The 57671-nt window shown below is 67.8% G+C and carries 49 protein-coding genes and 8 pseudogenes (1 of these 57 running past the window's edge); 25 read left to right on the forward strand and 32 right to left on the reverse strand.

All coding sequences use genetic code 11. The features are described 5' to 3' along the window. The first annotated feature begins 231 nt into the window (after positions 1-231). The gene (locus ABZ939_RS32840) at positions 232-426 is read left to right on the forward strand and encodes a hypothetical protein (RefSeq protein ID WP_361863480.1); all 195 of its coding nucleotides are present in this window, start codon (positions 232-234) and stop codon (positions 424-426) included. A gap of 304 nt (positions 427-730) precedes the next feature. Here the strand turns inward: ABZ939_RS32840 and ABZ939_RS32845 are convergent, their stop codons facing one another. Next, the gene (locus ABZ939_RS32845) at positions 731-961 is read right to left on the reverse strand and encodes a DEAD/DEAH box helicase family protein (protein WP_361863626.1); all 231 of its coding nucleotides are present in this window, start codon (positions 959-961) and stop codon (positions 731-733) included. A gap of 136 nt (positions 962-1097) precedes the next feature. Next, positions 1098-1631 (reverse strand): hypothetical protein, encoded by a 534-nt coding sequence (locus ABZ939_RS32850; protein ID WP_361863483.1) that lies wholly within the window; start codon positions 1629-1631, stop codon positions 1098-1100. A gap of 399 nt (positions 1632-2030) precedes the next feature. Between ABZ939_RS32850 and ABZ939_RS32855 the strand changes: the two genes are divergently transcribed. Beyond that, entirely contained in the window at positions 2031-2276 is a 246-nt protein-coding gene (locus ABZ939_RS32855; RefSeq protein ID WP_361863485.1) for a hypothetical protein, read from the forward strand. Positions 2277-2418: 142 nt separating this feature from the next. Here ABZ939_RS32855 and ABZ939_RS32860 read toward each other — a convergent pair whose 3' ends face one another. Together ABZ939_RS32860 and ABZ939_RS32865 are read right to left on the reverse strand one after the other, a co-directional pair. Beyond that, positions 2419-3237 (reverse strand): DUF427 domain-containing protein, encoded by an 819-nt coding sequence (locus ABZ939_RS32860; RefSeq protein ID WP_361863487.1) that lies wholly within the window; start codon positions 3235-3237, stop codon positions 2419-2421. Positions 3238-4069: 832 nt separating this feature from the next. Next, positions 4070-5674 (reverse strand): hypothetical protein, encoded by a 1605-nt coding sequence (locus tag ABZ939_RS32865; protein ID WP_361863489.1) that lies wholly within the window; start codon positions 5672-5674, stop codon positions 4070-4072. A gap of 516 nt (positions 5675-6190) precedes the next feature. Here ABZ939_RS32865 and ABZ939_RS32870 point away from each other — a divergent pair. Further along, positions 6191-6313: pseudogene (locus tag ABZ939_RS32870) on the forward strand (transposase); the annotation flags it as partial. A 217-nt stretch (positions 6314-6530) separates the two neighbouring features. Beyond that, complete coding sequence (locus tag ABZ939_RS32875) at positions 6531-6875, forward strand: hypothetical protein (protein WP_361863492.1); 345 nt, start codon at positions 6531-6533, stop codon at positions 6873-6875. A gap of 1174 nt (positions 6876-8049) precedes the next feature. On the opposite strand, the gene ABZ939_RS32880 is transcribed toward ABZ939_RS32875, so the two are convergent. The 3 genes from ABZ939_RS32880 to ABZ939_RS32890 all read right to left on the reverse strand — a co-directional run bounded on the left by ABZ939_RS32880 (position 8050) and on the right by ABZ939_RS32890 (position 11514). Next, the gene (locus ABZ939_RS32880; protein WP_361863495.1) at positions 8050-8598 is read right to left on the reverse strand and encodes a hypothetical protein; all 549 of its coding nucleotides are present in this window, start codon (positions 8596-8598) and stop codon (positions 8050-8052) included. Positions 8599-8942: 344 nt separating this feature from the next. Further along, positions 8943-10304: a nucleobase:cation symporter-2 family protein gene (locus tag ABZ939_RS32885; protein WP_361863629.1), complete on the reverse strand. Its 1362-nt coding sequence runs from the start codon at positions 10302-10304 to the stop codon at positions 8943-8945. Between the two features lie 392 nt (positions 10305-10696). Continuing rightward, positions 10697-11514 (reverse strand): IS5 family transposase gene (locus ABZ939_RS32890; protein WP_361863498.1). Its coding sequence is split into 2 segments (ribosomal slippage): positions 10697-11172 and positions 11172-11514, totalling 819 coding nucleotides; the frame shifts between segments, so codons are not numbered across the junction. 118 nt (positions 11515-11632) lie between these two features. Here ABZ939_RS32890 and ABZ939_RS32895 point away from each other — a divergent pair. Both ABZ939_RS32895 and ABZ939_RS32900 read left to right on the forward strand, forming a co-directional pair. Then, positions 11633-12100, forward strand: a complete 468-nt coding sequence (locus ABZ939_RS32895; protein ID WP_361863501.1) for a hypothetical protein — start codon at positions 11633-11635, stop codon at positions 12098-12100. 12 nt (positions 12101-12112) lie between these two features. After that, positions 12113-12917, forward strand: a pseudogene (locus ABZ939_RS32900) (IS5 family transposase). Between the two features lie 857 nt (positions 12918-13774). Here the strand turns inward: ABZ939_RS32900 and ABZ939_RS32905 are convergent. Further along, positions 13775-14209 carry a hypothetical protein gene (locus ABZ939_RS32905; protein WP_361863504.1) on the reverse strand — a complete coding sequence of 145 codons (435 nt, stop codon included), beginning with the start codon at positions 14207-14209 and terminating at the stop codon, positions 13775-13777. Between the two features lie 210 nt (positions 14210-14419). Between ABZ939_RS32905 and ABZ939_RS32910 the strand changes: the two genes are divergently transcribed. The 4 genes and pseudogenes from ABZ939_RS32910 to ABZ939_RS32925 form a co-directional block, all read left to right on the forward strand. Then, positions 14420-14725: a transposase gene (locus ABZ939_RS32910; protein ID WP_361863506.1), complete on the forward strand. Its 306-nt coding sequence runs from the start codon at positions 14420-14422 to the stop codon at positions 14723-14725. Positions 14726-14980: 255 nt separating this feature from the next. Beyond that, entirely contained in the window at positions 14981-15316 is a 336-nt protein-coding gene (locus ABZ939_RS32915; protein WP_361863632.1) for a DNA/RNA non-specific endonuclease, read from the forward strand. After that, positions 15316-15993 (forward strand): histone-like nucleoid-structuring protein Lsr2, encoded by a 678-nt coding sequence (locus ABZ939_RS32920; protein WP_361863509.1) that lies wholly within the window; start codon positions 15316-15318, stop codon positions 15991-15993. Before ABZ939_RS32915 ends, ABZ939_RS32920 begins: the two co-directional genes overlap by 1 nt. Before the next feature lie 356 nt (positions 15994-16349). After that, positions 16350-16544, forward strand: a pseudogene (locus ABZ939_RS32925) (transposase); the annotation flags it as partial. 131 nt (positions 16545-16675) lie between these two features. On the opposite strand, the gene ABZ939_RS32930 reads toward ABZ939_RS32925, so the two are convergent. The 13 genes from ABZ939_RS32930 to ABZ939_RS32990 form a co-directional block, all read right to left on the reverse strand. Next, positions 16676-17146, reverse strand: a complete 471-nt coding sequence (locus tag ABZ939_RS32930; protein ID WP_361863511.1) for a hypothetical protein — start codon at positions 17144-17146, stop codon at positions 16676-16678. A 69-nt stretch (positions 17147-17215) separates the two neighbouring features. After that, complete coding sequence (locus ABZ939_RS32935) at positions 17216-17542, reverse strand: hypothetical protein (RefSeq protein WP_361863514.1); 327 nt, start codon at positions 17540-17542, stop codon at positions 17216-17218. A 46-nt stretch (positions 17543-17588) separates the two neighbouring features. Further along, positions 17589-18400, reverse strand: a protein-coding gene (locus ABZ939_RS32940) for an IS5 family transposase (protein ID WP_361863517.1) whose coding sequence is annotated in 2 segments (ribosomal slippage) — positions 17589-18074 and positions 18077-18400 — 810 coding nt in all. Because the reading frame shifts where the segments join, the coding sequence is not laid out codon by codon here. Between the two features lie 142 nt (positions 18401-18542). Next, positions 18543-18800: an alpha/beta fold hydrolase gene (locus ABZ939_RS32945; protein WP_361863635.1), complete on the reverse strand. Its 258-nt coding sequence runs from the start codon at positions 18798-18800 to the stop codon at positions 18543-18545. 46 nt (positions 18801-18846) lie between these two features. Next, positions 18847-19956 carry an o-succinylbenzoate synthase gene (gene menC / locus ABZ939_RS32950; protein WP_361863520.1) on the reverse strand — a complete coding sequence of 370 codons (1110 nt, stop codon included), beginning with the start codon at positions 19954-19956 and terminating at the stop codon, positions 18847-18849. Continuing rightward, positions 19953-20819: a GNAT family N-acetyltransferase gene (locus ABZ939_RS32955; RefSeq protein WP_361863522.1), complete on the reverse strand. Its 867-nt coding sequence runs from the start codon at positions 20817-20819 to the stop codon at positions 19953-19955. Before ABZ939_RS32955 ends, menC begins: the two co-directional genes overlap by 4 nt. Continuing rightward, the gene (locus tag ABZ939_RS32960; RefSeq protein WP_361863525.1) at positions 20816-22414 is read right to left on the reverse strand and encodes a helix-turn-helix domain-containing protein; all 1599 of its coding nucleotides are present in this window, start codon (positions 22412-22414) and stop codon (positions 20816-20818) included. The genes ABZ939_RS32955 and ABZ939_RS32960 overlap by 4 nt, the downstream gene beginning before the upstream one ends. After that, on the reverse strand, positions 22411-23961 hold the full coding sequence (locus tag ABZ939_RS32965; protein WP_361863528.1) for an amidohydrolase family protein: 1551 nt from the start codon (positions 23959-23961) through the stop codon (positions 22411-22413). Before ABZ939_RS32965 ends, ABZ939_RS32960 begins: the two co-directional genes overlap by 4 nt. Beyond that, a complete protein-coding gene (locus ABZ939_RS32970) occupies positions 23954-25717 on the reverse strand; it encodes an ABC transporter ATP-binding protein (RefSeq protein WP_361863530.1) in 1764 nt (587 codons plus the stop codon). The genes ABZ939_RS32965 and ABZ939_RS32970 overlap by 8 nt, the downstream gene beginning before the upstream one ends. Beyond that, complete coding sequence (locus ABZ939_RS32975) at positions 25714-26589, reverse strand: ABC transporter permease (protein ID WP_361863533.1); 876 nt, start codon at positions 26587-26589, stop codon at positions 25714-25716. Before ABZ939_RS32975 ends, ABZ939_RS32970 begins: the two co-directional genes overlap by 4 nt. Next, a complete protein-coding gene (locus ABZ939_RS32980; protein ID WP_361863536.1) occupies positions 26586-27524 on the reverse strand; it encodes an ABC transporter permease in 939 nt (312 codons plus the stop codon). The genes ABZ939_RS32975 and ABZ939_RS32980 overlap by 4 nt, the downstream gene beginning before the upstream one ends. Further along, the gene (locus ABZ939_RS32985) at positions 27525-29117 is read right to left on the reverse strand and encodes an ABC transporter substrate-binding protein (protein ID WP_361863538.1); all 1593 of its coding nucleotides are present in this window, start codon (positions 29115-29117) and stop codon (positions 27525-27527) included. A gap of 95 nt (positions 29118-29212) precedes the next feature. Continuing rightward, a complete protein-coding gene (locus tag ABZ939_RS32990; protein WP_361863541.1) occupies positions 29213-30793 on the reverse strand; it encodes a serine hydrolase domain-containing protein in 1581 nt (526 codons plus the stop codon). An 821-nt stretch (positions 30794-31614) separates the two neighbouring features. On the opposite strand from ABZ939_RS32990, the gene ABZ939_RS32995 reads away from it, so the two are divergent. Then, a complete protein-coding gene (locus ABZ939_RS32995) occupies positions 31615-32580 on the forward strand; it encodes a serine protease (protein WP_361863544.1) in 966 nt (321 codons plus the stop codon). Positions 32581-32776: 196 nt separating this feature from the next. Here ABZ939_RS32995 and ABZ939_RS33000 read toward each other — a convergent pair. Beyond that, positions 32777-33367, reverse strand: a pseudogene (locus ABZ939_RS33000) (transposase); the annotation flags it as partial. Between the two features lie 171 nt (positions 33368-33538). Between ABZ939_RS33000 and ABZ939_RS33005 the strand changes: the two are divergent. Then, positions 33539-33883, forward strand: a complete 345-nt coding sequence (locus tag ABZ939_RS33005) for a DUF2750 domain-containing protein (RefSeq protein WP_361863547.1) — start codon at positions 33539-33541, stop codon at positions 33881-33883. Here ABZ939_RS33005 and ABZ939_RS33010 read toward each other — a convergent pair. After that, a protein-coding gene (locus ABZ939_RS33010; RefSeq protein ID WP_361863550.1) for an IS5 family transposase occupies positions 33880-34706 on the reverse strand; the annotation gives its coding sequence in 2 pieces (ribosomal slippage) (positions 33880-34361 and positions 34361-34706; 828 coding nt in all). The two genes, ABZ939_RS33005 and ABZ939_RS33010, sit on opposite strands and share 4 nt — an antisense overlap. 667 nt (positions 34707-35373) lie before the next feature. On the opposite strand from ABZ939_RS33010, the gene ABZ939_RS33015 reads away from it, so the two are divergent. The 3 genes from ABZ939_RS33015 to ABZ939_RS33025 all read left to right on the forward strand — a co-directional run bounded on the left by ABZ939_RS33015 (position 35374) and on the right by ABZ939_RS33025 (position 38756). Further along, positions 35374-35808, forward strand: coding sequence for a hypothetical protein (locus ABZ939_RS33015; RefSeq protein WP_361863553.1), 435 nt, complete (start codon positions 35374-35376; stop codon positions 35806-35808). A 67-nt stretch (positions 35809-35875) separates the two neighbouring features. Beyond that, positions 35876-38203: a hypothetical protein gene (locus ABZ939_RS33020; RefSeq protein ID WP_361863555.1), complete on the forward strand. Its 2328-nt coding sequence runs from the start codon at positions 35876-35878 to the stop codon at positions 38201-38203. Positions 38204-38627: 424 nt separating this feature from the next. Then, positions 38628-38756 carry a hypothetical protein gene (locus tag ABZ939_RS33025; protein ID WP_361863557.1) on the forward strand — a complete coding sequence of 43 codons (129 nt, stop codon included), beginning with the start codon at positions 38628-38630 and terminating at the stop codon, positions 38754-38756. Positions 38757-39440: 684 nt separating this feature from the next. Here ABZ939_RS33025 and ABZ939_RS33030 read toward each other — a convergent pair. After that, positions 39441-40874 (reverse strand): hypothetical protein, encoded by a 1434-nt coding sequence (locus ABZ939_RS33030; protein WP_361863560.1) that lies wholly within the window; start codon positions 40872-40874, stop codon positions 39441-39443. A gap of 908 nt (positions 40875-41782) precedes the next feature. Between ABZ939_RS33030 and ABZ939_RS33035 the strand changes: the two genes are divergently transcribed. Beyond that, a complete protein-coding gene (locus ABZ939_RS33035) occupies positions 41783-42208 on the forward strand; it encodes an FxLYD domain-containing protein (RefSeq protein ID WP_361863563.1) in 426 nt (141 codons plus the stop codon). A gap of 398 nt (positions 42209-42606) precedes the next feature. Here ABZ939_RS33035 and ABZ939_RS33040 read toward each other — a convergent pair whose 3' ends face one another. The 5 genes from ABZ939_RS33040 to ABZ939_RS33060 all read right to left on the reverse strand — a co-directional run bounded on the left by ABZ939_RS33040 (position 42607) and on the right by ABZ939_RS33060 (position 49477). Next, on the reverse strand, positions 42607-42777 hold the full coding sequence (locus ABZ939_RS33040; RefSeq protein ID WP_361863566.1) for a hypothetical protein: 171 nt from the start codon (positions 42775-42777) through the stop codon (positions 42607-42609). A 245-nt stretch (positions 42778-43022) separates the two neighbouring features. Beyond that, complete coding sequence (locus tag ABZ939_RS33045) at positions 43023-43253, reverse strand: hypothetical protein (protein WP_361863569.1); 231 nt, start codon at positions 43251-43253, stop codon at positions 43023-43025. 867 nt (positions 43254-44120) lie between these two features. Further along, positions 44121-44573, reverse strand: coding sequence for a hypothetical protein (locus tag ABZ939_RS33050; RefSeq protein WP_361863572.1), 453 nt, complete (start codon positions 44571-44573; stop codon positions 44121-44123). A 324-nt stretch (positions 44574-44897) separates the two neighbouring features. Beyond that, positions 44898-45614 carry a sulfite exporter TauE/SafE family protein gene (locus ABZ939_RS33055; RefSeq protein WP_361863574.1) on the reverse strand — a complete coding sequence of 239 codons (717 nt, stop codon included), beginning with the start codon at positions 45612-45614 and terminating at the stop codon, positions 44898-44900. 44 nt (positions 45615-45658) lie between these two features. After that, positions 45659-49477, reverse strand: coding sequence for a glycosyl hydrolase (locus ABZ939_RS33060; RefSeq protein ID WP_361863577.1), 3819 nt, complete (start codon positions 49475-49477; stop codon positions 45659-45661). Between the two features lie 1530 nt (positions 49478-51007). Here ABZ939_RS33060 and ABZ939_RS33065 point away from each other — a divergent pair. The 4 genes and pseudogenes from ABZ939_RS33065 to ABZ939_RS33080 all read left to right on the forward strand — a co-directional run. Next, a pseudogene (locus tag ABZ939_RS33065) lies at positions 51008-51382 on the forward strand (transposase family protein); the annotation flags it as partial. A 128-nt stretch (positions 51383-51510) separates the two neighbouring features. Then, on the forward strand, positions 51511-51762 hold the full coding sequence (locus tag ABZ939_RS33070) for a transposase (RefSeq protein ID WP_361863579.1): 252 nt from the start codon (positions 51511-51513) through the stop codon (positions 51760-51762). A 60-nt stretch (positions 51763-51822) separates the two neighbouring features. Then, positions 51823-51999 (forward strand): annotated as a pseudogene (locus tag ABZ939_RS33075) (IS5/IS1182 family transposase); the annotation flags it as partial. 261 nt (positions 52000-52260) lie between these two features. Then, positions 52261-52451: pseudogene (locus tag ABZ939_RS33080) on the forward strand (transposase); the annotation flags it as partial. A gap of 86 nt (positions 52452-52537) precedes the next feature. Here the strand turns inward: ABZ939_RS33080 and ABZ939_RS33085 are convergent. Continuing rightward, positions 52538-52927: a hypothetical protein gene (locus tag ABZ939_RS33085; protein WP_361863582.1), complete on the reverse strand. Its 390-nt coding sequence runs from the start codon at positions 52925-52927 to the stop codon at positions 52538-52540. Positions 52928-53819: 892 nt separating this feature from the next. Between ABZ939_RS33085 and ABZ939_RS33090 the strand changes: the two genes are divergently transcribed. Both ABZ939_RS33090 and ABZ939_RS33095 read left to right on the forward strand, forming a co-directional pair. Beyond that, positions 53820-54530, forward strand: a complete 711-nt coding sequence (locus ABZ939_RS33090; protein WP_361863585.1) for a hypothetical protein — start codon at positions 53820-53822, stop codon at positions 54528-54530. Positions 54531-54743: 213 nt separating this feature from the next. Then, positions 54744-54890 carry a hypothetical protein gene (locus ABZ939_RS33095; RefSeq protein WP_361863588.1) on the forward strand — a complete coding sequence of 49 codons (147 nt, stop codon included), beginning with the start codon at positions 54744-54746 and terminating at the stop codon, positions 54888-54890. A 218-nt stretch (positions 54891-55108) separates the two neighbouring features. Here the strand turns inward: ABZ939_RS33095 and ABZ939_RS33100 are convergent, their stop codons facing one another. Then, positions 55109-55330 (reverse strand): hypothetical protein, encoded by a 222-nt coding sequence (locus ABZ939_RS33100; protein ID WP_361863591.1) that lies wholly within the window; start codon positions 55328-55330, stop codon positions 55109-55111. A 175-nt stretch (positions 55331-55505) separates the two neighbouring features. On the opposite strand from ABZ939_RS33100, the gene ABZ939_RS33105 reads away from it, so the two are divergent. Further along, complete coding sequence (locus ABZ939_RS33105) at positions 55506-55967, forward strand: pyridoxamine 5'-phosphate oxidase family protein (RefSeq protein WP_361863594.1); 462 nt, start codon at positions 55506-55508, stop codon at positions 55965-55967. Between the two features lie 28 nt (positions 55968-55995). Here the strand turns inward: ABZ939_RS33105 and ABZ939_RS33110 are convergent. Continuing rightward, positions 55996-56553: pseudogene (locus ABZ939_RS33110) on the reverse strand (IS5 family transposase); the annotation flags it as partial. 37 nt (positions 56554-56590) lie between these two features. On the opposite strand from ABZ939_RS33110, the gene ABZ939_RS33115 reads away from it, so the two are divergent. Together ABZ939_RS33115 and ABZ939_RS33120 are read left to right on the forward strand one after the other, a co-directional pair. Next, on the forward strand, positions 56591-57451 hold the full coding sequence (locus ABZ939_RS33115) for a serine/threonine-protein kinase (protein ID WP_361863596.1): 861 nt from the start codon (positions 56591-56593) through the stop codon (positions 57449-57451). A gap of 76 nt (positions 57452-57527) precedes the next feature. After that, on the forward strand, positions 57528-57671 hold the beginning of the coding sequence (locus tag ABZ939_RS33120; RefSeq protein WP_361863598.1) for a pentapeptide repeat-containing protein. Its footprint extends 1158 nt past the window's final position; the window shows 144 of its 1302 coding nt (coding positions 1-144); it begins with the start codon at positions 57528-57530; the stop codon falls past the right edge of the window.

Genomic DNA, 57671 nt, shown 5'->3' on the forward strand with positions numbered 1-57671 from the left:
TACATCGGGGCGTACTACGCGGTACTCGGGAGGGTGGACGCGGTGGCGTTCACGGCGGGTGTCGGCGAGAACGCGGCTCCGGTGCGGGAAGCTGCTCCATCGTGGCCGAGGCGGGATTCGAACCCGCGACCTCTGGGTTATGAGCCTAGCGATAGTGATCCGTAAGAAGCCGCCTAGGCCGGTTCGTTTGGATCACTTCCGCTGGCCGAGGTCGTCGTTGATGATGTCCGTGTGACTCACCGCATCAGCGCTCTGATCTCGGCCTTCGGCGTCCTTGCCAGCGCGATGCTGCTCGCTTTTGCTGTTCGTGAGTACCGCTCTGGGGCGTCGGTCCTCTGGCTCGTGGCTGGCGCCGGGATCTTCCTCAGCGCTTCATACACGCTCGTGCGGGACGTGCGGCAGCTCCGCACTGGGCCGACCGCCTGACAGCCGCACCGTTCCAACCAGCCCCACCGCTCGTTGTCCGTCCGTGCCGTTGACTGACGCGCAGGGCGCGAATCGAGCCTGGGGGAACGGTGTAGCGGGTGTGCTGCGTCGCTTCGATCTTGTCGAGTGAGCGTAGGTGGAGATCACCGTCAGCGCGGGAAGCTGGTTCTCCCCCTCCCCCACCGCCGACATCAACGCCGCCAGTGATTCGGGACTGCTCGTGGAACCGACCCTGCGGGCAGCCAGAGCGTCATGTCCCGAAGCGTCCATCGACGACACGATCACCTTGTGCTCCTGGTGGCCGTCACGGCGGCACGCGAGCGCGGTCTGCACGGCGGCACGCGAGCGCGGTCTGCGCGGCCAGATCCAGCGTGGGCACAACGACCAGAACCAGGCGGGCACCGAGCTCGTCCGCGGCCCGGATCGACACCAGCGTCTTCCCCGTCCCCGTTGCCGCCACATGCAGGGCCCGCGAACCGGGGCGGCGTAGATGCCGCATCACCGCTCCCAGCCCCCGTGCCTGATCCGGACGCAGTTCAGGGCAGCCAGGACGGCGGGTGCTCGACCGAGGTGACCATGACCGACATCATCCCGCACAGGTCCCGGTCAGCAGGGGCGCGCACTCCTGCCTGGTAAGCGGTGTGTTCGGCGGGGCAGTGGGGCGGTGGCGGTCATGAGGCGCTGGTGACGAGCTCGGCCAGCGCGTCGGCGGACTCGGTGGTCAGGCGGTAGAAGCCCTGGAGGCTGACCGAGCGTTCCAGGCGGCCGTCCACCACGTACTTCAGGCTGCGGGTCTTGCCCCGGCCGTTGCGCCAGGTGAGCGTCGGCAGCAGGTCACCGGGTATCTGCGTGTCGAAGCGTACGGGTGTCGCGTCCACGTGCACCGCAGTGGCACCGCACCCTCCGGCGCCGAGCATTGACCAGTCATCGTGCCCGGGAAACGACGGATCCTGCCACGTCGCCGGGGCGGTGCCGCAGCAGCCGTGCCGCTCCATGTCGATCACCCGCATCCGGGACACCACGAACACCTCGCACCGGTTGACATGCAGCGCGTACACCTCGTCGCCGGCACGGGCACCCGACCAGGTGGGCAGGGACTGGTGAACGCCGGAGTAGGCGACCGGCGGCCGCTCCCCCACGCGGCCGGCCTGGCGCAGGGCGCGGCACGTGTCGTGGGTCCACAGGACGGTGAAGGCATCAGACATGCGGTGATCATAGGAACGCGGACTGACAGCCCCGCGTGGCGCCGGTGACCGCGACGGCAGGTCGGACAGCAGTGCCCGCCTGAATCTCGCCGCAATGGCCAATAACAGGTCCTACAGATGGCTTTGGGCGAACATTGCCGTAGCGGCTGGCTGAACATCCTTTGTCACTGACGTGGTGGGCGATGGTAGGAACGTCGAGGGGTTGGGGTTCCGTTTGATGTACGGCCGGGGATCAATGAGCACGTCGGAGCGGTCTGCCGTGTTCCCCACAGGGAGTGGGCCACAGGGGTGTGGCAGGCGATGAGTGCATGGCCAGCCCCACCTGCTGCCGCCTCGCACGGCACAAAGGGACGCCTGGCTGGAAAGCCGGTCGTAGCTCGACAGGTCAAGGCCACCGGCATGCGCACGAACATCGTCCACGAGCTCAAGGGCGACGAAGCCGACGCCGTGATGCTGATGCTGCCAGACGACGGAAACGTGCAGCGTTGGGCCGAAGGCGATCCCGCAGCCGACGAGCTGCTTCGCGTCTGGTACGTCGCCATCACCAGGGCACGCCGCTTTGTTGCTCTCGCTGTGCCTGAGGAGGAAGCCGAGGAGATGGCCCTGCTGCTGACCCAGTACGAGGTGCCCGTCAGGATCGTGTAGGAAGGTTCCGCAGTCTCGGCGTAGGTGGCCGGGCCAGATGGCGAGGTCCAAGGCCGTCACGTGCACCACACCGGCGCGGTCTGTGCCGCCGGATCCGCGCCGCCGGAATTCACCGTCCGGTGGGGCGAGGCCCTGTGCGGAACTACCGCGTCGGCCGGCTGAAGAACGTGACCGGCCGCTCCCGCCGCACTCCGTCTACGACGACGTCGACGGACTCGTCGTAGAAGGCCACCCGGTCCTTGATGATCCCTACGGAGGGCAGGGGATCGGGGTAGCTCCAGGCGATGTCGGGCCGCACGTCGGCGTCGCCGGCCCAGGACCAGTACTCGCTCGCCACACCCTTGTACGGACAGCGGGTACGCCCGTCGGTACGGGTGAAGAGGTCGAGGCGGACGTCCTCTCGCGGGAGATAGAAGCGCACCGGCAGACCCGTCTCGAACAGCAGAACCGGCGTGTGCGTGTCCGCGACGACCGTACCTTCGATCTCGACCTGGACATGTCGACTGCTGGGCAGGGCGTCCACCCGCTTGTGCGGGTCGCGGGGGTGCACGAAGATCTCTTCGTCTTCCTCGTACCAGTGGTCGAGAACCTCGCGCCCGAACCATTCGAAGCTGATGTGGCCGGCCAGATCCTCTCCGGGGTAGGTCCAGGCCGCCGCCCCAACGGTCCGATCGGGGAGCACGAGGTCGTAGAAGACCGTCGCTCCCGCGTGACGCCGCCGGCTGGCGGGCCGCTGCGTTCGCCGCAGCAGGTCCGTCCGGACGTCCCCGGTCGGGAAGGCGTAGAGGGGGACGGGGCGACCGGGCTCCCACACGAGAACCGGCCTACGACTGTCCACGACCGTGACTTCCCCCGCCGTCGCACGCACCCAGCGCTCACTCGGCTCCCAGAACACACTGTCGGACTCGCCCTGTCGGCGTACGACGGGCACGGCTTCCGGGCCGGACTTCGGTGCGGTCATCGGTCTCTCCTCCTCGCTCCGCCTCAGGCTGCCCGGACCAGGAGTCGCGCTACCGGCGGCAGCCGGTGTCCACGCTGCTCCGGATCCCGGCCGGTGGCAAACGACCCGGCCGTCACTCCTCAGGGTGGCCGCGGCGCCGTCGTAGTCGCCGGGGCGGGCCGTGGCGAGCTGCTGGACGCAGCCGCCGGTGAAGAGCGCGGCAGCGGCCAGGCGGGGATGCGCGGTCGCAGTGGAAAGCTTCCCGGGCTGTCTGCTGCGTGAGTAGGGGCGGCGGGCGGTGCCGGAAGGTGAACGACAGCGGCGCGCACGGAGCGGGGCTGTCATAGGAGACGAGGCGGTCCAGTGCGGGCAGGGTGAGCCACCGGTTGGCCGACCGGGCGGGCTCGTCCCGCAGACGGGGGCCCGGCGGCGGGCGTGCCGTAGTGGTGGCGGGCGGCTGGGAAGTCGGCGGTGACGGCATAGTCGGCCGTCTGCAGGGGCTGGTGCAGGGCGGCTGGCAGTTGGGGGCGGTGGCAGACCAGGGCAGGTGGATACCGGTGAGGGCACACCGTTGCAGAAGGCGCATCGTGCGGCGGGTGGCAGCGGAGCCTGGACGTGGTGGAGTGGTCAGAACACCACGTCCACGACCGGGGCGGGCCGCTGCAGCCCGCCCATCGAACGCCTACAGACTCAGCGCCACCCACACGCCCAAATCGGCGCCGCTCTTCAGCACCAAAACGACGTCACGCCTTCAGTAACACCACAACATCACGGCAAAAACGCCAGGTCACAGGACACAGCACCCACTGAAAACGAAACACCGAACCACAGAAGAACCGCCGCCGGGCATCACTCAGCAGAGCCGGATCGGGTAAAGGTCCGGCCCGACGATGTGCGGTCGCGGCGTGGGGTCGTGTTCGTCGTGGCGGAAGTGGCCGCCGTACCAGAGGACCACGTCGTGGCCGTCGATCGGCTCACCGGTGACGAAGCCGTCGATGCGGGCGCGAGAGAGGGCCGGGTCGGTCGTGAAGCCCTGGCCGTCGTCGAGTTCGGTGCCGCGGTAGCGCACGGCCCACAGGTCGCCCGCCCCGTACGCGTCGGCGGTGCCGTCGTGGGGTCCCGGGACCAGGTGGTAGCCCTGCCCCGTGGAGCGGTTCAGGACCCGCCACTGGCGGCGTCGCAGCGGGTTGCGGGTGCGGCGCGTCTCGACCTGGAGGGTCCGCCAGGCCGGGCCGCCGAAGACCGGCGGGTCACTGTACTCGTCGACCCGGTCGTCGGCTGAGCCCGCGATGTCGAAGTCCAGCCGCCAGTACGCGTGGTGAGAGTGCAGGCGGCAGGTGCAGGGATTGGTCACCCCGGCGAAGCCGAACCGCGGCCGGATCACCCCGTCGTCCGCGAGCCGCCAGTCGCTGATGTACCGGTACCAGCCCGCAGCGAGCTCGCTGACGATGCGTAGCTCGGAGCCGTCGTGGTGGAAGGCGACCCCGCGGAAGTTCCCGGTGTCGCTGCCGCTGTCGAGGATGGTGGCCGGCGCGGAGGCGCACAGCCGGTAGCCGGGCCCGGCCGGGTCGCTGCCCTCGGCCGTGAAGCACGCCTCCTGGTTCTGCCAGTCGCGGTAGGTGGGGCCGCATCCGATGCCCGCCCCCTCCGATCCGTACTCCACGTTCAGGATGGGCAGGTGCGCCCGGTGCAGCACCCGGGTGCCGCGATAGTCCACGAACCGCAGCTCCGCACCGGAGCCGTTGGTGCCGGAGGAGCTCCGCGGGCGGACGACGACCAGGTCCCAAAGGGCCGTGCCGCCGGCCAGCACCCGCACCCGCACCGCGCGGTGCCCGGGAGTATCGGAACAGTCGTCCACGCCGGGGGTGGTCTCGCAGTCGTGGCGGGCGGGCCCGGTGACCCCGGGGGGCGCGTGGACGACGGTGAGGTCGCGCATGCGGACGCCGACAATCCGGTGCTTGATCTCCGCGCCGGGGTCGCGCAGCCCCACAGTGACGACCCGCTCGGCGGTCCCTTCCGGGTTCTGGATGTCGGCGAGAGGCGGCATCGGCCGGTAGACGTGGGCGCCATCGTGCCGCAGCACCATGCCCAGTTCGGGGTCGGCGCGTACGGCGGCCACCGCCCGCTCGAACTCCCCGGCGTCGGGCAGCGGCCGGTACAGTACGGCGCTCACCTCCGCCCGCCCCAGGTCCCCGAGCCGCCCCAGGACCTGCACGGACTGGTAGGAGTCCGCGTCGTGGACGACAGCCCGGAAGCGCGCGTCCTCGCCGCCGTCCCGGTCCAGCAGCCGGAACTCTTCCAGCCGCAGCCCGCCCCCGGGCAGTCGGTCCCGCACCCCGGGCAGCCCTGTCAGCTCGCCGGCCAGGGACTCGGCGGCGTCCTCCTCGGTCTGGAACGGCTCGATCTCGACCCGAACCTCCCGGCCGCGGGCACTGCTGTCGTGGGAGGGTTCGCTCATCTCGGAAGCTCCTTGATCGTCGGGCCGGGCACGAATGCCCGCAACTGTGCGTAGCTGTTGGCTACGCACAGTAGTCGACCTGGCGGGCAGATGGGCCCCCCCACGCGCCACGCCCCATCCCGCTCCCTACCGTGTGACCCATGGTGCGCGTGAGGGTGATGGAACGGGCAAACCGACCCGGCGGCGGCCGAGGTACGGGGGCGGGGGCCGGCAGGCGGCGTACGCGAGGAGCGTGCCGGGCCCGTAGCTCACCGCGATGAACGCCCCGGAGAGCGCCGAGCACAGCCGGCTGCGGCTCGCCGACCTGCGGCCGCACCGGGACCGATCTCGTCGCGGTGACGGACTCCGGCGAGGTCCTCGGCTGGGCCGCGTACAGGCCCGGCCCTGAGGGCGACGGGCGCGTCCTGCAGGCCCTGTACATACTCCCGACCGCCTCGGCACGGGCCCTGACCCCAAATTATGGACACCGGAGAGACTTGGATCTTGAGGGCCCAGGAGAACGCAGTCCCCGTGGGGATGAAGCACCATCCCGCCGAGTTCAAGGGGAAGGCGGTCGCGCTGTACCGGTCGAGACCGGGAGCGACGATCAAGACCGACGCCACTGACCTCGGAGTGAACACCGCCGAGACGCTGCGGAACTGTTCCGGGCCGCAGCAGATGCGGCAAGTGCCGGGAAGCAGGGGATGCCGCGGGGCGGTATGGAGCCTCGGGCCGCCAGGAGTTGATACGGCATCGGCCCACTTGGATGCAGCGCAGGGTCGTGCTGGCCGATCGCGCCAAGCGGCTGCGCAAGGGGTAAGAGGTGATCGGGCAGTTCATTGAAGCCGCGCGGAGCGGGCAGGCCGACGATGCGGCCGTGGTCGGGAAGTTGGAGCGGGTCACGACGGCTCCGGGTGCGGGCGGGATGCTGCCGGCCCCGCACCGCGAGCCGAATATGGACGAGAGCTCGTTGCCCGCCGACCACCAGGCAATCATGAGGATCCTGGCCGCGGCCTCGGGGCCGATACCGGCCAACGACGTGAGCGCCGAACTCGGCAGAGGCACCCAGCCCGGGCAGGTCGAACCGGTCCGCGACAAGCACAGGCGCCAGCGGACAGGAGCCCCCGAGATGGCCCGTACTTTCCACGACCGCCCCGCACGCCCCCAGTACCAGGAGCGGCCCTGGCTGACCCCCTTCCTGAAGGACAGCCGCCGGACGTAGCTGCAACGGGCGGCGCACAAGCGAGACCACACCACGCTCAAGCTGCCGCTGCGCGCCAGCAGCGAGCCGCCACTCCCCCAGCGCCGCCGCACCGACCGCGACGCGCACCGACTCAGCCCGACGAACGGCCCCGCCACCGGCGGGGCCGTTTCGCCTCCTGCGGACGACTCAGCTCGTGGGCAGGCAGCAGACAAGCGAGAGCCTCACCGACGGGGGGCGGAAAGGCTGCAGCCAGTGCGGCAGGAGCGCTCCGCCGATGTGCCCATGTGCCGCGCCGCGCGACAGCATCGAGGCGCGCGTCGACGGCCAGACGCACCAGGCCGCGCCGCGCACGCGATCGCTGGAGGCGAGGCCGGCCGACTGCGAGGCCGGCGGAGGCAGCGGATGCCGGAGGCCAAGGAGAAGAGGGCGAAGCGAGGGAGGAACGACAGAGCGAGCAGGCAGCGCCGGGCCGTCACGACAACAAGCCTCTTCCTCCGACTATCACGGAGAAAGAGGTGTCGGCGTACGAAAGGGGCTTGCCCAGGGGGTCTGACCAGGAGCAATGCTCAAGATCCCGAAAGGGGGGTTCACACCTCCGGTAGTACCTCCGGTGCAACGTTCGGTGTAACTGTGCAGACAACTGTGGGTGCAACCCCCCTCTGGGGCGTTCCACCGGGAGGCTTGCCCAGACGGCCGTGCCGTCGAACTGGCGCCGATGTCGGCGAGCCGTCGGCATTGGCGTTCTTCCTCGAGCCGCTGGGCGAGCTGCGCGTGGCCGGCGCAGCGCTCCGCGGCTCGAGAACCAGGCGCTGGAGCGCGGCCGGTTCGAGGGCTTCGACTTCCCACTGGGCCGGCCGGTCTGCGTCGCAGCCGTACCGGCGGGCGAAGGCCGGGCCACCGTGGATCGCCGCTTGACGCCGATGTACTCGAGGTCGAGCCGAGCAGTCAGGCGTGGGCAACCATCGAGGACCGGGTTCCCGCTCTTGCCTCTCACGTACGAGGACGACGAGGTGTAGAGCCGATCAGTCTGTTGCCGCAGGCGCTCAAGAACCAGACGCACTTGGCGCCAAGGGCTGTTCCCCAGTCCGAGCCCCATCGGCGTTTCTGCCAGTCAGCAGTCTGGGCAAGCCTGCGTGAGAGGCGGGCAAGCCTGTCCGCGGAACTCGACTCCCACGCTCCTCGTGGGGGCGTGTCAGCTGGTCGGACTGTAGGTGGGGGCTGCGCCGGCGATGCCGGGTCCGTAGCGGGCGCGGTCGAGGGCGGCTTCGAGGTCGCGGGCCTTGGCGTCGCGTGTGTTGAACGTGAGCTGGTGCACTGCGTGCTCGGCGGGCTGGAGGCGTTCCGCGCGTAGGGAAATGGTGCGGACGCGGGCACGTTGGAGGCCGAGGACGGCGAGGAGCTCGCGTCCGCTGACGGCAAGAACGGGGGTATGGGCGGTCGGTTCGGTGAGCTTTCGCGTCTTCGTGGTGCTGGTGCGGTCGGCGTAGGTAACGGTCAGGGTGAGTGCCTGGGCGATCTCGTCCGGTTCGCGGAGCTGGGCGCCGAGTTGTTCGACAAGGACAAGGACGGCGCGGTGGCGCTGGTCGGTGTCGAGCTCGTCGCGGCTGAAACGATGGGAGACGCTGAGCCCCTTCGGAGCGCCAGCAGCGACGACGGGCCGGTCGTCGACTCCGCAGGCACGGTCGCGTCCCTGGCGGCCGACGGCGCCAAGGATCCGCTGGAGGGTGGCGAGCGGCCACAATGCTGCCGCCGATATCCGGCGTATGGCGGCCGTTACCTCGGCCCGTCGTAGGCAATCGCCACAGGCAGTGCCGGGCAGGCGGGGGAACCCGAGTCGCCGGGGGCGCGTGATCTCAAGCGATCCCGAGCGCTGTGCCCCGGACGAAGGGTTCGTCCCACGCGCCACGGGAGGGGGGCGCGGCAGCTTTCGTCTGGTCTTCTCCCGTCAGCGGTCGGTGGTTGCCTCCACTCCCACTTTGGGGGAGTCGCCACTGAGTTTGCGACGTTGCCCGTCCTGGCCGCACCCCGGATGCGCGAGTGGGGTGCGCGCCCTCAGGGGGCGCGCACCCCACTCGCTGCCGGCGGTCAGTGCACGTGTGCGGCCGACGCGTGCGCCGTTTCGGGGGTGGTGTCGTGCTGAGTGGTGGCGGTGTCCGCGGTGTCACCCTGACTGCTGCGGCCGATGTGGTTGAAAGCGAGGTTGAGCAGTACCGCGACGACGCAGCCGGTGCTGATGCCGGAGTCGAGGATGATGCGCATGCTCTCGGGGAAGGCGTGGTAGAAGTTCGGGCTGGCCATGGGGATCAGGCCGATGCCGAGGCTGATGGCCACGATGAGGACGTTGTCGCCGCGTTGGAGGCCGGCCTGGGCGAGGGTCTGGATTCCGCTGGCGGCCACGGTGCCGAACAGGGCGAGGCCGACGCCGCCGAGGACGGGCTGCGGCACCAGGGAGACGACTGAGGCGAGGAACGGGCACAGGCCCAGCAGGATGAGGATGCCGCCGCTCGCGGCCACGACGTACCGGCTGCGGAGCTTGGTGATGGCGACCAGGCCGACGTTCTGCGCGAAGGCGCTGGCGGCGAATCCGTTGAAGAGCGGGCTCAGCGCGGTGCCCAGGCCGTCCGCGCGCAGCGCGGCGGCGAGGGTTTTCTCGTCCGCGGGCTTGTCGACGATCTGGCCGAGGGCGATCACGTCGGCAGTGCTCTCGGTCATGGAGACGATCATCACGATGATCATGGAGATGATCGCGGCGACGGCGAACTGCGGAGCGCCGAAGTGGAAGGGCGTGGGGAAGCCGATGACGTCGGCATCGGCGACGGCGCTGAAGTCCGTGAGGCCGAGGGGCAGGGCGATGAGGGTGCCGGCGACGAGTCCGAGCAGGATGGAGATCTGCTTGAGGAAGCCGCGCAGCACTCTGCGGAGCACCACGGTGATCAGGAGTGTCACGGCGGCGAGGCCGATGTACTTGATGTCTCCGTAGTCCGCGGCCTGCGGGTTGCCGCCCTGGGACCAGTTGAAGGCAACGGGCAGCAGGGACAGGCCGATGAGCGTGATGACGGTGCCCGTGACGACGGGTGGGAAGAACCGGATGAGTCTGCAGAACCAGGGGGCGAGCAGGAAGCCGAACACTCCGGCCACAATCACGGCGCCGTAGATCACGGGCAGTGCGTCGTCGGGGCTCTCGGCCTTGGCGATGGCGAGCATCGGGGCCACGCCGGCGAAGGAGACGCCGTTGACGAAGGGGAGTCGCGCGCCGATCTTCCAGAAGCCGATGGTCTGCAGCAGGGTGGCGATACCGGCGGTGAAAAGGCTGGCGCTCATCAGGAATGCGATCTCTGTCGTGCTAAGTCCCACGCCGATGCCGACGACCAGAGGTGGGGCGACGACGCCGGCGTACATGGCCGCCACGTGCTGGAGACCGGCGCCGAGGAGCTTTCCGAACGGCAGGGTCTGGTCGACGGGATGCTTCGCGGCGGGGGCCGTGGCCGGGTCCGGCGCGGGGGCCGGGGCGGGGCTGGGGGTGGCGGTGGGCGACACGGGAGGTACCTCCGGGGCTGCTGTGGCACGGCGGTCGCCGAGGAGGGGCGCTGAGGGGCGGCCGATGCCTCGGAGGGGCCGAACCACCAACTCGCCGGAGTCGAAACGTTCTTCATCGCTGCAGACCCCGCCCTGGCCCACATCTCCTCCACCCTCGTCACCGCGACAAGTCAACAGGACCGTGTCCAGGGGGATGATTTGAGCGAGCTTCTTCCAGCAGGTGAGGGCAGCAGCGAAGGTCCCCAAGACGGGTCCTGTGCGGTGAGGCGGACAAGCCATTTGTAGCAGCCTGAGACCGTGTCCTATGTGGTGAGGCGGACGAGTCGCTTGTAGCAGCAGATGGCGGCGGCGAGGCCGAGGAAGGCCAGGTAGTTGCGAGGATGTCGCTCGTAGCGGTGGTTGAGTCGGCGGTAGCCGGTCAGCCAGGACATGGTCCGCTCGATCACCCACCTGCGTCGCCCGAGTTGTTCGCTGGACTCGATGCCCTTGCGGGCGATGCGGACGCCGATACGTTTCCCGCGGAGCCATTTCCGCAGCTCAGATATGTCGTAGGCCTTGTCGGCATGCAGACGCTGCGGCTTGAAGTGTCGGCCGCGATGGGGGTCGTGTCTCGTTTGGTGACCGAGCACCATGGGCTTCAGGGCCTGGCTGTCATGGGTGTTGGCCGCGGTGACACCGACGACGAGGGGCAGTCCGTTCGCGTCCGACAGGACGTGCATCTTGGAACCCGGCTTGCCTCGGTCCACGGGGCTCGGACCTGTGAGTTCGCCCCCTTTTTCGCCCTGACGTGGGCGGAGTCGAGGACCACACGGGACAGATCGAGCAGGCCGGCGTCGTCGAGACGGTGCAGGATCTCCTCGTGCAACCGGCCCCACACTCCGGCCCGCGACCAGATCAGGAATCGTCGGTGCGCCGTCGACTTCGATATCCCGAAGCAGGGCGGCAAGGCCCGCCAGGCGCAGCCGCTGACCAGGACGTAGATGATCGCGGCGAACAGCGTCTCATCAGGCGTGTCCTGCGTCCCGCCGCCCTGCGGCCGCACCCTCGACGGCGGGATCAGCGGCTTCGCGATCTCCCACAGCCCGTCCGGAACGATCCAACTCCACGTACCCCGCCCCATGACCAGCCCAACGACCGCCTCACCACATAGGACACGGTCTGAGACGTCATCTCATTTGGTGGGTCTGCACGACGATTCGTCGGCCCGTAGGAAGCCATGAGCGGGGGGGCGAAGGCCGATGCAGTATGTCAATCTCGATGGGCAGGTCGGCGACCTGTCAGGGGTCTTGGACGCGGCTCGCTACCTAGACCATCTGCCCTCGATCTCTGGTGATCTGCCGCCAGGTGCTCGTGCCTTCGCCACCGCCACGGACCACTACGACTTCCAGAGCGGGCGATGTGTGAAGGACCTGACGCTTCGGGCCGTCCGGGGTGCTGGCGGTGAGGTGATGGAGGTCGAGTTCCAGCACAACTGTTGGAAGCACGACCAAGACCTGCTGATCCGCTACACAGGGGTATCCAGCTTCGTCATCGACCCTGCCGACGAGGACCGAGGGGCTGACCTCGGGGCTGTGATTCTCGACGAGATCCTGCCTCACAGGGACGGCTGCAAACACGAAGTCGCCTGCTGGGACGGCACACTCGCCATTGTCTGCCGTGACCTCCAGGCGACCTGGACCGAGACCGACTGCTCAAGCAAGTCGTAGGCGAGACACTTCGTGGGGATTGTGGAGCGGCTGGTGCCGGATGAGCTGTGGGAGCTGTTCCAGCGGGCGGTGCCGGAGGCACCGTCGCGGCCTCAAGGCGGTGGACGGCGTCGGCATGGCGACCGGGAGGTCCTGGCGGCGATCGTGTTCGTGGCCACGTCGGGCTGTACGCGGCAGCAGCTGCCGACAACGTCTTTCGGCTTGTCAGGGCCAACCGCCCATCGGCGGTTCAGCGAGTGGTCAAAGGCTCGGGTGTGGGCAAACGCTCGACTGCGTGTTGCTCGACGAACTCGGTGCCCGCGGTGAGTTGGACTGGTCCCGCTGCGCGATCGACTCGGTGAACATGCGGGCCACGAAAAGGGACCTGACCGGTCCGAATCCTGTCGACCGAGGCAAGTATGGCTCAAAGAACCACTTGATCACCGAACGGACAGGTCTGCCCATCTCTGTCGGGATCTCGGCGGCGAACCTGCACGACGGCCAGGCCCTGATCCCGTTGGCGAAGGGCATACCGCCAATCTGGTCCCATCACGGACGCAGACGGCGCAAACCAGGCAAGCTCCACGGCGACGAGGGATACGACTACTCCCACCTACGGCGATGGTTACGGGGACGCGGCATCACCCACCGCATCGCCCGCAAGGGCATCGAGAACTCCTAACGACTGGGCCGCCACCGCTGGACCATCGAACGCACCACGTCCTGGCTCGCCGACTGCCGCCGACTCCACCGACGCTACGAACGCAAAGCGGACCACTTCCTGGCCTTCACCAGCGTCGCCTGCACCCTCATCTGCTATCGCAGACTCGCCAAATGAGATGACGTCTTAGACGCTTGGTTCGAGTGATCGTGCGTGTGACGATCGTGCCGTGTGCGCGCCAAGGAAGGCAGTTGCGCGCGCGGGCGCTCAAGGGGCCGAGGAGGGGTGATGCATGGAAGTGTTCACAGGGAGAGCGGCGCGGCTGGTCGTCCGCAACAATTGAGAGGAGGCGCTGGACCTGATGGTGGAGCCCTGGGGTGACGTCCACCGGATCTTACCGAAGGAGACCTGCGTCGTTGTCACTCATTCCCATGCGGGAGATGCGTCTTGGCCCGGGACGCAGCCTGGGGACGAGCCGTTCCAGGTTGACCATCGGCCCGACTCGGTCACGGTATGGGCTAACGGCCACTGCTTTCACTTCAGTGACAGGAGAGGCAACGAGATCGACCCGTACGTCTACGGAGGGTGCCCTGCCCAGAACCCGGCCACCTGAAGGAGTGCTCAACCTTGTGGATCAGCGGTTTGCGGCTCATTGAAGCGGCCGAAGCCTGCGGGCGCGAGGACGGTTGCTGTGTTGTCGGAGCCAGCGTGCGTCACACCCCCCACGTGCCGAGCTTTCAGACCAGGCAGGCGACCGGTGACGCTCACGAGAAGCGCGTCACCCAGGAACTCAACCGCCGAGGCTGGCATGTCGGCCCCCGGGGACAGGGAATCATAGGCGAGCCCGTACGGCTCGCCCTGCACAGCACCACCAGCTCGCCGCGATAGACGCCCGACCTCATCGCCGCACAGGGGCGGCACGTCGCACTTCTACGTCGCCTGGGGAGGCGGTTGGCGGTCGCAGCCTGGTCGGAACGTTCACGAGTTTCGGCTCTGGCTCAACTTCTGAGTGCGGGCTCTGAACCTGAAACGGCTCAAGCGACGATACGGGCGATGGCGGGGTGGGCGTTGCTGCGGTCCAGGAGTCTGACCGCTACGGCCCCGAAGAGGCGGCTTTCACCGGCCGGCAGCAGAACCTCAAGCTGCCGCCCGGCCACGTCGCACACCACCATCGAGAGCTCGGCCACGATCTCGACATCGGTGTCAGGGGTGCCGAGCTGCAGTTCCGAGACGACACCGTCAACGGTGGAGAGGAAGACGCCTTGGGCCCTCACTGTCAGGCCCGCGCGGTTCCGGCCTCCGCCGGAGTTGCGGAACCGTGCGGCACAGCGAATGTGGACTGTTCCCCCACGGTTCAGTGCGGCAACCGTCTGGGAACTGCGCCTGCGGCGCCATCGCTTCTGAATCCGGTGAAGGATCGTATTGGCCACGATCACGAAGATCATGACGAGGAAGAGGGTGTCCCACATCAGCATCTCCTGTAGCTCAGCATTTCGTGACCAAGATCGGGCTCAGACTGACACGCCACAGGCCCCTCACCCTGGGATCATCCCACGGCCGCCTTTCGGCTCTCCGGCCACACCAGGAGATGCCTGCACGAGAGCGGACACCGGCGCTGGCCGGCCAGCCATGTCACCGGAGCACAGGCTAGGCCGTGTGTCGAAAGTGGATCTTGAGCGATGGATGATCACGGTTCATGGGGCGGGGAGATCTCACGGACGAGCAGTGGGCGGTGCTGGAGCGGTTGTTGCCGAAGGGGACGAAGGCGGGGGCGGCCGCCCGTCTGGCCCCGGCGGCAGCTGATCGACGGCATACGGTTCCGTGTCCGTACCGGTGTGCCGTGGCGGGACGTGCCTGTCGAGACGGGCCGTGGGGCCGGGTCTACGACCTGTTCCGCCGGTGGCAACGGGACGGCACCTGGCATCGGGTCTTCACCCGGCTCCAGTCCCTGGCCGACGCGAAGGGCGCGATCGCGTGGGACCTGAGCGTCGATTCCACGGTGTGCCGCGCCCACCAGCACGCGGCCGGGGCCCGCAGGCAGGGTGACCTGCAGAAGGAACCGCCGGGCGGCGTCTTCACCGAGCCGGTCGATCACGGGCTGGGACGCTCACGCGGCGGGTTCACCACCAAGCTGCACCTGGCCGTCGAGCAGGGTCAGAAACCCATGTCGATCGTGGTGACCGCAGGGCAGCACGGCGACTCGCCGCGACGCACGCGACTCACTCCGCCCGCCGGGCTTCATCAACGGGAACGACCACAACCAGGCCGGCGGCCACATGCTCGCCCGCAGGCTCGGCGGCTCCGGCGACACCCTCGACAACCTCTTCACCATCACGCAGAACCCGACCAACAGCCCCGAGATGCGGGACTGGGAACGGGACACCTACAACGCCGTGAAGAAGGAGGGGGCCGTCACCTACAGCGTCTACCTGGAATACACCGACGACAAGAAGGACTCCATCCCGAAGTACATCCAGCTGGAAGCGTACGACCGGAAGGGCAACGTCGTAGTGGATACGATGCTGGACAACCCCGCTCATGCCGAGCAGCAGAACCGCCGCCGCCTAGGACTCTGATGACTGCCATCGACGACCTCTTCCAGCTTTGCCCGCCGCCCGCCGGTACCGTGCCGGCCGACTGGGCAGCAGTCGAGCGCACCCTCGGCATGCCGCTGCCCCGCGACTACAAGCAGCTCGCTGACGCTTACGGGCCGGGGGCCTTCTGCGGATTCCTCAGCTTCTACCACCCGCTCGCGCCGACCGAGTGGGTTGACCTCACTGGTCCCATGCCGAGCAGGATCCGCCAGCAGCTCCAGCAAGACCGCGACGGGGGCACCTTCCCCGTCCCCCACGACCCACAGAGCCTGTTCCCGATGGGTGTGACGGGCAACGGCAACTACCTGTTCTGGATCACTGAACCGCCGACAGCACCGGACCGTTGGCACGTTGCTGTCAACGAGGCCCGCGGGCCACGCTGGTACACCCACGAGGGCAGCATCACGGACCTCCTCCTTGCCGTACTCAGTGGCCGGGAGAGTGTCCCCCTCTTCCCCCGCGACCTCCTCGACCAAGGTGTCTACTTCGCTCCCTCGGAACCGAACCCGCCCGAGCCGCCCAGGGTGACACGGCCGACCGGTGCCATGAGCTCGAACGAGATCCGCACCTGGGCCCGCGCCCACGGCTACGACGTCCCCGACCGCGGCCGCATCCCGGCCACGATCATCGACGCCTGGAGGAACGCCGGAAACCGATAGCCGCAGGTCGCTCTCAGCACGGCCAGATGCCGTTGATCAGGACGCCGTACGGAACCAGGACCACGTTCCACCTCGATCCCTCGTACTTCGGCCCGGGCGAGGCAATCGCCTGGGCACTGCGGCCAGAGGAACTGCGCGGAGAGGGACGCGAGACACACCTCTCACCTGCGACGTTCCCGATTCCCGATTCCCGACCTGCGCTTAGGGGCCGTCGGTTCAGCGGGCGGGTAGAGGATGGCATCCATGATCCGGCGCAGGTCGTGCTTGTTGGGCCGACACCGGATACCGCACCAAGGGCTATCGACCACGGCGCCACCCTCCGCATCGACGGCGAAGTCACCCGCCGCGCCCCTTCCCAGAAGGGCTTCAAGGTGACTCCGCGGCGCTGGGTCGTCGAGCGGACATTCGGCTGGCTCATGCGCCACCGCCGCCTCGCCCGCGACTACGAGACCCACCCCCACCGCTCCGAAGCCATGATCAAGGTGGCGATGATCGACGTCATAAGCCGCAGACCCACCCGCAATTCAACCCCGAACTGGCGCGACACATGACAGCCGCGCACGGCGTCATCACGAGCTTGCCGGCCCGGTAGCCGCTTCACCCTGGTGCAGCAGCTCACCCCGGAACCCCCTGCCGCCCACGCTCCGGCCTGCGTCGACGACTACACGGGGGCGCACACCACTCAGGCAGGCGCGGTCGTGCGGGTCACCCGGGACCACGGCCGCGAGGTTGAGGTCCGCGTTTCAGTGAGGCGCCCCCTCGTCACACCGTCAGGGTCGGGAACGATGAAGGTGATCGCGCGCTCTCCGTCGTCATCCCTCCCGGGGAACGAACCGAAGAACACTTCAGAGGAATCACCGAGCGTCGCCTCAAACTCCTCCATTTCGTCCCTTCCGGCGATGAACTCCACCTGGAGCCGACACAGATCGACGCCCCTCACCCCCACGACACAGTCGTGCTCCTCTTTCGCGATGTGCAAAATCTCCGCCTTGGCCTCTGGACGGTACGAAGCGCCCCGGATGCGTCCGTCCAAATAGACACTGACGCAGCTTCTGGGCATCAGCAGGCTACGGACGAAGAGGTAGTCGGCAGCACTGCGACAGGCGAACCAGTTGGTCTGGCCACCGCCGTACGCCACGCGCTCCAGAACCACCGCCTCGAGCGGAGATGCGTCAACCAGTTGGCTGGTCTCTAAGAACGGCTAACACAATGACGTGGCGGACTACCAACAGGCGATGCATCGGGTGAGGTCTTCCGAGAGGAAGACGATGAACCGTCGCTGCGGTCCGGTGATCCTCGCCAAGTAGATTCGGGCGGCCCCTGCGGCGTGAAGCCTGTCGACAGCGTCGGCCAGTCCGGGCCGAGGGACGACGCCGGTGTCGAGCATGACCTGGTGCCGGTGGGACCGGATGTCCCAGAGCTGGCGGGCAGGGACCGTGTTGCTTCGGAAGAGCTCGAAGTTCACGCCGACTTGGAGTTCGGCCAGAGCCGCACGTGCAGACGCGCTGTCGTGCTGGTCAAGTACGGACTCCAGGTCTTCGCGGTTCATGCGGCCAGTCTGCCGGACCCCTTCGGCCGCGTGAGGCGGGTGCCAGTCAGGTCAGGGCCCGTACTTGACGGTGGGTGATCAGGCAGCAGGCGAGCTTGAGGAGGGCTTCATGGATGTCGGCCCGGCGTTCCCAGCGGACGCGGAGCCGCTTGAAGCCGTGGAGCCAGGCAAAAGTCCGCTCGACGACCCACCGGTACACGCCCAGGCCGCTGCCGTGCCGGGTGCGGCGGCGTGCGATGACTGGCACGATGCCGCGGGCCCGGACCTGGTCGCGGTAGATGTCGTGGTCGTAGCCTCGGTCTGCGAACACGGACTGAGGTTTACGCCGGGGCCGGCCGGGCCTTCCCCGGACAGGTGGAATGGCATCGAGCAACGGCATGAGCTGGGTGACGTCGTTACGGTTGCCGCCAGTGAGGATGACCGCGAGCGGGGTGCCGTGTCCGTCGGTGATCAGGTGATGCTTGGAACCGGCTCGCCCTCGGTCGACCGGCGATGGGCCCGTCTGGAGCCCCCTTTTAACGCCCTGACGTGGCTGGAGTCAACGGCCGCTCTCGACCAGTCCAGCCTGGCGGCGGCGTTCAACTCGGCCAGCAGCACCTCGTGAAGCCGCTGCCAGACCCCGGCCTCGTTCCAGTCCCGCAGCCGCCTCCAGCACGTCATTCCCGAGCCGAAGCCGAGCGCCTGCGGAAGGTGTTCCCACTGAATGCCGGTCTGGAGGACGAACAGGATCCCACAGAGCACCTGCCGGTCCGGGACAGGCTTCCGACCCGGGTACTTGAACCTCCGCTCCCTCTTCGGTAGCAGGGGCTCGATCCGCTTCCACAAGTCATCCGACACGATCCACGGCGAAGCCCCCATGCCCTGAACAACACCCGACCTGGTGGCCGGACACGGCCACTAGGACCGATCCACCTCATTGTGTTAACCGTTCTAAGGCCCGTGGTCGGCGTCTATCGCACAGGGAGCGCTCATGAGTCATCGTCCGTCGCACAGCCGCTCGCTACGGGGTCACCGGTTCCCGTCGCCGCTCGTCGCCCTCACCAGAGTGGGCGATCACCGGGCCGTCGATGCGCCGGAGGCTGTCCCCGATGGCGTCCGCGTCGTCCCGCATGCCCACCGGGCGGGCGCCGTCGTACCGACCGGCCGGTGGATTGGCGCTGGGCAGGTCGACGGCGTGGGACCGCCAGCGGTCGGCGTCGAGCGCGGCACGTACGGGGTCCCAGCACCAGGCACCGTGCCAGGCTCCGTGGACCAGCAGGAAGGCCGCCGGTCGGTGTCAGCGTGAGCGTACCTCCGTCGGCTGGTCAGGCACTGAGGAGTTCTGTGGAGGTGGTGGCGGCTTGCAGGGCGTCGGGGTCGGGGACGATGCCGATTCCTGGGCCGGTGGGAACAGTCAGGTGGCCATCGTGAAGGACGAAGGGGGCAGTGATGTCGCGGCTGTAGTAGCGGGCCGTGGCCGAGATGTCACCGGGCAGGGTGAAGCCCGGGAGTGCGGCCAGCGCCAGGTTGGCTGCCCGGCCAAGCCCGGTCTCCAGCATGCCGCCGCACCACACCGGTACGCCGTTGGCCAGGCACAGGTCGTGGATCCGGCGGGCCTCCAGGTATCCGCCGACCCGGCCGGGCTTGATGTTCACGATCGAGCACGCCTCCTGCCGGATGGCGGTAGCCGCGTCCCGGGCCGAGGTGATCGACTCATCCAGGCAGATCGGGGTGTCCATCCGGGCTGCCAGCCGGGTGTGCGAGAGCAGGTCGTCCGGGGCGAACGGCTGCTCGATCAGCGTCAGCCCGTAGTCGTCGAGCCGCCGCAGGTGGGGCAGATCCGCCGGGCTGTAGGCGGTGTTGGCATCCACCTGCAAGGGGATCTCCCGGCCGAACGTCTCCCGCACCGCTCGCAGCGGCTCGACGTCCCAGCCTGGTTCGATCTTCAGCTTGACCCGGGCGTAGCCCGCGCTGAGATAGCCGTCGACGCCACTGATCAGCTCGTCGACGGTGTCCATGACGCCGACTGACACTCCGACTGCAAGCTCGGTCCGCGTCGCCCCGAAGTACTGAGCGAGGCTAATGCCGGCGGTCTGCAGTTCGGCGTCCAGCACGGCCATCTCGACCGCCGCCTTGGCCATCGGATTCCCTCTGATCGGCCGGAGCAGCTCGGGCACCAGCGCGGCGGTCAGCTCGGGTGCCGAGAACAACCGGGGCAGCAGGAAGCAACGCAACACCTCCCGGGCCCCGGCCAGGTACTCCGCGCTGTACGTCGGGTCGTCGTCGGTCACACACTCGCCCCAGCCGACGGCTCCGTCGGCCGTGGTCACCTTGACCAGCAACGAGTTCCGGTGTTCCTGGGTGCCCAGTGAGGTCCGGAAAGGCGAGACCAAGGGCAGGGCCACCTCAAGCAACTCCACCTGCTGCAGCTTCATTTCGACACTTCCTTTCGTTTCAGGACGTACCAGCCCGACCGGGCGAACCCGTCGATCCGATAACCGTTATCCAAGGCGCCACCGAGCGCCTCGCGCATCGCGGACCGCCAGCGCCGGGCGCGGGCTGGATCCCATTGCCGCAAGGACTCCGCATCCACCGGGGTGGCACAACGCAGTACGTCGCCGGTCGCGGTGTGCAGTACTGGCTCTTCGTTGCCGTCCAGCTCGAGTACGGGCACCGCAGCGGCCAGGTTTGGCAACGGTTCCGGGGCACGCGACGTCGCATGCACCGGCCAACTGACGAACAGCCGGTCGGAGTCGCCGCCGTCGTTGATGCCGTCGTCCAACGGCCCGTAGAAGTCAGGCAGGTACGCCTCTGCGACCGCCCCGAGCCTGTGCAGGTTGAAGTAGGCGTTGCGGCGGATCAGCGGGTCGTACGTCCACGAGATCGACGACAGGCCCGCCTCGGCAGCCCACTCCCGCTGGTGCGACTTCATCGCCCCGCCGATCCCACGCCCATGCATTCCCGGTACCACGCCGGCCACGTGCGAGTGCAGGCTGTCTCCGACGGTTCGGAACCCGGCGGTCACGCCGACCATTGCCGTCCCGAGGTACGCCGCCGCGACATAGCCGCCGGTGTGCGCGAGCGCGCACATCACGTCCAGGGCCAGTGGTGGCTCGGCGGTGTCCGGGGTGTTCCACACGGCACGTAGCAACGCCTCGGCCTGCTGAAGCTCGGGTACGGTCCGAAGCAACTGGATCCGGACGCCTACCCGCTCCGCGTCGGCGGATGGAAATTCGACCATGCGACGAGTCTGCTTGTCGGACCGCCCGGAACCATTGGCGTCCAGGCCCAAGTTCACTCTGCCTCCTTTGTGCTGATGTCCGGCAGCCGTAGCCGCAGCTGCAGCGCCAGCGCCAACCGCAGGTCCGGATCGTCGATGTCGATCAGCTCGGCCAGCCGGCGCAACCGGTGGCGCAATGTGTTGGGGTGCAGCGTCAAGGCGTCGGCGGCCTGTGGCACGTCGTAGTGCTCGGCGATCCAGCAGCGCAGCGTTTTCTCGTAGTCCGTTCCGTGCCGGGCGTCGTGGTCGAGCACCGTCGACAGCGGCTCCGCGTCGAGGGCCGGGCGGTACCGGAGCGCCTCGTAGACGTCGCGCAGGAACATCGATGCGGCCAGTTCGTCGTGCCGTCCGATCTCCGCCTTGCCGAACGGTCCGCACACCACCTTGAGCGCCTGCCTGGCCTGACTCATCCCTGTTGGTATGTCGGCAAGGCCGGTAAGGGTGCGGCTGATCCCGGCCCGCCAGCCGCCGCCCAGGGTGTCCCTCGCCCGAGCCAGCACCGTCGCGAGGATCAGCTGGATCACGGGCGCGTCGGACGCGGTATCGACCACTGCCACGGCCTGACCGTCCAGCGCTCCTGCGGCGGCTCCCAGCCGGTACGCCGAGAGTCCCATCCGCAGCAGGTCGCCAACGTGCTCCGCGGCCGAATCCAGCGATACGCCTCGCGCGTGATCGGCTGGGATACTGGAGCGGCCGATCACCAGCACGGTCGCCGGGGCATCGAAGCGCATCCCGAACGAGTCGGCGAGCTCCCGGGTCGCTCCCAAGCCGCGGAGCAACCAGCCCAGGCGCTCCACCCGTTGCCGACGCTCGGCATCCGCCGCGATGCTCACCCGGGCCAGATGGGGCGCGGCCAGCCGTGCACCCTCGGCAAGGACGCCTGTCGCCCCCTCTGCCAATGGTTCATCACCCTGTAGCACCCAGATGGTGCCCAACGCCTCACCACCGTCTCGTATTGCGATGGCGAGTCGCGGCCGGTACTCCTTCGGCTCGTAGCTCCATACCGCGGTATCGGACCGCAGGACGGCGGCGTACTCCTCGGTGTGGGTCGGGTGGTCCGGCACCCGGCGGCCGAGGATGCCGTCGCGACGCGGGTCGTCGACCAGCTGACCTGGGACCGTGGAGTAGGCCAGCACGCGCATGGACAGATCCTCGATCGCCACCGCGCCACCGGCGCGCACGGCTATGTCGTTGGCCAGGGCGAACAGGTCGACGGGTCGATGGCCGTTCGGCTCGAATACCGGGCTCGTGATCGCGCGCAGCGCGTCGATCAAGGTGTAGAGCTGTCCCCAGGAGATCTCGGTACTGCGTTCCAGGAGCGCCACCCCGGTCCGCTCGGCAGCCTGTGTCAGTGCTGCCGTGTCCGTGGTACCGGCTCGCATGACCACCGCCATGGCGTGTTGCTTGGCAGCCCATTCCAGTACGTCGGCGGTCAGCCGACCGGGTACCAGTACGATCGCATCGGTCAGCCCTGTCGTGGGGGCGTCGGTGTCATAGATCGTGGGCGCACCGATGGCGACCGCCCGGCCTTGTGGCAGCGCGAGCGGCCGTAGGACCTCGGTTCCCAGGCTGTCGAGCACGACCCCGAGCGTGATCCCGGCCGGGGTGGTCATCGCCTCGCCGATCGCAGCATCCGGCCCCGTCGCTCACCGGTGAACTCGCCGTCGACGATCACCTGCCCGCCGGCCAGGAACACATGCACCATGCCGGTCGGCCGCAGCTCGGGATTCTCATAGGTCCCTGCGTGGCCTATCTGCGCAGGATCGAAAACCACCAGGTCCGCGACGGAGCCGTGGCCGATCCAGCCGCGGTCGGACAACCCGAATTGGCTCGCGGTGGCGGAGGTGACCTTCCGGATCGCCTCGGGCAGGTCCACCACACCGCCGTCGCGCACATAGCTGCCGAGGAAGGTGGGGAAGGTGCCAAAGGTACGGGGATGGTTCGGACCGATCGGGATGTCGCTGTCCGAGCCGATGGTGACCAACGGATCGGCCATGATCGCCAGTACATCACCTTCGTCCATGGTGTGGCAGACGACATACGCGTGCGGATCGGCGATCAGCAGATCGCACAGGACATCCCATGGATCCCGTCCGGCCAGCACTTCGGCGAGCCGGCGCCCCTTCGCCTTCGGATCGGTGTGCCGCAGGATCTGCATGTCCTCCGGGTGGAGCTCCCGCCACAACCCGGCGCCGATCCCCGGCCCCGGCCCCTCGGCCGTCGCTCTGATCGCCGCCCGGGTCACCGGATCGGAGAGCCTGGCGCGCAGCGCGTCCACGTTGCCCTCGCAGGCCTCTGGAGGCAGCATCGCTGACATACTCGTGCAGAAGGCCCGGTACGGGTACTGGTCTCCACGTACGTCAACGCCACTGCGGCGGGCCTCGGCCAACTTGTCGAGGATCAGCCGGCCCGCGCCGTGGACGGCCCGGCCGGAAGCCTTGCAGTGCGACACCTGCAGCCTGATCCCGGCTGCTCTGGCGACCGCGACCGCTTCGTCGAGTGCATCGGCCAGCCCCTCGCTCTCGCTGCGGCTGTGGGTGGCGTATGCCCCGTCGTACCGGCGGGCGATCCGGGCCAGGGCGGTGAGCTCGGCCAGGTCCGCGTACGCGCCGGGCACGTACTCGAGACCGCTGGACAGTCCGCGAGCCCCGGCTGCGAAGGCCTCGTCGGTGAGCGCGCACAGCCGGTCCAGGCCCCCCGGCGGCAACTGCTTCTCCATGCCGGCTACCGCCAGCCGCAGCGTGTTGTGGCCGACCAGCGGAGCGAAGTGGTTGCTCAGCCCGGCGGCCTCCGCGGCATCGAGGTAGTCCGCGAAGGTCTTGAACGTCTGCTCGCCCAGCTGGATCGGAGACAGCCCGGCGGTCTCCGGCTCCGCCGGTCCCATCGAGAAGCCGCAGTTGCCGACGACCTCCGTGGTGACGCCCTGCAGCAGCTTGAAGGGTTGCGCGTCGGGCAGGAACGGAACGCTGTCGGAGTGGCTGTGCGGATCGACGAACCCGGGGGCTGTCACCAGGCCGGCCGCATCGATGGTCCGTCTGGCTGCCCCGAGATCCTTGCCCACGGCAGTGACGCGGCCGGCGGTGATGGCGACGTCGGCGGTGACTGGCGTGGAGGCGAATCCGTCGTGGACCTCACCGCCGGAGATGATCAGGTCATGCATGGGCTGCCTTTCCGGTCGGCGCCGGTGGCACTGAGGCCACGAGGCGTCGGGTGTATTCGTGGGTGGGGGCATCGAGCACCCTTTCGGTGTCACCCGACTCGACCACCTGGCCGTGCAGTAGCACTGTGATGCGGTCAGTGATCTGCCTGACCACAGCCAGGTCGTGCGTGATGAACAGCAGGGCGGTGCCCAGCTCGGTATTGATGCGGCGCAGCAGTTCCAGGATGTGGGCCTGGACCGACACGTCCAGCGAGGCGGTCGGCTCGTCGCAGATCAAGAGCGCGGGACGCACGGCGAGCGCACGCGCGATCGCGACCCGCTGCTTCTGGCCGCCCGACAGCCGGTGCGGCCGCAACCCGGAGTACGCCGGTGGCATGCCGACCAGCTCGAGCAGCTCGCCGACGGGGAGACGGTCCTCGGGCCGGGCCTGACCGGCCGCCTCTGCCAGGGTGGCGCCAACCGTCATCGCCGGGTTGAGCGAGGTGGACGGATCCTGGAACACACACTGCACCAGGGTCCGTGCAGTTCGCCGTTGGCTGGTGGACACCCGTCGCAGCCGGGTGGTGTCCGTGCCGTCCAGCAGGATCCGCCCGTTGCTCGCTTCGACCAGGCCGAGCAGGCACCGGGCCAGGGTCGTCTTGCCGGAGCCGGACTCGCCGACCAATCCCAGCCGCTCGCCCGGGGCGATCCGGAGGTCGACACCGTCCAGTGACTTCACGTTGCCGTAGCTCTTGTGCAATCCCTCGACCAGTAGGAGGGGGCCGCCTGACGACTTCGGGGGCTTGACCGTGATCGGCTCGTCGATGGTCAGGGTCGCGGACGGCTGTACGTCGTACCGGCAAGCCGTGTGGTGGGCGACAGTAACCTCTCGTAGGGGTGGACGACCGGTGAGGCAATCGTCTTGTTGCTGTTGGCACCGGTCGGCGAACGCACACCGGTCCGTTACGTCGGCCGCGCGCGGCACCGAGCCGGGAATGGCTACCAGCTGCAGGGAGGTGCGTTCCACCGCGGGAAGCGCGCCGATCAACCCGGCGGTGTACGGGTGGCTCGGGGCAGCGGCGACAGTGTGGCTGCGACCCGCCTCCAGCACCCGACCGGCGTACATCACCTGGACCCGGTCGCACAGCGCGAACGCGACTCGCAGGTCATGCGTGATCAGCAGCACGGCCATCCCCCGGGCCGCCTGAATCCTGGCGAGCAGCTGCATGATCTCGTTCTGAATGGTGGCATCGAGGGCTGTGGTGGGCTCGTCGGCGATCAGCAGCTCGGGATCCCCGGCCAGCGCTGCCGCTATCGCCACCCGTTGCCGCATCCCGCCGGACAGCTGGAATGGGTACTGCTGGGCCACTTGCGGGTTGTTGATGCCGACCTCCGCGAGTCGGCGGGTGATCTCGGCGCGGTCGCGGCCGGCACCACGAGGAAGCGACTCGGCGATGTGTGCACCTGCGGTCAGCAGCGGGTTCAGCCGGGCGAACGGGTCCTGCATGAGCAGGCCGACGCGTCGGCCCCGCACCTTGCGCAGCGCCTTCTCCCGCGCCCCGACGAGTTCGGTCCCGGACAGCTGCACCGAGCCGTGGGCCAGCAGTGGTGGGGGCAGCAGTCCGGCTATCGCCCGGGCAGTCAGGGACTTGCCACTGCCCGATTCGCCGACCAGTCCGACGGTTTCGCCGGGTGCGACGGTGAGGTCGATGTTGTCGACGATCCGCCGGTCCCCGAGGGTGATCGTGAGCCCGTCTACCTGTAGCAGCTCGCTCATTCCGGAACGCCTTTCCCGGCGCTGAGCCGTTCGAAGATGCTGTCGCCGAGCAGGGTGGCCGCGATGGCGGTGATCATGATGAGCAATGCCGGTGCCACGGCCGCCCACGGATTGAGGTCCAGCAGGGTGCGGTTCTCCTGGATCATCAGGCCCCAGTCGGGCGTGCCCGCCGGCAGTCCGATTCCCAGGAACGACAGCCCGGTCAGCGCCACCAACGCACTGACGAAGCTGAGCAGCAGGTTGGCTGTCACAGTCGGCGCCAGATTGGGCAGCAGGTGCCGGAAGACGATCCGCCGGTCCGGCAGGCCCAGAGTGCGGGCGGCATCGACGTACGCCAGCTCCCGCTGGCCCAGTGCCAGGCTGCGGATGATCCGGATGTCGACCGGGGCGCCCAGGACGATGAGTGCGAGCACGGCGACCGTGGTTCCGCCGCCGACAATGCCCACCAGGACGATCAGGATGAGCAGCCCGGGCAGCGCGTACAGCAGGTCGCTGATTCGCATCAGGACCGCGTCCAGCCAGCCCCGGTGGTAGCCGGCGAGCAGGCCGAGGGTGGTACCCAGCAGGGTGGTCCCGAGGGCGATCAACACCGGGGCGACCAACGCGTTGCGGGCGCCTGCCAACAGCCGGGACACCACATCACGGCCCAAATCGTCGGTACCGAGCAGGTGGGTCGCGCTCGGGCCACTGGGGCCCAGCTCGACGTTCTGCAGCTCTGGGTCGTGCGGAGCCAGCCAGTTTCCAAGGATCGCGGCCAGCACGATGATCGCGAGCGCCAGCAGCGCTGTCACCGTCAGGATGCGGCCGCCGGCGAGCCTGGGCCGCCGGCCACCTTCTCGGACGCCCGACAGGGTCGTCGTCGCCGCGCTCATGCGGCGGCTCCGTGCCGGACCCGGGGGTCGACCACCAGGTATATCAAGTCCACCAATAGGTTGACGCCGATGACCACTGCGCCACCGAGCAGTACCAATGCCTGGATCAAGGGGATGTCCTTCTGGTTTACCGCCTGCACCAGGAGCGATCCCAGCCCGGGCAAGCTGAAGGTCTGTTCCACGAACACCGCTCCGGTCAGGTTCGCTGCGGCCAGCAGTCCCGCGACGGTGAGCACGGGCAGAGCGGCGTTGCGCAGGGAGTAGCTTCCCCAGGTCCGCATCCGGCTCAGGCCCCGGGCCCGGGCAAACGTGATGTAGTCCTGAGCACCGACATCAAGGGTGGCGGCGCGGGTCTGCCGGACCAGTACAGCCGCTTGACCGAGCGACAACGCGATCGCCGGCAAGATGAAGTGGCTCAGATCCCCGCCCCCGTACGTCGGGAACCAGCCCAGCGCGACGGCGAAGCCGTAAAGCAGCAGCAGGCCCAGCGCGAACGGCGGGAAGGACAGCGCGACCAGCGCGACCAGCGTGACGCCCTGGTCGAGCAGCTTGCCGCGGCGCAGCCCGGCCGCCATGCCGGCCGGAATTCCGAGCAGCAGGGTCAGCACCATCGCGTAGCCGCCCAGCGTGGCGGTCACCGGGAGGCGCTCGGCGATCACCGACAGCACCGGCTGCCTGGCGAATACCGAGGATCCGAAGTCACCCGACAGCACACCACTCAGCCAGTGCCAATACTGCACCGGGAACGGCTCGTCCAGCAGGTACTGCTCGCGGATCGCGGCTATGGTCTGCGGGGTCGACGGGCGATCACCCAGTAGCGCTTGCACGGGTCCGTCCGGGGTGAGGGACAGCAACCCGTAGGTGAGCACCGACATCACCCCGAGCAAAACCACGGCGGACGCCAACCGCCGGGCAACCAACTTGGCAGTGTTCATCTAGGCCCCCACGGGCTTGATCTCGGTGAAGATGTTCAGCGTCCACACCCCGACGCTCTCGGTGAACCGCTTGTTCAGCGCGATCCCGGAGTCCACGCCGTACAGCGGGATGTACGGCGCCTGCTCGGCGGTCTCGGTGAGGATCTCGGTGACTGCCTGTTTGCGCTCCTCGCCGTTCTTGAGGCCGAGCACCTTGTTCACCTTGGCGTCCAGCTGGGGGGTCCAGAACTGGGCGAAGTTGAAGCCGTAGGGCTTCGCCCCGACGCTGGACACCAGGTCCGGTAGCAGCTCGCCCGGATCCGGGGTGGCGTAGGCCAGGTCGCTCAGTCCCAGGGTGAGTCCATCGTGTCGAATCCGTTTGGCGCGGTAGGCATCGTCGGGCAACGAGTTGAGCTTGAGCTTGATGCCGATCTTGGCCAGGTCTGCCGCCAGCGCCTGCATCGCGTCGGCCGTGTTGCTACCGCTGTTGTAGTTGGCGGGCAGCTCGAAGCCGTTGGGGTACTTGGATTTCGCCAGCTCCGCCCTGGCCGCGGCCAGGTTGTACGGATACTGGGGCAACTGGTCGATCGTGCTCTGGAAGCCGTCCCCGTAGAGCGCTTTGAGCATCGGGTGGGTCAGGATCGTGGTCGCGGGTGTTGCCTTGTCGCCGACCACCAGCCGCTGCATCGCCTCCCGGTTCACCGCGTGCGCGATGGCCCTGCGGACGTGTACGTCCGACAGCTGCGCATACTTGACGTTGAGGGCGAGGTAGGCGATCGAATTGCCGGCGTAGAACCTGGTCTTGACGTTCTCCAGAGGGTCCCACTTGCGGGTATCACGCGGCGGAACTTGGATGGTCCCGTCCACCTCCCCGGAGGAGATGGCCAGCCGGAGCGTCTCCGGGTCGGTGATGGTGGTCACCTTCACCGTGCCGATGGCCGGCTTGGGGCCCCAGTACTTTTCGTTGCGTTTCAGGGTGATGCCCTCGGTGCTGGAGAACTTGGTGACCTTGTACGGCCCGGTGCCCAGGGTCCCGACGGCCGGCGTACCCAGGTCCTGCGGGTGCGCCGCAGCGAGCTTCTTGGGCACCACTTGCCACACCACAGCTGCGTTCGGCAGGAACGTCTGGGTCGGGGACTTCAGCACGACGGTGACCTCGTCCGGGCCGGTGGCCCGCACCGACTTGACGGCGGTCAACATGCTCGCCGCCTCGGAGGCCACCTTCGGGTCGGTGTGCCGCAACAGGGAGAACGCGACATCCTCGGCGGTCATCGGAGAGCCGTCGGAGAACACCACGCCCTTGCGCAGCTTGAACACGTATGTGACCGGGTTCGGCTCGGTCCACGACTCCGCCAACTGCGGGACGACCTTGCCGTTGTCGTCCCTCGTCACCGGCGACTCCAGGATCGCGAACTGCACCAGGGTGCCGGGACCGGTGAAGCTGTGGGCGACGTCCAGCACGTTCGGCGGGCTCGTGGTTGCCATCGTGAGCGTGTCCGGGCCGCCTGCCCTGCTGCCGGCCGTCGTGGCGCATCCGGTCAGCAGCAGGCTTCCGGTCAGGGCACCGCCGAGCAGCCCGCAGGCCGTCCGGCGGCTTAGCAGCGTTGGAGTCATGGGGAGTCCTCGTCGTGGGATGGATCGGGTGAAGTGGACGCCGGTGAGGGACACGTTGGGGCGGTCGGCGGAGAGTGAGCAGTGGGTGGGGGCTGTCAGGTGGCGACGTCGAGGCCGGGTGGTAGACCCACGGGGGTGGTGTCGTCAGGCTGTCTGACGAAGCGCATCCGGTGGACGCCGTGGGTGCTGATCAGGAGGTCGTCACCGCTGGGACGCAGGCTGATCAGGCCGCCTGCGCTGAACGCACCGTCCGGTGCCGGTTCGATCGTCTCGACGAACTCCAGACCGAGCGCGAGCTTGCCGTCCGTGGTGACTGTCGCCAGGATGCCCAGCTCGGGACTGCGGTAGACGGCCGGTGGCAGCGTGGGGCCGGCAACCGAGGGTGGACAACGCCAGTACTCCGTGGCGCGGCCCGGGCGATACACCGACCCGATCCGGACGGTGCCGGCCGACACCTGCACCCAGAAGCCGGCGCTGTCCTCCAAGCCCTGCCAGCTGCCGTCGACGGCCGGCGCGAACTCGCCGGTAGGCGACCCGCCACGGATTTTGATCCGACCGTTGCCCACGGCGTCGATCCGGATGGTGAGGTCGGATTGCGGATCCAGCCAGTCCCCCGTCAGCTGGGCAGCGGGCTCGCCGGCCACCGGGTCCGCCACCAGCTCGATGGGATCGTCCTCGGGCAGCCCGGCGGCCAGCCGGAGCACCTGGGTGGCCAGCTTCGTGGAGTTGATCGACGAGTTGTTGCTCAGCAACGCCACACCGAGTTCGGAGCCCGGCATGAACAGCAGCTGAGACCGGTACCCGGGGACGCCGCCGGCGTGGCCGAACGCCGAGTGGCCCGCGATCATCGTGTGGTAGAGACCCAGCGCGTACGGCCACTCCTCTCCGTCCCCGGAGTCGACCTGCTGCAACAGCCCGTCGCGGATGTCGACGCCCAGAACCCGGCCGTCCTGCAGGAATCCGAACCACGGCCCCAGGTCGGCGACGCTGGTGGCCAGGCCGCCATCGCCGACCGCGGACTCCTCGGTGTCGGCGCGCCGGGCGGCATCGCTGGTGACGTCGTACCCGTAAGCGAATCGCGGCAACGGCTCCTGGCTGTTCTCGCGGAACATGGTCTCGGTCATGCCCAGCGGCGTGAACATCCGGTCCGTGGTGAACTCCCCCAGCGTTTGGCCGGTGAGCCGGTGCACGAGCGAGGCGACCAGGACGTAACCCGTGTTGGAGTAGGAGAACTCGGTCCCAGGTTCGAAGTTGACCTCAGTCAGCCCTGCCACGAAGGCCAGCGTCTGATCCTGGGTGATCCTGGTCAGCGGGCGGCCGGCGATCGTTGTCAGGGCCAACCACTCCCGCAGACCGCCTGTGTGCCGCAGGCACTGTCCGACGGTCACCGGTACCGCCAACTTCAGTTCAGGCAGGTGTGTCCGGATGTCGTCGTCCAGCGACAGTCGCCCGTCCCGGCACAGCAGCAACGCCGCCGTGGCAGTGAACTGCTTGCTCATGGAAGCGATGTCGAACCGTGTGCGGGTGTCGATCGGCGCCTCGAACTCCACACTCGCCAGCCCCGCCGATGCCTGGTGGATCAGCTTCCCGTCGGTGTAGATCCCGATGGTCAGTCCCGGGTCTCCCGGTCGCACCGCCAAGCCCACGAGCTCGGACAATTTTGTTGAGATGTCCATGCGGCACAGACTCGCAGCTCCGACTGCTCAAAGGATTGTCCCAACCGGCAAAGTCCGCATGCCCAACATTGGCCGAAAGGACATGCCCATTTGCCTCCGTACCGTCAGGAGTATTCCTTTGTTGAGCACGTTCCGGGGCCTGGAAGTCGTCGACGTGCGTCCGCCGGCCGGGTAAACACGCTGGTCGGGCGCTACGAGGCGCCGGGGGCGGTCAGATCTCGGGCTCCGTCACGGGGGTCAGGCGCATGTGAGCGGCCCATGCATGCGTCGGCGGCGGCGTACAGGGTGCCGAAGCTCTGCGGCCAGAACGGGTGCCGGGTCTCGTCCGTTGTGTAGGCGCAGGTGGACACCTGTGGTCCCAAGCCGTGAGCGTTGTGCAGGAAGTCGGCCGGATGGCGGTGTTCGGGGCATCAGCGTGCGGACTTCCGCCGGGGCGGCATCGGGATGCTCCTGGTGGGGGGTGCTGTTCATGCCCCGGGCGACGTGATTCTTGCCGATCGCTGGGGTGGATCTGTCCCAGCCATCGGCGGGGCGTTCGCCGCTTCGACCGTTCCGCGTCCTAGTCGGTCTCCAGTACAGCGTGCATGAGCTCGATCAGGGCCTACGTCTGTTTCTTGGCTCCCGGCCGGTGACTCCCTCCGGGGGTTCTCCGGCGCTCTGCGGAGTCCTTCGCCGGGCAGCTACCCTTCGGCCTCCGAGTTTCCCCAGTTCAGAGGGGGGGCTAGCCATACCATCGACCGGCCCGTTGCCCGGATGGTGCGGCAGGTTCCTGACAACGAAGCTGAATGCATACGGATCCACCAAGCAAAAGGGAACCTTCTGTGTTCAGCTTCAAGTCGCCGCGCCGCCGTACCGCCCGCACCGCTGCCGTCGGTGCTCTCGCCGCCGCGGCCTGCGTCACTGTCATGGCCGGCAGCGCCAGCGCCATCGTCAACGGGTCGGACTCCACCGAGAGCTACCCGTTCATGGCGACCATCCCGGAGTCGGCCCCGGAGCAGGGTCTGATCGACGGGAACTGCGGGGCGTCGCTGATCGATCGGCAGTGGGTGCTGACGGCGGCCCACTGCCTGAAGGTCGAGGGCATCAAGCTGGACGGCATCGTGCGTGTCGGCAGCGACCACCGCAAGTCCGGCGGCACCGTCCGGAAGATCGACCGGACCTTCGTCCACCCCGGCTACGTGAACGGCGACAACAAGGTCGCCAACAAGGACGACATCGCGCTGATACGCCTGGACCGCCCAGTCGCCCAGCAACCCATCAAGATCGCCAAGCAGGCAGGGAAGCCCGGCACGCCGACCCGGCTCCTGGGCTTCGGCACCACCGTCGAAACCGAGTTCAAGTTCCCGGACCGGCTGCAGGAGCTGAACACCCGCAGGGGCGCCGAGTCCGAGTGCGCGCCCGGCTGGGCGGACCGGACCCGGCTGTGCACGATCACCACCGTGCCCAAGGCCATGGCGTGCCACGGGGACTCCGGCGGACCGCAGGTCCAAAGGGGCCGGGACGGCCGCTGGGAACTGATCGGCGTCACCTCCGGGCCCGGCGCCCCGAACGTGCCGTGCTCGCAGGGCCCCGGCCTCTACACCAGCGCGCCCGCCTACGCGGGCTGGATCAACAAGACCATGAAGACCAACAGCGCTCCGTCGACTGCGGCCAAGGGCGCCAACCTCGCCGAGACCGGCACGAACGACAACGCCGCGGCGATTGCCAGCGTGGCCGCCGCGCTTGTCGTCGCCGGTGGCGGCACCGCCGCCGTGGTACGCCGCCGCAAGACCCGTCACGCCGCCTGAGCGAAACCGCCGCAGCCCAAAGGCGCCCTCGCCACGGGCCGCCGCCCTTCGCCGCGTCCTGCACGGCCTGCGCCGGGTCGGCGGATTCAAGGGCCTGGCGCATGATCTCCACGTCCAGCGACAGCGGGACAGTCGAGCGAGGATCCCCGGTGGCAACCTGTCGGGCCGGGTCGGTGAAGACCAGGCCGCGGGAGTCGGCCGCTTTGCCGCGGCGCATCCGTACTGTGGCGATCACCGGCCGGGAGTGCGGGGAGCAGATCGTGGCGAGGAGGGGGTGCAGGGTGCGGATGCCGTTGAACCGGCCGTACTCGGCGCCCTGCTTGGCCCGGCCGTAGACCCGCTTGTGGGTGGAGTCGACATCGATGAACGCCTTCTCGCCGGCGCCGGGCAGCAGCGGGGTGTGTACGGCCAGTTCGCCGAGGAACCTTCGGTGCACAGCGTGGAGCTGGAGCGCATGACCGTGGGGGAACGCGCGCAGGAACGTGCCGAGCGTGGACGGGGCACGGATCCCGCCGAACAGGGTCGGCATCGCGCCGTGGCGCAGGACGTCCAGGTCGTCGATGCTGTCCGCGCCCACGGCCATCCCGGCGACGATGCCGGTGACCTTGGCGTCCGCTGCCGCACCCGCACCGTTCCCCGCCCCGCTCAGCCTCACCTTCCCCACTGTCAGCCGGGCAAGCCCGCACCGCTCGGCCAGCCGCATCATCGGGACCAGCCCGGCATACGCGACCAGATTGGCGTCATCGAACGCGGCGGACACCGCCGAAACGGCATGGGAAGATTGCATCTCGCGGGTGTTCTCTTGCTCTGTGGATGTGGAACCGTAGGAAGTCCCATCGTCCCAGCTCAGAGGGCATCCGCGTATTCATGCCCAAGCCTTGGACCGGATATTGTTCGGCGGATCGAGGCTAAGAACTCCTAACGAAATGGATCTTGGGGAACGCTAGGCTCGGTGGCCATGAGTCAGAGCGGTTCGCAAGCGGCGGCATTCTTCCGAGACGTCCGTGAAAACAGAGTGGTCTGGCTTGTCCGGGATGACGACGGAAGCCCGACTCACCTCTCCGCGGACGGCACGCGAAGTTTTCCGTTCTGGTCGACCTCGCCCCGGGCTCAGAGGGCGGCGAAGATCTGGGGGCGTGGGCTCCGCGTCGATTCCATGCCCTTGGACACCTGGTGCGATCTTGTACTGCCCGATGCCGCCAGGGATGGACTCGTGATCGGCATCAACTGGAGCGGGCCGCGTATGGTCGGCTGGAGCTTCACCCCCAGGGAAGTCCTTAACCGACTAGCGGCAGATAGCTAGCCCACGGCGTCGGTCTCCAGAGCGCGCAGTCGCCGCCAGCAGATGAGTGCGCATCCGAGGGTGAGGAAGGCTTCGTGGATGTCGTCGCGGATCTCCCAGCGGATCCGCAGCCGGCGGAACCAGTGCAGGTGGGCGAATGCGCGCTCCACTACCCAGCGTTGGGTGCCCAGTCCCGAGCCGTGTTCGGTGCCGCGCCGGGCGATCACCGGCTTCACGCCGAGGTCCCAGACCAGGCGGCGGTACTTGTCGTGGTCGTAGCCGCGGTCACCCAGCACCACGTCCGGGCGGCGCCGGGGCCGGCCACGCTTGCCCCGCACGGACGGCACGGCCTGGAGGAGTGGGATCAACTGGGTGACATCGTTGCGGTTGCCGCCGGTCAGGGTGGCGGCGAGCGGGATGCCGGTGGCGTCGGTGATCAGGTGGTGCTTGCTGCCCGTCCTGCCCCGGTCAACAGGTCGTCCCGTCTTGGAGCCCCCTTTAACGCGCGGATATGGGAGCCGTCGACGGCCGCCCGGGAGAAGTCCAGGGCGTTCGCACTGCGGAGCCTGGTGAGGAGGGCCTCGTGCAGTCGCGGCCACACCTCAGCCTCGGTCCATTCGGCCAGCCGGCGCCAGCAGGTCATGCCGGAGCCGAAGCCGAGTTCCTGCGGCAGGTGTTCCCAGGCGATCCCAGTGTGCAGGACGAACAGGATGCCCTGGAACACGAGCCGGTCCGGATGCCGCTTGCGCCCGGGGTGCCGAGTCCGGCGCTCAACCCTGGGCAACAGCGGCTCGATCACCGCCCACAACTCGTCATCGACTTCCCAAGGCTTCGGCCGAGCCACCCCGCACCCCCGGATCAGCAGTCCCGGAGCGATCCAATCATCTCGAAGATCATTTCGTTAGGAGTTCTAAGTCGTTCACAAGCCTCCAATGCCTCGTACATCAAAGCCACATCGACGAATGGTACGAACTGCTGGGTGCAAGCGGGCAGCGACTTCCCGCTTGTGAACCTCTCCTGAGGCGCCATCGGCGTGCCAATGACGCCGCACGCGATCAAAGCGACCGCGATCCGCGTGAACCCTTTCCTTACCAAACAGTCCTGACGGGACAAAACGCTCCTTAATAAGCCGGTGACGGTGTGGCTGTCGGCTTGGATGCTCGTTGGTCCGTTCGTGGGAACGGACCTCTCGGCCGGGGGTCGTCTCGGACGAACTGTAGGAATTGATCGAGCCGTTGCTCCCGGTCCCGCCGCCGAGCAGGTGGCGGGCCGGCCGCGGACGCCCGACCGGCAGGCTCTGTGCGGGATCCTGTTCGTGCTCCACACCAGGCGCAGCAGCAGAGCCACTGGCCCGAGTGTGTGCAGGAGACAAGCCCGACCTCCTCCGGGCGGCTCTCGGGACCCTGGACGGCGACCGAGCCGGCCAGGCCCGCCCTGTTGCCCTGCCGCAGCTGCGGCGGTAGACAAAGGAACGGCGAGCTGAACCGACACGCAGGAGAACGGGGAAGCACATGTCCTTCGACGACGAATGGGCCTCCGCGCGCGCCGCTGCCGCCACGAACGCTTCGATGCGGTTGAACCAGGTCCCTGCCGATCCCGGCCCGAGCGGGCCAGGGACGGCGGGCAAGGACCTGGCTGTGGACGACGACCACATCGGCCGGATCGGCAGCGAGGCGTTCAGGCTGCACAACATGCTCCGCGGTGACGGGGCGCACGCGAGGCGGGCCACGGACGAGGCGGCCGTCGAGCTCACCGGCGGGAAGTTCGAGAGCGGGGCCGCCCTCCGCACGGTGCACGACAAGTGGAACAGGCAGGTGGACCTCCTGGTCGCTGCCTGCGCCAACATCTCCAACCACTGCGACTACACGGTCGTGGCCTGGGTCGCTCACGAGGAGAAGCTGATCGCCACGATGCGCGTCTCGGAGATCGACCAGTACCTCAAGTAGCCGTCGCCATCGGGGACGACGGCCAGCAGGGGGAGTACGCGCTCTGCGCGGAGTACGGGGGATACACATGCTGACGTTCAAGGATGTGCTCGACGCACGACTGGGGAAGTTACAGGTCGCGGTCCAGGACTGGGGCGCGATGGTCAAGAAGCTGGAGGAGCTCGCCGAGTCGGCGCGCACCGGGATGAAGGTCCGGGCTGCGCGGGCCAACTGGTGCGGAGTCGACGCAGAGGTGACCCGGGCGTTCGTGGACAAGACGGCCAAGGAGTTCGACGATGCCGCGAAAGAGGCCAAGGGCATCCACCAAGCCCTGACCGACGGCCACGACACATTCAAGGAGATTAGGACCCGGCTGCGTACGACGGTGGAGGAAGCGCCGGCCGCCGGATTCCTCGTCGACGCCGACGGCAAGGTCAAGCCGAAACCGATCGAGGACCCGCAGGCAAGGACCGCCGCCCGCAACGACCCCGAGTACCAGCAGACCCTTCATCAGCACCAGGGACAATGGCAGCGCAGGATCGACGAGCTCGTCGACAACTTCAACGACACCGACCGGTCGCTGGCCAGGATGCTACGGGCCAACGTCGGCGACGGACGTGACTTCAGCCGGCCCAAGTACACCTCTCTGGAGACCGAGCAGGCCGACCACGCCGCGGCACTCGCCCGCAAGGGCCGCAAGCTGACCCACGACGAACTGGTCGAACTCAACGATCTTCTCGCGGACAACGCGAAGGACCCGGAGTTCACCACCGCGTTCTACGACACTCTCGGCCCCAAGGGCTCCCTCGAGTTCTTCGGCACCATGTCCACTGACACGGAGGACTGGGGCAAGACCGACCCGCAGCGCCTGCGTGACGTCCAGGAACTCCAACGGAACCTCGGCTTCAGCCTGGCCACCGCCACGGACCCCGACAACTCCCGGCATCTGCCTCCCTCGTTCGCCCAGGACCTGCGCCGCCTGGGTACCGAGCGGATACCGGTGTACCAGGGCGACAACCATGCACCGTTCGGCTACCAGCTGCTCGGCGGCATCATGCGCCACGGGAACTACGACAAGCGCTTCCTCGTGCCCATCGTCGAGCACGCCGTACAGATCCAGGCGAAGGACCCGGACTTCTTCAAGCAGTCGAGGCTCAGCACCGGCCCGCGCAACCCGTTCAACCCCTCCGGCGTGAACGGATCGGGCTACGATCCCACCGTCAGCTTCCTGGAGGCGCTCGGGCACAGTCCTGGGGCGGCGAAGGAGTTCTTCGACCCCGACCGCACGCCCCAGGCGTACAACCAGGACGGCACCCCGAAGAGCGGCCCGGCCGACCTGGGCAAGGGGGCGGACGACAAGCCCATCGCGAACTACCTCGACTTCTTCACCAACGAGAAGTACGACGTCTTCCCCGACAGCACCAGCACCGACCCGGCAGTCCTGAACACCACCAGGCACTACATGCCGGACGCGCTCGGCCACGCCTTGGAGGCAGCCACCCTCGGTCACGCGTGGGACGATCCGTCCCCCAAGCTGCACCGTGACGCCACCTCCGCCGACATCATGGAGAAGGTCGTCTCGACATACGGCGGCGACGCGGAGCTCCTCAGGCGGCAGGAAAGCCTCTCCGACAGCGTGGGCCGGATGACCGCCGGCTACATCGACGACGTCAACCACGCGCTCGGCCCCAAGGACGGGACCAACCCCTTCGCTCCGAAGGACGGCACCGGCCACGCGACCTTCGGCGAGCTGGGCGCCCGGCAGCTCCTCAGTGCCCTCGGCCAGCATCCCGAGGCCTACGCCACCGTATCGCTCGCCCAGGGCGTCTACACCGCCTCGATGCTGGAGGCCCAGGTCGGCCCGGACGGCAAGGTCGACAAGGCGGCGGCCGAGACGGCGGCCTGGGTCGGAGCCGATGTGCAGGGAACGCTGGACCAGGCCCGCGCCGACCAGATCTTCCAGGACGGTGAAGCCAAGAAGAAGGAGTACGCGAGCGCTGTGGACGCGCGCTGGGGCGCGATCGGGATGGGCGCCGAGGCCGTCATCGGCGCCGGATCGGCCTTCATCCCCGGCTCGGGCGTCGTCGTTCCCGTGGTCGTGGACGTGGGGAGCGAAGTCATCGCCGGCATGGTGGGCAACGCCATGAGCGGAGCAGCCGATGCGGACAAGGACGAGAACAACGCGGCCGTCGACAAGAACACCAAGGCGGCGACCACCAGTACCTACTGGGAGGGAAGAGGCATGGCCCGCGGGCCTGTCGAGAACTTCATCACTCGCCACGGCCTGAGCCTCCACGATCCGTTGTTCGCCGGAGACCTGCGATCGACAGCGAACACCGGCTACAACAACGGCGGCGTGATGGAGAACCAGGTGGGTCATCAAGCCACCAAGCCGACTGACGTACAGTCAGAGTGACCGCACCCGGCCTGCGACGTTGCGTTCGCCCGTCCCCGCCGAGGACGGCGCGGACGGGCGTACATGTGCGGGATGCGGCCCCAGCCGTCGGCCTCGACCAGCGCCAGCGCGCGTGGTGAGGATCCTCATCATCCAGAGGCGAACGGTGGACGTGGGGACTTGGTGACTGTGACGGTCGGCATTGCGGTCAGAACGCCAACCGAATCCGGGTGGACTGCCAGTTGTGGATGACGGAGCACATGAACACCGACGCTGACGGAGACCTAGGAGGCCACGCCCCGCTTCACCACCGACCTTCAACACCTTCCCTCCGAACAGCGCCGCCGGTTCCAGCAGGGCCTCCACGGCTTCGTCGACGACCTGCGTGCCGGACGCGGGCGCTTTCACGCCGACCTCCGAGTGAAGGGCGTCCGCTGCCCGCCCGATGGCTTCGAGCCTGACCTGGGATGGCAACGGGCGGGCGACCTGGCAGTACGCGCCGGAGATAGCCCACGGCGTACAGCACGTCATCTGGCGCAGCATCAGCACCCACGACATCCTCATCAGGCCCTGACGGGGCGGTCCGTCGCACTACCGGTCGGCCTCGTGTCGAGCACCGGGCCTGGGCGAGCATCGGCTCCGCCAGGGGACGTAGCCCCAGGTACTCGTTCCGACAGGGAGCCGTGCCGCTCTGGGGGGGGGGCGGCACAGCTCCCCCGACTGTGGGGTCGCGGTCGGCCCTGTCAGCGGACGCTGCACTTCATATGTACGACTCGGACCCGGTCGGCAATATCGCGGGGCGAGTCGGTTTCCCGGGTCCCCCGTGCAGATGATGCCTTGCGGGCCGGGCCGCAGTGCCTCGGTGTACTTGATGCCGCCGCGCGTCGTCGCGGGCGGGGGGGGCGGCATGGCGTGTCTCCTGCCAGCCGGGCCGCGCCCCGGGCCCACGAGTTAAGACGGCGCTTGACCTTGAGAGCCCACGCGATTGCGCTTCCAACGGTCGTGGAGATTATCTACGGTCCAGAACACAAAGGCTGCAAAGAACACGAAATACAGCACTGCCCGAATGATCGAAGGGCTATCGTCTCCGAATATTTCCTTCAGTAGCGCGATGAGGGCCGAGATAGCGCATCCAAGTGCCAGCCCCCACGAAGGCCCTTTCCACTTCTTCGGAATATTCATTACCTGGCCATCCTGTTGAGACCCCGTCTGGCCGGGGGTGTCGGCTGTTTCGGCGCTCCGGTCGCGTCGTAGCGGGTCAGTCCCCAGCGGGCCGGAGGAAGTCGGCGCCGACGGACCGGGCCGTGTCCTCGACCGTGTCCCGGTTCTTGTCTTCAGCGGTGAACAGGACCATGCCCATGCTGCCCTTATCGGCCCACACGCACATGGCCCGTAGGGTGCCGGTGGCCACCTCGGTGTAACGAAGACACCGCATCCAGCCCCCGTACGGGCCGGCCCCGGCCCGCCAGGAGTCGTGGACGCTGCCGACGCCTGCCGTCTCCACGGGGACGATCCCGCCGTCGTACACGTAGGACTTCCGCATCTGGTGGAAGTCTCCGGTCGTAACAGCCACCAGGTACTCGGCGGCGGCGTCCGGAGCGGCGTCTTCGGCGACGTACACCCGGGCGGTCGACTCCTCGAGCTCACTGTCGGGGACGGCCCCGAACGGATCGAACTCCTCGCGCAGGTTGAAGCCCTTCAGGCCCCGGAGGGTGTCGTGGGCGACGATGTCGTAGCGGGGGTAGGCGAGGGAGGAGGCGTACGCCGTGACACCGACGATCAGCAGGAGCGCGAGTCCGGCCCCGGCGAAGGCGTACTCGCGAGGAGTGACACGCGGGACGGGCGGCAGCTGGGTCGGCCCGCCCTCTTCGCCACCGACGCCCGCTTCGTTATCGGGTACGGCCTCGAAAGCGGCTGCGGCCACCTGCTCGGCAGCCCGCTCACGCGCGGCCCGCAGCTGCTTGCGGAGACCGAGGAACGGCAGCCCCGCCAGCAGCCCCACCCCCGTCGCCACGCCGAACGGCACCGCCGGCAGGACGGTGATGCGCAGGACCACCAACAAAGCAACGACCACACCTGCGGCAAGGCGGTATTCGTGGCCCCGGCGCAGCAGTAGGCGCGCCCAGGTCCGGCCGGCGGCGGCGAGAGCGCAGGTTGTCTCGGCAAGCACGGCGAGCCGCAAGTCGCGCGGGGCAGCGGCGGCCCACTGCGCGGCCTGAGCGGCGGCAGCCTGAGGCGTGGGCGCTTCGGCGAAGACACGGACCGCGTCGAAGGACTGCACCCGGCGCACCGAGACACTGTTCTTGGCGTCCGTGGAAACGGAGCTTCCCGCAGCCTCGGCCCGCAGCAACTCGGTCGAATGCGGAGCAAGTTCTCGCAGACGGGCCAGCAGTACGGGGCCCCGGGCGTGCCTCCCGGGTCGGTCCAGCGCATCGGTGCGGGCGCAGAGTTCCGCGTACCCGGCGAGTAGACCTACGTCGTCCGGGAAAGCGTCCAGGCCCTCGCGGAAGCCCCGCTCGGCGGCGTCGTCATGGTCATCATCGTCCTCGGCCAGATGGGCGCGGGCCAGCGCAAGGAGGAGCCCCGCGTCGGGCCCGTCCGCGTCGAGCGCGCCACGCGCAATGGTCCGCGCCTCGGCCGGCCGGCCGACGGCAACAAGCGCGTCGACCCGCCCTCGCACGTCGTCACGCACGTGGTCACTGTTTTCGTTCAAGAGTCCCCACCCCTGGTGCAGCAGGCCGGACGAACGCGGCCGCGAGCGCCACTATCACCCAAACCGGAATGCCGGTCAACCAGAAATCTGCTCCCCTGACCTCGCCCTTTGCCGCACGACAGCGTCCAATCGGACGCCCTTCGACCTATCGGGTCACTTGGGCTCCGTCACCGTGGACGCCGTCCAGGACCGCGAGCGAAGTTCGACGACCGCCGGCATCTGGTGTTTCTGCAATCTCGCTCCCAAGAAGGCAAGTATCCCGAGAAGCTGCGCCGCGAATGGGCGGCCGGACTCAATCAGGGGCTCGCTCCGGTCGACCCTGCGGACGTCTGGTTCCCCTACGGCGGCAACCGGCTGGTACAGGCCCTCACCCCGCACGAGGCCGTCCCCCACGTCGTTGAAGTGCCGACCTACACAGCGGCTGAGGCGATCGCACCTTCCTCTGCCTCTACCCCCACGGTGTACGAGGAGACCGGCCCGACCGACGCGGTGAACACAGACTGCCGCCCACGACCAGCACGGGCACCTCGAAACGAGGTCACGCCACGCCACCCCGCTGACCAGCCACTTCAAGCTGCTGTGACTCCAGCGTCGCCGGGACGGCGCGAGCGGCCTCGCGGGTTGGGACCAAGGTTCCGTCCACAATGAAGCTCCGCCGGCCGCGGACGCCCCCGGCTCGGCCGACGTGCGGAGCCGGGGGCGTCCTGCGTATGCCCTGCTCCATCCGGAGTAGTCCGGATGCGGCCGGAAGTATCTGCCCGAACGCTGTCCCTATGCCGAATCAGGAGCCGCCGTCCGGTTGGGGTCAACCGGGGCCCGAAGCGGGAGGCGGACAGCCTCCCCGCAAACGCGCTACGGGAAAGGTCATCGGTATCTCGTGCCTGGGTGTGATCGCTCTGCTCGTGGTCGTGATCGTCGCTGTCTCGATTGGTGGCGGAGACGACGAGCCGCAGCGTGAAGCTCCGACGAGCCCGGCCATGCTGCCCACGACAAGGGAGCCCACGCCGAACCTGGAGCGGCCACAGGAGGAGAACGGCGCCACGGGGGACGTGCGAATCACGGCGTGCGACGTGGATTCGGTCACGAAGTGGCCGAGTGCGGAGTTGCTGATCACGAACCGGTCCAGCAAGGCCAGCAACTACGTCGTGCAGGTCGAGTTCATCGACGAGGCCAACAAGCGGCTCAGCGAAGCCACTGCCGCCACGAACAACGTGGCGCCTGGACAACAGTCGGAGGCGACAGCTCAGGGGCTGGACCAGATCTCTTCCAAGATCACATGCCGGATCACAGACGTCACCCGGTACGCGTCCTGACCGTCATTCAGCCGGGTGGGGTCCTGCGCTGCCGTGCCCCTGGCCTTGGCCTTGGCCTTGGCCTTGGCCTTGGACCGAGGGTTGTCATGCCGTGGGCACTGCTGAGCCGATCACTGTCACGTACCCCGACAAGCCGCGGCTTCGCCGAGGTCCGCGACGTCGCTGGATATCGGCGACGGGTAGGTGCCGCCGCCCCTGGATACGCAGGATGCTCAGGCTTGCCCGGCCGCCGGTTCCCATAGCGGGCGGGCAAGCCGGTCCCGTCACAGTGAAAGCAGCGCCCTCTCCCTGGCGTACTGCGCGCCAAACGGCGCCGGCGGTGTCCTGCTGCCGGAACGGGAGACGCCTGTCACGCACTTCGAGGGTCGGCTCGGGAGCAGGTGCCAAGTACTTGGTACTCAGACCCCGTCGCCCCATCCGAAGGTGCCGTTGTACGCGCGCTGGAGTGCGTGCCTGCCATGGTCCCCGTCGGCGTAAACCCATGCGAGGGCTGCGGAGAACCAGAACAGAAAGACTCCGCTGACGATGCCCAGAACGACCAGCTTGCCGTACCAGCTGAGGAGGGCCACGCTACATGGACCCGGACCCCGCCGGCACAGGAGCGCAGCGGGGATATGGATCAGGAAATCAGGCCAGCCGCGCGATGAGGTACGCGAAGGCAGCCGAGGAGACGTGCCCGTCTTCGGCGGGAGCAGCGGCGGCCGAGGAGAACCCGCCCGGCACGCCCGTCCGGGCGGGGGCCGACACCTGCGGTGCTGGCCGCATGGTGGTGCCGCGCGGCTTGGCCGTGCGGCCAGGACGGTGGCGTTCGGGATCAGCGGCGTGCAGGTCTCGCGGACTTCCTCCACGCTCCAGACGCGGCGTGCCGCAGGATCAGCACCACCGCGCCCGAGCAGTGCCCCTTGGCGTCGGGGGGGGCGGCGCACCGCTGCGAGCCGTAGTGGCACCAGGCGTTGGGGCGGGCTGTGGCCACCTTTGCGTTGGCGGCGGCGTGCTGGGCGGCGAAGGCGCGACGTGCCGCGAGGTCCTTGGAGCGGGCAGGCATCCGGCACGCAACAGTGCTGCAGGTGACGGTGGCGGAGCGGTCACTGTATCCGGTGAGCCGGATAGTCCATGCACGCCCGGGGATATCACAGCACGGCCGTCCGTTCTTGTTGATCGGTGATGTCGGCCCACTATGGGCCACCCGTATGCCGCCGGGGCCACAGATTTCCTCCCGCAGGTCCGGTTTTCCGAGCGGTCGGACGGGGTCTTGCTGCGGTGTCCCGCTCAGCCGGGCAGCCGGCGTTGTCCCACACCCCGTACACTCGCTAGCCGATTTCCGTCACGGTAAGGACCATCGCAGTGAACCAGCACGACCATATGGGCCGAGCAGCAGGCGACTCTCCGATCTACTCGACTCTCGTTCGAGAACGCGGTGATGTGCCTGCGGAGGTCAAGCGGGTGGCCGCGCGGGTGCTGGAGGAAGCGGACCGAGCTGTCGACTTCAGCTCCGTGCGCACCGTCTGAACGGACGGGGGAACAGCTCGGTCTCGGCCATCCACCTCGTACGTCACGGACTGCGCCTGCCCGACAGCCGATTGTGCCTACCTCCGACGCGGCTTCACACCGGGCCCGCTCCCACCGCGTATCCTCATCGCTCGCCACACGAGCCGCTGGCCTCCAGTAGAGGGGGCGTCCTCGTGGGCGACGAGGTTCCCCCCCTTCCCCCCAGGTGCCGCCGGTGTGTTTCCGGAGGCGGCGAACGGTGGGCCACCGACGGAATTCATCTACCGGCAGGTCGATGACTTCGGGTCCTGACGGATCGCACGTTGGTACCTCCGGGGTCCCTGGCGTTCTGGCCGGGGCGTGGCCGCCCCCAGATACCCGCACTCTGAGTCGTGAGACTGAACCCTTCACCCCGTGCCCCACCTCACTCCGGGGTGGGGCACGGCCACATTCGGATGTCGTACCGCTCCGGGCCCTCAGCGCACCGCCAGACCCTCACCTCGTGCTCACCGCCCTCTGGCAGCACCAACACGGGTCCGGGCTCCCTTCCCTCCACATTGACGAGAGAGACCTCTCTGTCAGGCGCTTCAATTCGCGAAGTTCCCAGCAGCGTGCCCGCGCCGTCGGGCGCCGGGCCTTCCCAGACCGACAGTGCGACTCCGACATCCGTTGCCGAACTGAGCGTGGGAACGCCGACCGCCTCCCCGATACCCCGCACAGAGTCACCTTCAGGAATGGCGCTCACGACGTCAGCGCCAGCCCCGCTCCCGGCGACCAGCCAGAACTCACTGTGCGACACCCACAAGGCATCAAACACCACGTCCCAGGGCTGATCAGCGGGGAACAGGTCTTTACCAAAGATCGTCACAGGATCCATGCCGCCACCGTTACGCCAGTCCGCCGCTCATCACCCCCGCGTCGGCGCACCGCTGCACCGCTGCCACAAAGGCGACGGCCCACCATCAAGCACACCATTCCCGAGCGCATGGACCAGCGAGCTCGTCGCCAGCGCCGTGGTATGCGGGTCGTCGGCCCACAGTTGCGAAGGCAGATCACGCCGTTAAGCCGCTCAGGCCTTCCCCGAGTTGGACCAGTATGAGGCACCGCAGTCGCTCAACGCGGTCCGCATCCGGAACCGCGTGGGCAGCGCCGTCATCACCCCGCTGCTGACCGCCGCCGTTCACTCTGCTCCGGCTACCGGTCACAGGCCGGCCAGCAGGCGTCCGGTGTATCCGACCATGACCGTCCAGAAGAGGCCGGTGTATCCGCGTTCGCCGATTCGGGTATTGAAGCGCCGTCCTAGGAAGGTCGCGACCAGCATCAGCGGCAAGCACACGAGGGCTGTGAGGTAGTCCCTGCCTTGGAGGAGCGACGCGTCTGTCCAGATCGCGGTCTTAGTGACGTCGCCGATGAGTGAGACCATAGACAGGGCACCGACGAGATGCAGGCGGTCGAGGCCGAGCCCGCGCAGGGCGATGCCCTTGAGCGGACCGGAGGTTCCGCTGAAACCGGAGGTGGCGCCTGACGCGAAGGCCAGCACCGGTGAGCTCAGCCGCCGCCAGCGCGTGAGGCCGACCGACTCGATCAGGAACGCCGTGACGAAGCTGATGATGACGGCGATCGTCACCACGCGCTCCGACGCCGAGACCAGAAGTCTTGCGCCGAGGAACGCCCCGGCAGCCACGAGGACGATCACGGGGGCGGCCTTGCGGTACGGCAGCGTTCTTCGGTACGCGAAGACCTTGACGACGTTGTTGGCGGCGAGGAGCAGAGCGGCCAGTGCCACCCCTGACTTGGTGCCGAGTACCAGGGCGAGCGTGGGAACGAGGATCAGACTGCCGCCGAATCCCGCCGAGGCGGACAGCATGAAGGCTGCGGTGACGGCCGCGAACACCGTGAGAAGCAGATACCACTCCATCACCGCTCCTCGGTCCCTGGACGGGGAAGTCGCTGCCCGCCCGCTCATTCCGTCGCGTGGTCACCGATGTGGCCGCCGTCGCCGTGGGGCGCCGCACGCACGACGTACGTGGTGCCTCCCACCACCTTTCCCTGGACGTCCGTCTGCAGGACGTGGAGCTCTCCGTGCCCGTTCTCCGCGGAAGGCGGCAATTGGACGTTGAGGGCCACGGCACGCGATCCGCGCTGCGGGATGTGCACCGCGCGCACCACGTTGTGCCGGTCCTCCTGCGGGAACATCTCGTAGGCGTGGTCGAAGTCGAAGAAGTGGTCCCGTCCCTGCCGGTCGGTAAACCGGTCGGGGAAGTGATTCTCTCCGTGGTGGATCGGCCGGACACCCTCCCCGGGCCGTGGTCCCTCGCCGGGCCCCTTCTCGAAGACGGCGAACAGCCGGCTTCCCGCCGGCAGGCCTGCCCAGTGGACGAAGATGTTGAACGGGCGCCGCTCCAGGGCGGGGTTGTTCAGCTGGAGGATGAAGGCGCCTGCGGGCGTCGTCGTGCCGGGAAGGGCGTCCTCGACCTGGAGGTTCTTCAGCGCGACATGCTTCCTCGAGGTCACCAGGGTGCCGACGTCGAACTCGCCCGCGCCGTTCAGCGGGTCCTCCGCACAGGTGGCGACGGCGAGGATGCAGGAGTGCGCCGCGGCCGAGGGGGGAACCGTGAAGTCCCATTCGAGGACGCCAGGCTCGGCCGGCTCCAGCCGCGGAATCGTGAGGGTCGGTCCGACCGGCGTCCACACGGTGGCTGTCGGCGTGCCGGTGAACGGTCTGCCGCTCGTCCAGAAGTCGGCGGGCAGGGCCGGGAGCCCGGCCGAGGCGTCGGCGAGGAAGGCACGCACCTGCACGTTGGTCGCCGTGCTGATGCCGCGGTTGTGCACCTGCACGTAGATGCGGTTGACCCGGCCGCGCCGGGCCGTGCGGTGCTGCAGCTGCGTCAGGGCGACGTAGTCGCCGATCGGCGACGGGGTCTGGTAGTTCGGCTCGGGCGAGTCCACCAGGATGTCCGTGCTCTGCCACCACCACAAGGTCCGCAGTCCAGCCGGATCGAGGGGGTCCACCACGCCCGAAGGGGAAGGCTGGCTTCGGCCGGAGTCGAGCATGTTGTCCCGCAGGTAGAGGTCGACCATGCGCGGCGGGACGGCGTCGATGGGCCGCTCCCAGATGCTGCGGCCATGGGTCCCCGCCCGCAGCAGTCTGCGCTTACGGTGCAGGGCGAGGTCGAAGACGGGCACATTGGGGATTCCCTGGTCCCAGGGGAACCAGTTGAGCCCCGCGTCCTCGGTGCGGAACACCCCGACGTCGCACCCGCAGAAGAGCCTGTTGGCGTTGTCGGGGTCGATGACGATCGTATTGACCGGGTTGGCCTGTGCCAGACCGTTGGAACGGACAGCCCAGGTTGTATCCGCCGCTCCCCGTCGATAGACGTGGTGATTGCTGAACTCCCCGGGAAAACCTTCGCTCGAGAGGACCGACGCCAGGCTGGCCCAGACGGTTCCGGAGCTGTCCACTGCCAGGTCGGAGATCCACAGGAAGGGGAGGGGAGCAGCGGTCAGGTCGGTGCGCGTCACATCCACCGGGTTCCAGGTGGCGCCGGTCTTTTGGAGCCGGAAGATACGACCGCCGTCCGTGCCGATGTAGACGACGGTGCTGTCGGTCGGGTGCACGGCGATAGCGGTGACGAACGCACCGAGCCCGGCGGTGACGGCCGACCAGGTGTCCGCGTTGTCGGAGCTTCGCCACAGCTCGATACCGCCGAAGTAGCAGGTGGACGGGTTGCTGGGGTCGAGTTCGAAGGGGGCGTAGAAGAAGGCTCCACCGGTGATTCCGGCGTTCTTCACCATCCAGCTCAGGCCGGCGTCGTCCGACCTGAAGAAGGTGGTGCGGATGTACTGGTGATACATGCGGGTGGGTTTCGACGGATCGATCGCGGTGAATCCGCCGTCGCCCCCGTCCACCTGCCGCCATGCGGGAACGCCCTCGTAGCGATGTGTTCCGTTGTCCTGGGTGCCGCCCAGCATCACGTTCTCCCACTCCGGGTGCTGGGAGACGGAGATGTACTGGAGCGTTCCGAGGTCCCGGTTGCGCGGGTTCCAGGTCGCACCGCCATCCGCCGACACATACACGCCTCCGTCGCCGACGTCCCAGCAGGTGGTCGGGGTGGCGGGGTCGAAGGTGAACGCATGGTGGTCGGAGTGGATGTTGGGCGCGTAGTTGAAGATTCCGCCACCGGTGGTACGCCACAGGGTCACCTCGCCCAGGAACATCGTGTTGGCGTCCGTGGGGTGCACGGCGACGTGCAGGTCGTATCCGGTCTGACCGGTGATCCTGTAGTTGACCGTATGCGTGTGGCCAGTAGCGTCGGTATTGGTGGTTGCCGTGATCAATCCCCCGCCGGCCAGCGTGGCGATCTGCTGGGCGGTGACCGACAGGGAGTGCGTGTGCGCCGGGGTGCCGTCGGACGTGCTCGTGTACACACGAGCGGCGGGCGCGGCGGTCAGGTCCGCGGCGGGGACGGTGAAGGAGTGGGCATGGCCGGCCGTCGAGGACGTCCCGCCTCCGACCTGGACGTTGAGTCGGACTGTCACGGCCGACCACGTGTTACCGCCGTCCGTTGTCCTGGCCACTCCCGCGAGGCCACCGACGTAGGCGAAGACAGCAACGACGACAGCGGCATCGGTCAGCTGCTGAGCGAGCTCGATCCGGTCGCACGTGGTGGGCAGAGCCGGGGACGAGATCTGCGTCCAGGTCGACCAGCTGCCCGAGGTCCGGGTGCTGGTCCACAGCCCTGAGCCGTAGAGCGCGGCGAGGAGTTTCACGGTGCCGGCCGGGCCCGGCTGCCGCAGTACCACCAGGTCGCTGAAGTTGCCGGGTACGAGCTCCACCCAGTTCGCGCCGTCATCCGTGCTCTCGTACACGCCGATGCTGGAGGAGAGGAACAAGCGCTGCCCGGTGTTGTCGGTCGGGTCGAAGAGCACGCGGGAGATCTCGTCCCGCTCGAAGCGGGTGGTCCCGAGCTCGGTCCACGTGTCGCCGCCGTCGTGGGAGCGCAACAGGCCGTTGCCGTAGTAGGTGCCGCCGTACACGTTGTTGTACTCACCCGTACCCGCGAGGATGTGCAGCCGGTCGTCGGGGTCGATGGCGATGGTCCCGATGGCCAGACTGCGCTGGTAGTCGGACTTCGGGGACCAGGTCAGTCCCTGATCGGTGCTCTTCCAGAGCCCGCCTCCCGCCGTACCCACGTACATCGTGGCCGAGTCCGTGGGGTCGATGGCCACGCTCAGGGTCCGTCCGCTGTACGAACGACTCCCCCGGACGATCGGCCCAGGCCCCACCGGAGTCCAGTTCACCACCCCCGGTACCGGTACGGAGGGGTCGAGCTCGTCCGGAGCCGCTTCCTCCGTGGCCCGGCGGCCCGCCTCGAACCGCTCCCGCCGGGAGCGCAGCGACCGTATGTGCGAGATCTGCGTCTCGCGGACCCCGGGCGGTACGTGTCCGAGATGCCCAAAGCGCTGTGCGAAGAGCACCCGGTCGCGCTCGGTGGGGTCCTCCTCCCCGGCCTCGGGCGCGGGCCTAGCCTCGAGCTCCGACGACTCGGGGAGGGTCCCGGGCTCGTCATCGGCTTCGGTGACCATGGTGGCGTCGCCAGGACCGGCAGGATTCAGAACCTCCTGTTCCCGTACGACGACGGTGGCCTCGGCCCTCACTCGCCGCCCGTCGAACGAGGAGGCGGCCATGACGGAGTGCTCGCCCGGATCCAGGTGCATCGTCGATATCCGGACGATGAAGTCACCCGTACCCTCCGGCCGTATGCCGTCCTCCGAGGGCAAGCCGACCAGGATGCGATCAACGACGGCCGGACGTCCGTCGACGGTGAGATCAACTGTCCAGCCGTTCCATCCCTCTCCACGGAGGTCCACGCGCGTGCCTTGCAGAAGCTCCTGAGGGTAGGCCTCGACGGTGGCTGTTGTGTTCGCGTCGTCCGTGTCCGGGTGGCTTCCTGAGCTACTCCCGTAGACATCCATGGCCATACACCCTCTGATCACACTGCAGTGGGAACCGGGCCCCGCGCCGCGACTCCTGGGTACGGGGAGAGCGCTGACGGATACTGCGGGGGAGGGAGATGACCCTGCGCCGCCTCACACACACGTCAGACCGCTACGCATCTCAGGTTACATATTCACCATAGGTCCCTGTCATGTGCTGTGCATCCGGGCCCGAGAACTGCCCGATCGGGCGGTATGGTTGAGTAGTTGACGACCGGTCGATGCGGCACGACGACCTGTTCCTCAGGCTGAGGGACCGCAAGAAGAAGGACTGGGATAAGCACGGCCGTGCTCGTTTTGTCCGACGTCCTCGTACTCGTCGGCGCAGGGTTTGTTTGCGTCGTATGGGCGGGGTGGTCCGCGCTGGCTGAGCGCGGTGGCCACGACCCCCGCCCCATGCCCTCATTTAACGACCCAGACGTGGACCGGTCACGTGGTCGACCTGACAAGTCCCAGTCACCGCAGGCTTTTAGGGGCTGCGGCGACACGGCTTGCACAGACCTTCCCCCAACTTCCCCTTGACTATTCCTTCCCCAAGGTTGGGGCTCAGGAGCCCATGCCTGCGGCGCCAGCGAACACCATCACGGTCAGTGAAATCAGCTCCAAACTCCTCGATGAACCCTTCCCAGTCTTCTTTGATGCCCTCCCAGCCCATCGGCGTCCAATCGGAAACGGGAATGAAGTTGGCTGTCGGCGGTGACCAGTGGAACGTCATGTCACCAAGCTGACCTGGGATGGCAACGGGCTGGCACCTGGCGGCACTGGCGGGAGATAGCCCACTGCGTACAGCACGTCATCTGGCGCAGCATCAGCACCCACGACATCCTCACCAAGCCCTGACGGGGCGGTCTTGCACCACCGGTCGGGCGTCGTGTCCAGAACCGGGCCTGGCGAGCATGGGCTCCGCCAGGGGCCGTAGCCCCCAGGTACTCGTTCCCGACAGGAAGCCGTGCGCTCTGGGGTCGGCACGGCTCCCCCGCCTGTGGGGTCAAAGCCGGCCCTGTTAGCGGACGCTGCACTTCATATGTACGACTCGGACCCGGTAGTGCCGGAGACGGTGGTGGTACGCGCGCTAACGAGCTCGTGCACGGTAGGCGCTGGAACGTCGAGCTCTGGATCGTCGATCATGGCTGCGTGGTGGGGAACGTGACGCGCGCGGTGATCATCAGCGACCGGAGGGTCACGGGGCTGTCGGCCGGAGTGATTGCTGAACTCGTTGCCGAGGTAGGTCCGTTGTGGCATGAGCGTCACCTGGCCAGGCTCGCCTCCCGGCCACGGAAGCGTGCCGTGGGCGCCGGTGCGAAGCACCAGCTGGTGTTCGTCGATCGACTGCTGGCCACCCTCGTCCACCTTCGTCACGGGGTCACTCATGATGTGCTGGCCTGCTGGTTCGGCGTGGACCGCTCCACCATCACCAGGGCCATCAACGAGGTGCGGCCCCTGCTTGCCGAGCGAGGATGCACCGTCAGGCCAGACGTACGGTTGCGGACCCTGGCCGAGGTCATCGATCACCTCGGTGCCAGCGGGAAGACCGGTGTCATCGACGGCACTGAGATCCGGGTCCGGCGCCCCGCCGCAGGCCGCAAGGACCGGGACAAGTTCATCTCCGGCAAGAACAAGCAGAACGCCGTCAAATCCATGGTGGTCACGGACGACGAGGGCCGCGTGCTGTGGTGCAGCCCGACCGAGCCCGGAAGCTGCGCGGACATCACCCACGCCCGTCAATTAGGGCTGGTCGAACTCTTGGCTGACGGGCCGCGGTGGAGATCCTCGCGGATGCCGGCTACCAGGGCCTGGGCGCTCAGACCGGCGGACGCGTGGTCACGCCACCACACCGCAAGTTCAAGAAGAACGCTCCGGACTGGTACGAGGAGATGCACGAGCGGCAACGAAAAGCACACTCCTCACGCCGTATCCGTGTCGAGCACGGGATCGCGCACCTGAAGAACTGGCGGGCCCTGGCCCGACACCTCGGCCGCCGAGAGCACATGAGCGATACCGTCCGGGCCATCGCCAGTCTGCTGAGCCACCAGCAGAGCTCAGACCTGACATCGGCACCGCACATGTGAAACAGGAGTCCGAGCAAACCCCTCGACATCCCACCGCTTACCGTGCACGAGCTCGTTAGGGGCCGTCGGCGGGCCGAGGACCGTGAGTATCTGGCGGCGATCGTGTTCGTGGCGTGGCGGCAGGCGCCGCTCTTCGGGCCTGCCTGGCCGACCGTCTACCGCCGGTGCGCCCGCTGGAGCAATGAGCGTGTCTGGGCCCGGCTGCACCGGGTGATCCTGGATGAGCTGGGTGCCCGCGACGTCTTAACTCGTGGGCCCGGGGCGCGGCCCGGCTGCCAGGAGACATGCCATGCCCCCAGCGCCGCCCACCCCGCCCGCGACGACGCGCGCAGCGGCATGAAGTACACCCAGGCAATTGCGGCCGCGAAGCATCCACACGGGGGACCGGGAAACCAACTCGCCCCGCGAATACGAGCGGCTGGTTCCGGATGAGCTGTGGGACTTGTTCCTCCGGGATCGACTCGGTGAGTATCCGGGCTCTCAAAGGGGGCTGTTGACGGTCTACCAGTCGCGGTGGCCATTTCCGCGGCCAACACCCACGACAGCCTCGCTCTCCAGCCGCTGGTCGCCTCGATCCCACCGATCCGCAGCCGGCGTGGGCCCCAACGCGGGCGACCGGACAAACTCCATGGGGACAAGGGATACGACTTCTCAACCTGCGGCGATGGCTTCGTGATCGAGGTATCACGCCGGCTCCACTGCCGGTACGAGCACAAGCCCGAACACTTCCTCGCCTTCACCGCCGTCGCCACCACACTTATCAGCTACCGACGACTCACCAGGTGAAGCGACTTCCAAGACCGTAAGATCCACCTGGCCATGGGGAGGTGACTGCGAGATAGCACGAGCGAAGCCGGAAAAGCTGAACATCGCAGTTGAGATCTCCGCAGCTCTGCGTGCTCTTGGCGCTACGGATCTGGAGATCAAGGAGCGGGAGCTCGACGGCGGCGGCTGGATGACCGAATGCGTCATGAGGATCGACGATGAGGACGTGCAGTTCCACGTCATGCACCACGAACGCGTCGACACGTCCGTCCGCCTCATCCTCGAAGGATGGCACTTTGATCAAGTCGACGCGTCGAGCCTTCGGCAAATCGTCATCAACGTCCTGCCGGGTGATGCGATGATCAAGTCCAGGCGCACGCTTCTGCGTCACACCGGCCATGCCCTGAAGGTAGTGAGCAAAACCGTCGCCTTTTACGCCTGGAGCGAGGCGTTCGTGAGAGAGCGTGCGGCCACTTGGAGGCCCGTCTCCTTCTCTCCACCGAGAGCTAATTCTGCGTCAACCTCAGTAGCCGTTCGCACCCTGAGCTGGTTCTTTGCCGACGGCAACTGCGCCGGGCGGTGGCATGTCGGCAACGTCGCCAGTGGGACCAGTTCAGTGCGTGATCTGAGAGACACCAAAGGAAACGACTTCGCAGAGAGACATGCCACGGTGGCGCTCGCAGAGAACGGGAGGCTTTGTCCACGAGGAGTGGGAGCGGACCTAGGGGCCAAGCTGCCAGGAGGGAAGTCTTGTGTAACCCTGTTGCTGTAGCTCACTCAGCGGCGTGATCTGGGTATCACGGCGATCACCACCCCGTGTGCCGTCACCTTCGCCATGTCGGCATCGTGCCGGCCCCCGATCGCCCCACGCCCTGGCCCATGATCGGCGGCCCAGGCGATCGAGCACCGCACGGAGCACTCGAACAGGATGAGCGCGCGGCCCTCAGACCTCTGCTCGGCTCGGCCCCCGAGGACAGCCTCGACCTGGGCGGGGATGGGGCGCCACGCCGGCGCTCCCCGCCCGCCGGGCGGAACCTGCCGCCGCGGCAAGCATGTGACATCCGAGCCGCCCCGGGCGGGGAGCAGGGCACCGGAAATTCTCCGTTCGCGGAGTGGGACAAGACCTTCGGCGGCCCTCGGCGCTGCGCGGCCATCGCCGACCGGCACCGAGTCCTACCGCTTCCGCATCACCGAAGCCGAACGGCGGACGCCCTGACCGGACACTTGCCTGAGGCCCGCCGAGCCCCCGTAAGCAATGAATCCGCAGTAAATTACCTCTGGAGGACTGTGCGATGTTTCTTGCACAACTTAACTTCAATGAGTCAGTGGGAGTAGCGGCACTCAATGCAGCCTTCACAGCGATCCTGGTCGGAGGTTTCGCTGCCCTCCTAGTCAAGCGTTTCGAGGTTAGAGCCTCGAAGGACCTCAAGAAGCGAGACCTGGAACACCAAAACCGGACAGCTCTGCGCGAGACGTACGCGCAACTACTTGTCGCCCAACGAAGATCCCGTGAGGCATCGGTCCAGCTTGCCGAGTTTCGCAAGCCCTGGCGGCGGCGTCTACGTCGCCGGCTGCCAGCCATCGCCCGTTCAACAGCAGATGTGGACTTGGAGGAGAAGGTGCAGCTGACTCACGACGAGTTCATCGAGACGTATCACCGCCTCAACCTTGATGCAGACGAGCAGATGTGGCGAGATGTACGTGCGCTGCGAGAGGTGCTCGACCATATGCGGGATCTTGGGAAGAAAGGTGAGGCAAAGCAGTGTCGTGCGCTCCGCAAGACCGACGCCAGGAACGCACGCCAGAACCTGGAGCGCAGTTTCCGAGTCCTACTCGACCACGATCCCCTTCAGGATCGAAAGCCGATCAACGGAAAGTATGATAAAGGAGAAGTGTCCCAAGCCCCCTCTCGGAGCCGTTTTGCCATGCTACGACCGGCGTCAGAATTAATGAGAATGAAAAAGCGGAATCAATCGGCGATTTCGCTCCCTGGGGCTTCATAGGCTGCGCGCAGGAAGGTCAAGAACGCCCAGCGTCGAGCGCCCGATGGTCCTCCCGAGAGATCCGCATGCCCCTCGACGAGGTCGTGGCAGTCCTGCAGGACCTGAACGAGTTCGTGGTTTCCCTCGACCGACTCACATCCCGCCAGGCGTCCGGAACCGCCGACGAGTACACCGTCGGCAAATTCGGTCGCCGACTGGGATGTCGCTCGGCGATTGGCGCGCGCCCGACGCGTCTTCAGCGTCGCGCTGGATGCGCATCTGAGCGAAGAAGACAACGCCGAGATCGACGCGCTGTGCGACAAGGGCCGCTTCTACGGCACGGACACCACCGTCAGCCCTTCCACCGACCAGTCCAGCTGAGACAGCAAGCGCATCGGACCGGACCAATCGAGACGGGGATCAGTCGGCCGAGACAGAGCGGTACAAGAAGCGGAACACCGTTGAACCGGCGATCAACCGGCTCAAGCGGCACAGGGCTGCGGCCACCCGATACGACAAGCACCGATGTGTCTCCCTCGGCACCGCCATTGCTGCGGCACTGATGATCCGGCTCCGCTCTTGAAGGCCGGGATCAGTCCTCATTCGCCCTCCGGCAGGTGGTAGTAGACGGTCCCCGACCGCCAGGTGCCGTGTTCGGTCGCCTCTGACGAGATCACTACGTCCTGGATCTCAATAGGTCCCAACGCGTCGATGGTGTCGGCCAGCCGTCGCAAGAGGGCCGGAACGCTGTCGCAGCCCGGGCCAGCCGGGTTGGCCTGAGAGAAATGGCGCACGGTCCAGTGTTCCGGAGTGTTAATCATGGGCTGATCGTAAGACCTGCCGTGGTCAGCAGACCGACCCCTGAGACCAGGCGACTCACATCCCGGGGCAGCCGAGACCATAATCGACAGGACAAGTCCTGGGCGACGGTCCGCCTCCGGGCCTAGGACCTGCGCCCCATGCGCACCGTGAACCTGCTGGCTAGTGTCGGAGCCCATGCAAGCTACGGAGATCATTCGCCGCAACACAGCGGAGCGCACGCGGGACACCCTGGAACGGCTCGGCTCAGAGCGCGACATATGGGTGTCGACGGCCCACCCCGACCACGGCCCGCATCAGGTGCCCCTGTGGTTTCTGTGGGACGGGCAGGCAGCGTGGATGTGTACCAGCGCGAACTCCGCAACCGCGCGCAATGTACGCAAGGAACCGCGCGTACGGCTTGCGCTGCCGGATGCCTTCGACGTGGTGCTGCTGCAAGGGGAGGCGAAGTGCTATCCCGCGCGGGAAGTGCCAAAGGATGCCGCAGATGCGTTCGCGGGCAAGTTCGGCTGGGATCCGCGTATGGAAGACACCCCCTTCCTGTACCTGCGCGTGGCGCCGCAGACAGTACGCGCCTGGCGCGGAGTACCAGAACTGCGTGGCAGGGTCGTGATGCGCGACGGGGCGTGGCTGGGGTAGCACTCGCATAGTTCGTGTGCTGGCCGCGATCGGGTGGGACACGTGGCCGAGCCGACCCGATGCGGGGCACGCGGACCTTCTCCAGCACGGTTTCGAACTGCGGCGAGTCCCCGCGCTGTCCAGCGGTGATCACGACGGACATGGGCTTCTGTCCCTGCTCGACGGCCAGGTGCAGCTTGGTGGTGAACCCGCCGCGCGAACGTCCCAGCCCGTGATCAGAGGGCTCGGTGAATGCGCCGCAGGGTGCTTCTTTCTGCAGGTCACCCCGTTTCACACGCCCCGGCCGCATGCTGATGAGTGCGGCACACCGTGGAGTCGACACTGAAATCCCACGTGATCGCACCCTCCGCATCAACCAGGGACTGCAGCCCCGTGAGGGCCCGGGGCCATACCGTCCCACTTCCATCAACGGAACAGGTCGCAGTTCCGGCCCCACGGCCCGTACTCAACCGGGACGTCCCTCCATGGGGCCACCGGTACGGACCCGGAACCGTATGCCGTCGATGAGCTGCCGCCGGGACCATGGGCGACCGTCCTGCCTGCCATCAGCCGGCGTTCGACAGCGCCGCAGCGCCCTCACCGATATCCATCGACCCGAGGCGTCCGAATGCTACTTTCGACAGGTGGCCCGACATCAACCCATTCAGCTCGGTACACAGATCGCGGGCTACCAGGTGGAGCATGAGATCGGCCGCGGGGGAATGAGCGTCGTTTACCTCGCGACGGATCTACGGTTGGGCCGCGCCGCGGCCCTGAAAGTGCTCGCCCCCGAACTGACACTCATCGACGATCTCCGTCGACGTTTCATCAACGAGTCGCGCGTGGCCGCTGCGATCGACCATCCCCACATCGTGCCGATCTACGCGTCGGGAGAGTCCGACGGTGTCCTGTACATCGCCATGCGCTACGTTGCCGGGCCGGACCTAGGGGCTCTGCTGGACCGGGACGGTCCCCTGCCGGTGACAGATGCGTTGGGCATCGCCGCGCAGGTGGCGTCTGCGCTCGATGCCGCGCACGAGAACGGTCTCGTACACGGGGATGTGAAGCCGGGCAACATCCTCGTGGCCGCGAGCGGTGTCGGTGACGATCCCTATGCGTATCTCATGGACTTCGGACTGGCGAAGCCGTCACTGGATGCGTCCTCCACCTCGGTGGGTGAGTTCGTGGGCACCCTGGACTATGTGGCTCCCGAGCAGATCTCCGGCCGCCCTGTAGACGGTCGGGGCGATCTGTACAGCCTCGCCTGCGTAGTCTATGAGGTCCTTGCGGGTGGGCCCGTATTCCAGAGGGACGATGACATGGCGCTGCTGTGGGCGCACCAATACGACCAGCCGCCGGAGCTCTCCGGGGCGCGTCCGGGGCTCGCGCCGGCCGTCGATAGCGTGATGGCGAAGGCGTTGGCCAAGGCCTCTGACGATCGTTTCGGTTCATGCCGGGAGTTCGTGGAGGAGTTGTTTTCCGCCGCGGGCGGTCTGGCGAGCTGAAACGATGCCCCGGAGACGCTGGTGGCCGCGCCGATGGCGCCATACGAGCGGTCGGTACGCGCCGGACCTCTGGCCCGTGTGGATCGTGGCCGGTCTGGCTGTGTTCGTGGTCTGCCTTGCTGGCGTCGTGGCGTACTGGCTCGTCCGCCGGCTGACAGCACCCACGGAGACCCTGGGCGTTCCCGACGGCATCAGGCTCAGCATCGCCATCCTGACGGTC

The organism is Streptomyces sp. NPDC046712 (genome assembly GCF_040645695.1).
In the GTDB taxonomy this organism is placed as follows: domain Bacteria; phylum Actinomycetota; class Actinomycetes; order Streptomycetales; family Streptomycetaceae; genus Streptomyces.

What these genes read in the sequence shown, in the direction of transcription:
- ABZ939_RS32990 (WP_361863541.1), bottom strand. Translation starts at nt 30,793, where the DNA reads ATGGACATCTCAACAAAATTGTCCGAGCTCGTGGGCTTGGCGGTGCGA.
- ABZ939_RS32895 (WP_361863501.1), top strand. Translation starts at nt 11,633, where the DNA reads ATGCAGTATGTCAATCTCGATGGGCAGGTCGGCGACCTGTCAGGGGTC.
- menC (WP_361863520.1), bottom strand. Translation starts at nt 19,956, where the DNA reads ATGAAGCTGCAGCAGGTGGAGTTGCTTGAGGTGGCCCTGCCCTTGGTC.
- ABZ939_RS32970 (WP_361863530.1), bottom strand. Translation starts at nt 25,717, where the DNA reads ATGAGCGAGCTGCTACAGGTAGACGGGCTCACGATCACCCTCGGGGAC.
- ABZ939_RS33055 (WP_361863574.1), bottom strand. Translation starts at nt 45,614, where the DNA reads ATGGAGTGGTATCTGCTTCTCACGGTGTTCGCGGCCGTCACCGCAGCC.
- ABZ939_RS33005 (WP_361863547.1), top strand. Translation starts at nt 33,539, where the DNA reads ATGAGTCAGAGCGGTTCGCAAGCGGCGGCATTCTTCCGAGACGTCCGT.
- ABZ939_RS32985 (WP_361863538.1), bottom strand. Translation starts at nt 29,117, where the DNA reads ATGACTCCAACGCTGCTAAGCCGCCGGACGGCCTGCGGGCTGCTCGGC.
- ABZ939_RS32980 (WP_361863536.1), bottom strand. Translation starts at nt 27,524, where the DNA reads ATGAACACTGCCAAGTTGGTTGCCCGGCGGTTGGCGTCCGCCGTGGTT.
- ABZ939_RS32855 (WP_361863485.1), top strand. Translation starts at nt 2,031, where the DNA reads ATGCGCACGAACATCGTCCACGAGCTCAAGGGCGACGAAGCCGACGCC.
- ABZ939_RS33020 (WP_361863555.1), top strand. Translation starts at nt 35,876, where the DNA reads ATGCTGACGTTCAAGGATGTGCTCGACGCACGACTGGGGAAGTTACAG.
- ABZ939_RS32850 (WP_361863483.1), bottom strand. Translation starts at nt 1,631, where the DNA reads ATGTCTGATGCCTTCACCGTCCTGTGGACCCACGACACGTGCCGCGCC.
- ABZ939_RS33050 (WP_361863572.1), bottom strand. Translation starts at nt 44,573, where the DNA reads ATGGATCCTGTGACGATCTTTGGTAAAGACCTGTTCCCCGCTGATCAG.
- ABZ939_RS33015 (WP_361863553.1), top strand. Translation starts at nt 35,374, where the DNA reads ATGTCCTTCGACGACGAATGGGCCTCCGCGCGCGCCGCTGCCGCCACG.
- ABZ939_RS32975 (WP_361863533.1), bottom strand. Translation starts at nt 26,589, where the DNA reads ATGAGCGCGGCGACGACGACCCTGTCGGGCGTCCGAGAAGGTGGCCGG.
- ABZ939_RS32960 (WP_361863525.1), bottom strand. Translation starts at nt 22,414, where the DNA reads ATGACCACCCCGGCCGGGATCACGCTCGGGGTCGTGCTCGACAGCCTG.
- ABZ939_RS32860 (WP_361863487.1), bottom strand. Translation starts at nt 3,237, where the DNA reads ATGACCGCACCGAAGTCCGGCCCGGAAGCCGTGCCCGTCGTACGCCGA.
- ABZ939_RS32910 (WP_361863506.1), top strand. Translation starts at nt 14,420, where the DNA reads ATGGATGATCACGGTTCATGGGGCGGGGAGATCTCACGGACGAGCAGT.
- ABZ939_RS33100 (WP_361863591.1), bottom strand. Translation starts at nt 55,330, where the DNA reads ATGATTAACACTCCGGAACACTGGACCGTGCGCCATTTCTCTCAGGCC.
- ABZ939_RS33045 (WP_361863569.1), bottom strand. Translation starts at nt 43,253, where the DNA reads ATGCCTGCCCGCTCCAAGGACCTCGCGGCACGTCGCGCCTTCGCCGCC.
- ABZ939_RS33025 (WP_361863557.1), top strand. Translation starts at nt 38,628, where the DNA reads ATGGCTTCGAGCCTGACCTGGGATGGCAACGGGCGGGCGACCTGGCAG.
- ABZ939_RS33105 (WP_361863594.1), top strand. Translation starts at nt 55,506, where the DNA reads ATGCAAGCTACGGAGATCATTCGCCGCAACACAGCGGAGCGCACGCGG.
- ABZ939_RS33085 (WP_361863582.1), bottom strand. Translation starts at nt 52,927, where the DNA reads ATGGCCGGTGTGACGCAGAAGCGTGCGCCTGGACTTGATCATCGCATC.
- ABZ939_RS32905 (WP_361863504.1), bottom strand. Translation starts at nt 14,209, where the DNA reads ATGTGGGACACCCTCTTCCTCGTCATGATCTTCGTGATCGTGGCCAAT.
- ABZ939_RS32920 (WP_361863509.1), top strand. Translation starts at nt 15,316, where the DNA reads ATGACTGCCATCGACGACCTCTTCCAGCTTTGCCCGCCGCCCGCCGGT.
- ABZ939_RS33090 (WP_361863585.1), top strand. Translation starts at nt 53,820, where the DNA reads ATGTTTCTTGCACAACTTAACTTCAATGAGTCAGTGGGAGTAGCGGCA.
- ABZ939_RS32935 (WP_361863514.1), bottom strand. Translation starts at nt 17,542, where the DNA reads ATGAACCGCGAAGACCTGGAGTCCGTACTTGACCAGCACGACAGCGCG.
- ABZ939_RS32865 (WP_361863489.1), bottom strand. Translation starts at nt 5,674, where the DNA reads ATGAGCGAACCCTCCCACGACAGCAGTGCCCGCGGCCGGGAGGTTCGG.
- ABZ939_RS32965 (WP_361863528.1), bottom strand. Translation starts at nt 23,961, where the DNA reads ATGCATGACCTGATCATCTCCGGCGGTGAGGTCCACGACGGATTCGCC.